Origin of the sequence: Pseudomonas sp. (assembly GCF_049653025.1) — a bacterium.
Classification (GTDB): domain Bacteria; phylum Pseudomonadota; class Gammaproteobacteria; order Pseudomonadales; family Pseudomonadaceae; genus Aquipseudomonas.
Genome location: NZ_JBASFM010000018.1, coordinates 57,129 through 113,004 on the forward strand (window position 1 = coordinate 57,129; position 55,876 = coordinate 113,004).

Below are 55,876 nucleotides of genomic sequence, written 5' to 3' on the forward strand. Positions count from 1 at the left end.
CAGAAACGCATCACCCGCCTGCTCAGCCTGTACCCCAGCAACTACCCGGCCAACCAGGCGCGGATCGACCTGCTGATGAAACAGGGCCGCACCCAAGAAGCCGAGCGCGCCCTCGACGACATGCTCAAGCAGCGTGGCAAAGACCCTGACGTCTGGTATCAGGTCGCAGAGGTACGCGGCCTCAGCGGCAACACCATCGGCCTGCACCAGGCCCGCGCCGAGTTCTTCGCCTTGGTGGGCGATTACCCGCAGGCCATCGAGCAGCTGGACTTCGCCAAGCGCCGCGCGATCAACAACTTCCAGCTGGCCTCAAGGATCGACGCCCGCCAGCGTGAGTTGCTCGACGAGCAGCGCATCATCGAGCAGATGCTGCGCTAAGCGTTTAAGTGGCATAAAAAAGCCCGGCTTGAGCCGGGCTTTTTTATCTCTGCCAATCAGGCATTGCCACTCAGGCGCAGCCGCGCGGCCTGGGTGAAATCGAGCATTCGCTTGAGCGGCTTGATCGCCTTGGGGATCAGCGCCGGGTCGACGAATATCTCATTGCTGCCTTCGCGCAGGCATTCCAGCGTGCGCTGCAGGGTATTCATCGCCATCCACGGGCAATGCGCGCAGCTGCGGCAGGCCGCGCCGTTACCGGCGGTAGGTGCGGCAACAAACTCCTTGTCCGGGCACAGCTGCTGCATCTTGTAGAAAATGCCGGTGTCGGTGGCGACGATAAAGGTCTTGTTCGGCAGCGTCTGCGCGGCGGCGATCAGCTGGCTGGTGGAGCCCACTGCGTCAGCCAGCTCGATCACCGCCGTCGGCGACTCGGGGTGTACCAGCACGGCGGCATCCGGATACAGCGCCTTCATGTCTTCCAGCTGCTTGGCCTTGAATTCCTCGTGCACGATGCAGGCACCGTCCCACAACAGCATGTCAGCCCCGGTCTTATTCTGGATATAACGGCCCAGGTGTTGGTCCGGCGCCCAAATGATGCTCTCGCCGTTGTCCATCAGATGCTCGATGATTTCCACCGCGCAACTGGACGTCACCACCCAGTCGGCGCGCGCCTTCACCGCCGCCGAGGTGTTGGCATACACCACCACGGTGCGCTGCGGGTGCTGGTCGCAGAACGCCGAAAACTCCTCCACCGGGCAACCCAGGTCGAGCGAGCAGGTCGCCTCCAGCGTTGGCATCAGCACGCGCTTTTCCGGGTTGAGGATTTTCGCCGTCTCGCCCATGAATTTGACCCCAGCCACCAGCACGGTCTGCGCCGGATGGGCATTGCCGAAGCGGGCCATTTCCAGGGAGTCGGAGACGCAACCACCGGTTTCTTCCGCCAGCGCCTGCAACACCGGGTCGCAGTAGTAGTGCGCCACCAGTACGGCGTTCTGCTTTTTCAGCTCGGCGGCGATCTCGGCGCGGTAAAAAGCCTCCTGCTCGGGCGTCAGCGGCTTGGGCTGCTTGGCGTCGAGGTGGGCTTGCACGAGCAGGCGTTCGGAAATCTGGGTCATATCATCAGGCTCTGAATATGCTTTCAGTGCAGCGAGTATACCCGCGCTGAATAGCGCTGGAGCAGGCAGGTTGCAACCAGCACAGGCGGTAAAAGCTACAGATACAAAAAAGCCCGAAAATTCCTTTAACCAGAACTTTCAGGCTTTCTTGACCTTCCGAGGAAGGAAATATGGTGGGTCGTGTGGGATTCGAACCTACGACCAATTGGTTAAAAGCCAACTGCTCTACCAACTGAGCTAACGACCCGACGCGAGGCGCATGATACTGATTTAATTCAGAAATTCAACACTTCGCTAAAACTTTTTAGAAATAACGAGTGGGATCAACCACACCCGCCGCCGCAAAACCTGCAGCACGCAGACGACAGCTGTCGCATTTGCCGCAAGCCCTGCCCTGCTCATCCGCCTGATAGCACGACACGGTCAATGCGTAATCGACGCCGTGCTGCATGCCCTCCTGGACAATCTCGGCCTTGCTCATGGCCTGTAGTGGTGCCTGGATACGGAAACCCTGCCCTTCCACACCGGCCTTGGTCGCCAGATTAGCCATACGCTCGAAGGCTTCGACGAACTCAGGACGGCAATCCGGATAGCCGGAGTAGTCCACCGCATTCACGCCAATAAAGATATCCCGCGCGCCCAGCACCTCGGCCCAGCCCAGCGCCAGGGAAAGAAACACGGTATTGCGCGCCGGCACGTAAGTCACCGGGATGCCCTCGGTCGGGCTTTCCGGCACCTCGATGCTGGCATCGGTCAGCGCGGAGCCGCCCATACCATTGAGGTTGAGACCGATCACCTTGTGCTCGACCACACCCAACTGCCGCGCCACCTGCTCGGCCGCCTGCAGCTCTGAGCGGTGGCGCTGACCGTAATCGAAACTCATGCTGTAGCAGCTGTAGCCTTCGGCCTTGGCCAACGCCACCACCGTGGCCGAGTCGAGGCCGCCGGAAAGAAGAATTACCGCTTTTTTATCGCTCATATCAGTGTCCCGGCTCGTCATTCCAGAGGATCTTGTGCAGCTGCATTTGCAGACGCACTGGCAGGTTGTCGGCAATGATCCACTCGGCCAGCGAGCGCGCATCCAGCTCATGATGACTGGGCGACATCAACACCTCGCCGGCGCGCTGGTCCAACCGATACTGGATCAGCTTGCTCACCGACCAGTCGTAATCCTCACGCGAGCAGATGACAAACTTGACCTGATCATTCGGGGTCAGCAGATCGATATTCTCATAACGATTGCGCGCCACTTCGGCGGAGCCCGGGGTCTTCAGGTCGAGCACCTTGCTCACCCGCGGATCGACCGCCGACACATCCAGGGAGCCACTGGTTTCCAGCGACACCTCATAACCGGCATCGCACAAACGCTTGAGCAAAGGAATGCAATTGGGTTGCGCCAACGGCTCGCCACCGGTCACGCAGATATAGCGCGGCTTGTAGCCGGCCACCTGCTCGACAATGGCGTCCAGCGACATGATCTCGCCACCACTGAAGGCATAGGCGGTGTCGCAGTATTGGCAGCGCAAAGGACAGCCGGTCAGGCGAACGAACACAGTCGGCAAGCCGGCGGTGCGCGTCTCGCCCTGCAGCGAGTAGAAAATCTCGGTAATTCGCAGGGTTTCTTGCATATCAGCCACGGGCGTGACAGCTAAACAGGCCGTCCGCCTCCGTTGCGGGAAAAGGGGCGCGGATTGTATACGAAAAAACTGCATGGAGCAGTTTTTAACGTTGCGCAGCAACGGCCCGAAGGGTGGCCGCCAGGGATGGCAGGCCATAAAAAATTTGTCGCACAGCTGCCCGCAGAGTGGATGCTCGAGAAAACAACGACAAAAAAAACCCGCGCAATGCGCGGGTTTCTTGAGCCGAAGTTGAGCTTTTACGGCAAACGTTGCAAATCGCGCTGCGCCAGCTGGGCAGCCGAACTGCCCGGGTACTGAGCAATCACTTGCTGCAGAATGCCCTTGGCTTTGTCGGAGTTGCCCAGGCGCTGCTCGACATCGGCAAGCTTGAACAGCGAATCCGGCACCTTGGCGTGGCTCGGATAGGTCTGGCTCACCTGAGCAAAGGCCTGGCCGGCACCCTGCAAATCGCCCTTGGCCAGGTTCACCTCACCCAACCAGTACTGGGCATTGCCGGCGTACTGACTGTTCGGGTACTTGCGCAGGAAGGCGGAAAACGCCTGACTGGCCTTGTCGAAGTCCTTGACCTTGATCAGGTCGAAAGCAGCTTCGTAGAACAGCTTTTCCTTCGCAGGATCGGCCGGCTCATTGCTGGCCGGTGTTGCGGGTGCCTGGCCCGCTGGGGGTGTCGGCGCACCACTGGCATTGATCGCGCCAGCGGCTGAAGAATTCTGGCTGACTGCAGCACCTGCTGCGCCACCACTCAAACGCTTATCAAGATCCTGATAACGCTCCAGGCTCTCTTGCTTAAGACGCTGAATCTCGTTCTGTTGCTCTTCCAGCGTACCGCGCAGTTGCGCGATCTCGTCCTGCATCTGCTGCAGCTGGTTGAACAGCATGCCCTGCGCCGAGACAGGAGCCGCAGCTCCCGTCCCGGCGGAGGTGCCGGACGTACCATAACCAGCAGGCGGATAACTGCTGCCGTAACCGGCATTGTTATCCACCACGGGAACCTCAGCCCAGGCCGCAAGCGGCAGGCTGAGCGCCAAAACGGTTAAAGCACGGCGGCACGTTCGCATATCGAATTACTTACGCAGTTCGACGCGACGGTTTTGAGCCCACGAGGACTCGTCGTTGCCAGTGGCGATTGCGCGCTCTTCACCGTAGGAAACCAGTTCCAGTTGAGCTGGGGAAACGCCCTGCAGTACCAGGTAACGCTGTACAGCTTTGGCGCGACGCTCGCCCAGAGCCATGTTGTACTCACGGGTACCGCGCTCGTCAGCGTGGCCTTCCAGAACTACGCGAGCGCCATTGCCCTGCAGGTCCTTAGCGTGAACGTCCAGAGCGCGCATGGCTTCTGGCTTCAGGTCGGAGCTGTCGTATTCGAAGTAGAAGGTGGTGATAGCGCGCAGAGCAGCTTCTTCGCTCAGAGCACCGTCTACACCGCTGCCGTTGGCGTTGTAGCCAGCGTTAGGATCAACAGCGCCTTCGCCAGCAGCGTCGCCGCCTTTCGAGGAGCAACCAACAGCCACGGCCAGAGCCAGGCTCAGTGCGGCGAATTTACCAAATTTCAGCATTTCCATCATGTAACTCCTAATGAACCCCAGTGTGTTAAGCAGTATTTCAAACAGCAAATGTGTTGCGCCGCATCAGTTCAGGTAAGGGGACCAAGAAGGCTCTCGAACTTCGCCTTGAGCGGTAGGAAGAGGGAGCCTCACGCGACCATTGGTGGACGCTAATACCAAGACTCCCCGGCCCTGCTGGCGGGTGGCGTAGATTACCATGGTGCCGTTGGGCGCGACAGTGGGCGACTCATCCAGACTGGTGTCTGAAAGTATCCGCAAATTGCCACGTTGCAGGTCTTGTGCCGCCACTTTGAACACGGTGTAACCGTCCTGGCGGTGGATCATCACCAGGGTTTTCTCATCGGCAGACAGTTTCGGGTTGGCGTTGTAATTACCGATAAAGGTCACGCGCTCTGCTGAACCGCCATTGATATTGGTCTTGTAGATCTGTGGCTTGCCGGAACGATCCGAGGTGAAGTACAGGGTCTGACCGTCCTTGCCCCAGAAGGGTTCAGTATCGATCGACGGCTGGTTGGTGACGCGGCGCAGCTGACGGCTGCCCATGTCCATCACGTAGATTTCCGGGTTGCCGTCACGCGACAACACGAAGGCCAGGCGATTGCCATCCGGCGACCAGGCCGGCGCACCGTTCAGACCCTCGAAATTGGTGATCTGCTCGCGGCGACCAGTATCGATGTGTTGAACGAAAATGCGCGGGCGCTTCTGCTCGAACGACACATAGGCGATACGCTTGCCATCCGGCGCAAACGACGGCGATAGGATCGGCTCGCGCGATTGCAGCAAGGTCACCGCACGGGCACCGTCATAGTCCGAACGCTGCAGGGTGTAACGGGTGTTGTTGACCGCAAAGCGCTCGGCCGTCACATACAGCATGCGGGTGGAGAACGCGCCCTTGACGCCGGTGAGCTTCTCGAACGCCTGATCGGCGATATGATGCGCCATGTCGCGCAACTGGTCGGTACCGCCACCCACGCTGCCGGTCATGACCTGCTGCTGAGTCGTGACGTTGAACAGGGCAAACTGCACCTGCAGGCGACCGGCGTTCGGCACAATGCTGCCCACCAGTACGTACTGAGCGCCCAGGGCTTGCCAGTCGCGGTAGATCACCTCAGTCGCCTGAGTCGGCAGGCTGATCATGTTCTGCCGAGGAATCGGCTCGAACACGCCCGAGTTACGCAGGTCCTTGCCGATGATGTCAGACATATCCTCGGGCAACACATTGCCGCCCTGCCAGCCAAAAGGCACCACGGCAATCGGCGTGGCACGGTCAGTACCACTGCTGATCACCAGTGGATCAGCGGCCTGAACGGTGCCGACCAGTAGGGTCAGACCGAGCAGAGCAATACGCATCAGGGTATTCACAGACCTAAATCCTCCGGTTTGAAGACAGCGCGACGCTGCCGGTAAAGACGATCAAAAGTGGCGCGATCCAGCTGTTGCATTTCGGCGATACGGCCGACGTTGCGCACCGCTTGCACCGCTGAATTATCAAATGGTGAGTCGCCGCTCGAACGCGTCACGCTGGCATTGGTAATGGTGCCATCAGGCAGCATTTCGATCAGTACTTCTACGCTCATACCATTGCGCGCAGATGGCGGCCGCCGCCATTGCTGGCTGACCAGCATAACAATCAAATCGTCGAGGCTACCGGCCACTTCATCGCCAACGGTATCGGCGATGGCCTGCTGGCGACCGACATCCTCTGAAAGCAACTCGGCCAGGGCAGCAGCCTTCTTATCTTCAACAGCTTTACGTTGCGACGCTTCTGCCGCCTTCTTCTTGGCGTCATCGGCTTTTTTCTTTTTCGCGGCCTCAGCGGCGGCTTTCTTTTTCGCGGCTTCGTCAGCAGCCTTCTTCTTGGCTACATCGGCGAGCTTCTTCTGCTCGGCGGTTTTCTTTTCCGCATCGGCTTTTTTCGCCGCTTCCGCTTTCTGAGCCTCTTCGGCTTTCTTTTGTTCCGCCGCCTTGGCCGCTACTTTTTCCTGCTCGGCCTTTTTCTGCTCGAGCTGTTCAGTTTCATAAACCGGGGCAGTAGTTTTCTTGGTTTCGCCAGCGATTTTCTGATTGGTCTGAGTGGTGGCCTGGCTCTGCGACTGCAGCTTGTACAATGTGGCCTGCACCACCGGCTTGGCCGGCGGCAGGTCGGGGGCGAAAGCGAAGCTGACGAACAACATGGCGAACATGATGACGTGCAGCCCCACGGCCCAGACTAGGGGCCAGAACAGACTTTCCGAGGGCGAACGCTCGCGCTGGTATTGCATCAGGGGGCCTCGGTAATCAGCCCGACGTTACCGACGTCAGCCTGCTGCAAGCCACCCATGGCTGCCATGATGGTGCCGTAGTCGACGGTCTTATCGCCGCGCACAAACACCTGCACCTGCTTACCGGTCGCACGGCTCTGGCTGATGATCGCGGTGACCGCACGGGTCATTTCTTCCAGGGTTAGCGCCTTGTCCTGCACGGTGTCGACATCGACCTCGGTGCCCATATTCCAGTAGTAGGTTTTGTCGGCCTTGATCGAAATGGTCAACACCTGAGCGTTATTGTCCTGCGGCAAGGCTTCACTGCTGACTTTCGGCAGATCGACCTTGACCCCTTGATTGAGCATGGGTGCGGTCACCATAAAGATCACCAGCAGTACCAACATCACGTCGATGTAGGGCACCACGTTCATCTCGGCGACGGGCTTGCGTCTGTTGCGAATTCTGGCCATGGCTTAAAACCTTTCGTAAAGAGTGCCTAAGGCTTAGTCGTCGCTGGTGTGGACTTTGCGGTGCAGGATCGCCTGGAATTCGTCGGCGAAGGTGTAGTAACGGCCGATCAGCATTTCACCGCGAGCGGCAAAGCGGTTGTAGGCGATTACCGCAGGAATAGCGGCGAACAGGCCGATAGCAGTAGCGATCAGCGCCTCGGCGATACCCGGGGCGACAGTGGCCAGGGTTGCTTGCTGTACCTGAGCCAAGCCGCGGAAGGAGTTCATGATCCCCCATACGGTACCGAACAGGCCGATATACGGGCTGGTGGAGCCAACGGTGGCGAGGAACGGCAGGCTCTGCTCGAGTTTCTCTTCTTCACGCGAGATGGCCACGCGCATGGCGCGGGCCACGGCGTCCATCACCGCATCCGGATCTACACCGGACTGCTGACGCAGACGCGAGAATTCTTTGAAACCAGCGCGGAAGATCTGTTCCAGACCGGAATCCGGATCCGGGTTGCTGCCCGCCTGACGGTACAGCTTGGACAGGTCGATGCCCGACCAGAAGCGCTCCTCGAAGTTATCCAGAGCACGCTTGGCCGCGCGCAGCAGGGCTGTGCGCTGGAAAATCATGACCCACGAAGTGACCGAGGCGGCCACCAGCGTCAGCATTACCAGTTGCACCACCAGGCTGGCGTTGCTGATCAGACTCCACATCGACATGTGGTCAACGGCGTTGGCTTCCACGCTTACTCTCCTGCTCTAGATGTACCCGCGCCGCCCTGCTCGGCAAAGGCCGTGTGCAGAGCTTGGGGAATGGCCCGGGGTTTCAAATTGTCGGCGCGCACACAGGCCACCATAAACTGCCCTTCACAAAGCAGCGCGTTATCCGTTGCCCGCCTGACCTGTTGACGAAAACGCAGGCTGGCACGGTTTAATTCGATCACTTCGGCGCTTACCAGCAACTCGTCGTCGAGCTTGGCCGGCGCGTGGTAACGCGCTTCGGCCGAATGCACAACGAACAACAGGCCCTCCTCGGCGAGCGTCGACTGGAGAAAACCCAGATCACGCAGGCACTCGGTGCGAGCCCGTTCCATAAATTTGAGGTAATTGACGTAGTAGACGATGCCGCCGGCATCGGTGTCTTCGAAATAAACCCGACAACGATGGGTGAACGGCGTAACTCCGTTTTGCGCGCGCATACTCTAGTGCCAGCTCCTGATCTTGCCAATCGCCTTCGGCAAGTATTTTTTCTTAGTCATCATCACGCCCGAACAGGTCGGCGGTGGGTAATTCGCCCATGCGCTTGGGCACATTCAGGCCAAAGTGCAAATAGGCATGCCGGGTGACGACCCGCCCACGCGGGGTGCGCATGATATAGCCCTGCTGGATCAGATAGGGCTCCAGCACATCTTCAATCGTATGACGCTCTTCGCTGATGGCCGCCGCTAGGTTATCGATACCCACCGGCCCGCCGTCGAACTTCTCGATCATGGTCAGCAGCAGGCGACGATCCTGATGATCGAAGCCGCGCTCGTCGACATCCAGCAAGTTCAGCGCCAGGTCGGCGATTTGCCGAGTGATCTCACCCTGTGCGCGCACTTCGGCAAAATCCCGCACCCGACGCAGCAGGCGGTTGGCAATGCGCGGCGTACCGCGGGCGCGCCGGGCGATCTCGAAAGCGCCATGGGGCTCGATCGGCAAGTTGAGAATCCCCGCCGAGCGCATGACGATGGTCGCCAAGTCCTCGGTGTTGTAGAACTCAAGACGCTGGACGATGCCGAAACGGTCACGCAGCGGATTGGTCAACATGCCGGCGCGGGTAGTGGCGCCAACCAGGGTAAACGGCGGCAGATCAAGTTTGATCGAGCGCGCGGCCGGGCCTTCGCCGATCATGATGTCGAGCTGGAAGTCCTCCATGGCCGGGTACAGCACTTCCTCGACTATCGGCGACAAGCGATGGATTTCATCGATAAACAGCACATCACCCGGCTCAAGATTGGTCAGCAACGCCGCCAAGTCGCCCGGCCGCTCCAAAACGGGGCCCGAGGTGCTCTTGATCGAGACGTTCATTTCCTGGGCGATGATATTGGCCAGAGTGGTCTTGCCCAGGCCCGGCGGGCCGAAGATCAGGGTGTGATCGAGCGCTTCGCTACGGCCACGGGCGGCCTGAATAAACAGCTCCATCTGCTCGCGCACGCTCGGCTGACCGATGTACTCGGCCAGTTTCAGCGGGCGAATGGCGCGGTCGACCTGTTCGTCACGGTCGCGGGTGGTAGCGGTAATCAGGCGATCGGCTTCTAGCACTAGACCATTCCCTTAAGGGCACGACGGATCATATCTTCGCTGCTCAAACCCTCTTCCTTAATAGCTGAGACGGCGCGACTGGCTTCCTGGGGTTTGTAGCCGAGCGAAATAAGTGCGCTGACCGCATCATTCTCCGCGCTTGAGACTGCACCACCCGCGCGAGGTTCCACCATCAGGTGCGACATACCCGGCACGGTTTCCCAGGCCTTGAAGCGATCTTTCAATTCAACCAGCAGGCGTTCGGCGGTTTTCTTGCCGACACCGGGAATCTTCACCAGCACCGAGGTGTCTTGCGCTTGCACGCAGCGCACCAACTCATCGACCTCAAGCCCTGACATCAGCGCTAGCGCCAGTTTCGGACCAACGCCATTGAGGCGGATCAGCTCACGAAACAGCTCGCGCTCGCGCTTTTCGAAAAAACCGTAGAGCAGCTGCGCATCTTCACGCACCACCAGATGGGTGTGCAGGGTCAGCGGCTCGCCCACTGACGGCAGCCGATACAGGGTGGTCATGGGCACTTCCAGCTCATAACCCAGGCCATTGATATCGACAATCACATGGGGCGGCTGCTTTTCCGCCAAGGTACCGCGCAAACGTCCGATCACCGCTACTTTCCTAAATCAAGGTTACAAACGAAGGCGGCCAGAGCGCCTTTTGGCCCCGACCAGACCATGGGGCATCAGGCTCTGCCGGTGGTGGGCGTGACACAGGGCAATCGCCAGGGCGTCCGACGCATCGATCTGCGGCTTTTGCACCAACTTGAGCAAGCGCATCACCATCATCTGCACCTGCTCCTTGTCCGCCCCGCCACTGCCGGCAATTGCCTGCTTGACCTGGGTCGCGGTGTATTCGGCGATTTCCAGCCCGCCTTCCATCCCCGCAACGATGGCCGCGCCACGCGCCTGGCCGAGCTTGAGCGCCGAATCCGGGTTACGCGCCATAAACACCTGCTCGATGCCCATGGTCACTGGTCCGTAGGTTTCGATGACTTCACGCACGCCACGAAACACCACCTGCAGCCGCTCGGGCATCGTGCCATTGCCCGTACGAATGCACCCGGACGCGACATATTCGCAGCTGCGCCCGGTATCACGCACCACACCGTAACCGGTAATCCGCGAACCGGGGTCGATACCGAGAATCAAGGTCATGCCCTACCGCCCACTCAAGGCACCAGCCAACTCAGCCAGTACACTGTCTATTTATCCAGTTGGCGAGTATAGGGCCCGCCCACGCCGGCGTCACCCAGGCAACGGCTATAAAAAATCGTCGGGAACGATTTTTGACGTCGCACCGCGACGGCCCCGAAGGGATGGCCGCCATGGATGGCAGGACACAAAAAAGCCGGAAGCGCTCAGGCACATACCTGAAGACCTCCGGCTTTTCATTGATAACCCACACTCAGCCAAGCTGCTCCATCAGCTCATCGGAGATCTCGGCGTTGTGGTAGACCTCCTGCACATCGTCGAGGTCTTCCAGCATGTCGATCAGCTTGATGACCTTCTGCGCGGTTTCCAGATCAGTAACCGGTGCGCTGATCGACGGGATCATGGCGATTTCCGCCTCATCCGCCTTGAAACCGGCAGCACTGAGCGCCTCGTTGACGCCATGGAAGTCGGCAAAGCTGGTCGACACCAACGCCGAACCGTCCTCGGCCATTTCCACGTCGTCGGCACCGGCTTCCAGCGCCGCTTCCATCAGGGCATCTTCGTTGACGCCCGGGGCGAAGCTGAGTTGGCCCTTGCGATCGAACATATAGGCCACCGAGCCATCGGTGCCCAGGTTGCCGCCGCACTTGGTAAAGGCATGGCGCACTTCGGCCGCGGTGCGATTACGGTTGTCGGTCATGGCCTCGACGATAATCGCCACACCGCCCAGCGCGTAGCCCTCGTAACTCAGCTCAACGACGTTGTCGGCCTCGTTGTTACCGGCACCACGAGCCACAGCGCGGTCGATTACATCGCGCGACATATTGGCGGTCAGCGCCTTGTCCACCGCCAGACGCAGACGCGGGTTATCGGCCGGAATAGGGCCGCCGTGCTTGGCCGCCACCGTCAGCTCACGAATGATCTTGGTGAAAATCTTGCCGCGCTTGGCGTCCTGACGCCCTTTGCGGTGCTTGATGTTGGCCCACTTGGAATGACCAGCCATAACTCACTCCGGTTGTTGCAGATTCAATATCGATTTTTATGCGGCAATAAAGAAGAAGCCTGGAAAACCAGGCTTCATTTGACGCTTTATTCCGCTTTCGGCTGCTCGCGCAGGCGAATGTGCAGCTCACGCAGCGCCTTGTTATCCACCAGGCCAGGTGCCTGGGTCATGACGCAGGCCGCGCTCTGGGTTTTCGGGAAGGCGATCACTTCACGAATCGACTGCGCGCCGGTCATCAGCATCACCAGACGATCCAGGCCGAAGGCCAGGCCGCCATGGGGTGGCGCACCGAACTTCAGGGCATCGAGGAGGAAGCCAAACTTCTCTTGCTGCTCGTCTTCGCTGATACCCAGTACGCGGAACACGGTCTGTTGCATCGACTTGTCGTGGATACGGATCGAACCGCCACCCAGCTCGGTGCCGTTGAGCACCATGTCGTAGGCGCGCGACAGTGCGGCGGCCGGATTGGCCTCCAGCTCGGCCGGGCTGCAGCTTGGCGCGGTGAACGGGTGGTGCATGGCGGTCAGACTGCCGTCGTCGTTCTCTTCGAACATCGGGAAGTCGACGACCCACAACGGTGCCCACTCGCAGGTCAGCAGGTTGAGGTCATGGCCCAGTTTGATGCGCAGCGCGCCCAGGGCCTCGCTGACGATCTTGGCCTTGTCGGCACCGAAGAACACCAGGTCGCCGTCGACTGCACCGACGCGATCGAGGATCACGTTGATATTGTCCAGCGGGATGTTCTTGACGATCGGCGACTGCAGGCCTTCGACGCCATTGGCGCGCTCGTTGACCTTGATATAGGCCAGGCCCTTGGCACCGTAGATGCCGACAAACTTGGTGTAATCATCGATCTGCTTGCGCGGCATGCTCGCCCCGCCCGGTACGCGCAGCGCGGTCACGCGGCACTTCGGATCGTTGGCCGGGCCACTGAACACCTTGAAGTCGACCGCTTGCAGCTGGTCGGCCACGTCCACCAGTTCCAGCGGGTTGCGCAGGTCCGGCTTATCGGAACCAAAGCGACGCATGGCTTCGGCCAGGGTCATGTGCGGCAGCTCGCCGAACTCGACGTCCAGCACTTCCTTGAACAGCTGGCGAATCATCTTCTCGGTGATGGCCATGATGTCGGCTTCATCGAGGAAACTGGTTTCGATGTCGATCTGGGTGAATTCCGGCTGGCGGTCGGCACGCAGGTCTTCGTCACGGAAGCACTTGGCAATCTGGTAGTAACGGTCGAAGCCGGCCACCATCAGCAATTGCTTGAACAGCTGCGGCGATTGCGGCAAAGCGAAGAAGCTGCCGGCGTGGGTGCGGCTCGGCACCAGGTAGTCGCGCGCACCTTCTGGGGTGGCACGGGTGAGGATCGGCGTTTCCACATCGAGGAAGCCGTTTTCATCCAGGTAACGACGGATGCTGCTGGTGATGCTCGAACGCAGCTTCAGCTTGGCCGCCATTTCCGGGCGACGCAGGTCGATAAAGCGATAGCGCAGACGGGTTTCTTCGCCGACGTCGGTGTATTCATTGAGCGGGAACGGCGGGGTTTCCGCTTCGTTCAACACTTCCAGCTCATAGCCGAGCACTTCGATGGCACCGGACGCCATGTTGGCGTTGCCGGCACCGGCCGGACGCAGACGCACCTTACCGGTGATTTTGACTACGTATTCACTGCGCACCTTGTCGGCAGTGGCGAAGGTCGCCGCGCGATCCGGGTCGAATACCACCTGAGCCAGACCTTCACGGTCACGAATGTCGAGGAAAATCACCCCGCCATGGTCACGACGGCGATGTACCCAACCGCAAAGGGTGACTTCCTGGCCGTCCAGGCTCTCGTTCAGTTGGCCGCAATAATGGCTGCGCATCATGGTGGTAGTCGCTTCTCTTGAGTCTTGAATTCGTTGGGCCGCAGTGATTGCGACGCTCGTTGGCCGGCTGGCGCATGCGCCATTTTCCGCAATTGCGCTGCATTTCAGGGGCGCGAAACGACCAGCGGCGCATACGCGGCCAACTGTTCGCCCCGACAAAACGCGGCAAAGCGCGGGATTATATATGGTTAAGCCGCCACTTGCAGCCGCCGTCCCACGCGCTTTTGCCAGGCCTTTCTATACTCAGGCGTGCATCTGTCTGAGCACCGCGAAATGGAGAGGATTATGGGCATGCCGAACCTGGCCGAGATCCCCAGCGATTTGCTGGCGGACTTTCGCCTGGAATCCAGCGAACAGTTCCAACGCTGCGAGCAATTGCTGATCGAACTGGAACACGCCCCCGACGACGGCGAACGCCTGCGCGAGCTGTTCCGCCTGGTGCACACACTCAAAGGCAACCTGGGCTATATCGGCCTGGACAACCTGATGAGCGTCCCGCAAGCCATGGAAGATGTATTGTCGTGCCTGCGTGAAGCCCAGCTGCGCTTTGACAGCCTGCTCGGCGACATCCTGCTGCTGAGCCTTGACCACCTCAAAGAGCTGATCAACCACGCCCTGGGCGGCCCCAAAGCACAGCTCAGTCCGGCCCAGAGCAAAGCCCTGAGCCAGGCCCTCAGCGCACTGGCGCTGGCTCCAAACGCACAACAGACCGAGATCCGCAGCGCCCTGTTGCAACAACTCGACCCCAGCTCGCGGCCACCCAAAGCCATTGCGACCGACGAACCCGCCGCTGCCGACCTACTCAGGCATTACGGCATTCAGCCCGACGCCGACCTGCTGTTTTTTATCGAGCTGATGCAGGCCAGTGAACGCCGCTCGCACTACTGGCAGGACCGCGGCTTGCGCCAGCTGGACCTGGCCCTGGCGATCAATCAGCTCGGCGGCAGCCCGGAACAGCCCGAACAACTGGCCGCAGCCATCTGCCTGCACGACCTGGGCATGGCCTTCCTGCCACTGGAAATGCTGCACAAGGAAGAACACTTCACCCGCGAAGAACGCCGGCAGATGCAATCCCACCCGCGCCTGGCCTACGACCTGCTCAAGCGCATGCCCAGGTGGGATGCGGCCGCGGAAATCACCCTGCAGCACCAGGAGCATGCCGACGGCAGCGGCTATCCGAAAGGCCTCAAGGAAGCCGAAACCAGCCCTGGAGCCCTAATCATCAATATCGTCGACACCTTCGATGCCCGCACCCACGAACGCGCCCATCAAACCCTGAACAAACGCCCGCTGCTGCGCGCCATTCTGGAAATCAACAACCTCGCCGGCCGTCAGTTCAGCGCACACTGGGTCGACGTGTTCAACCAGACCCTGCAGCAATACCCACAACTGGCGCATCGCTGAGCCTGATAAATGCCTGAAACCCGCCTTACCAGGGCGGGCACCGGCCAGCGTTTTACAGAAAAACTGAACCCCACCAGATCAATAGTCTCCAACCATGGCTTTCATTGACATAAACCAGGCTAACGCTCGGTAACGCCCATGCTAGGCTCTGCGCATTACCGCGGGCAGCCAAGCCCCGAGCCACCTGAAAGGAGAAATGGTATGGAAATCAATATCGGAATCGCCGAGCAGGATCGCGCAGCCATCGCCGAAGGCCTGTCGCGACTGCTGGCAGACACCTACACGCTGTACCTGAAAACCCACAACTTTCACTGGAACGTCACCGGCCCGATGTTCAACACCCTGCACCTGATGTTTGAAGGGCAGTACACCGAACTCTCGCTGGCTGTCGACCAGATCGCCGAGCGCATCCGCGCCCTTGGCTTCCCGGCACCAGGCACGTACGCCGCTTACTCGCGCCTGTCCTCGATAAAGGAAGAAGAAGGCGTACCAAGCGCACCCGACATGATCAAGCAACTGGTTCAAGGCCAGGAAGCCGTCGTGCGTACCGCCCGCGGCATTTTCCCGCTGCTGGACAAAGTCAGCGACGAACCGACTGCCGACTTGCTGACCCAGCGCATGCAAGTGCATGAAAAGACTGCCTGGATGCTGCGCAGCCTGCTGGCTGCCTAAGTAAACCTAGCAAAAGGCCCGCATCCGCAGGCCTTTTGCTAGGCGCTCAACCTGTACGTGTTCTATGCTTTGGCCAATTGCAACCTGCCACAGTGACGTGCATGAACAATCCCGCCAAACCCCCAAGCATCCTGGAACTGTACCCCGAGGAAACCCGCGAAGCCGCGGCGCTCCTGAAGAAGGCGGTACCGTTGATGATGCGTCACGATATTCCACCCAACCCGGTGCATTACGCACTCTGGTACACCTACAGCAAAGGCCTGGAACCCGAACTCAACCGGCGCCTGGACAAAACCGTTGCCGACTTCGACAGCTTCCCACCAGAAACCGCCGCCAAGCTGTTTCGCGACTACATCATCCATGGTGAGCTCGAAGAAGCCCGCGCCGGGCAACAGCAGGTGATTGAGCTGGTCGATGGCATCGAAGGCAGTGTATCGCGCAGCATTATTGGCAGTCGTAACTACCAAGCCAGCCTGGAACATGGCCTGACAGCGCTGCAAGAACCGATCATCGAAGACCTGCCCAATGTCCTGACCGAGCTGCAACAAAGCACGCAGCTGATGCAGGACCAGCAAGACAAGTTCCTCTACCACCTGAACGCCGCCCAGCAGGAAATCAAGAACCTGCGCGGCCAGCTCGAGCGCGCACACGTAGCGGCAACACTCGACAGCCTGACCCAGGTGTTCAATCGCAATGCCTTTAGTCGGTTACTGGAGCAAACCTTGAACGGCGACCACCTCGGTGTCGCCCTGGTCATGCTGGATATCGACCATTTCAAGCTATTCAACGACCAATACGGTCACCCACTGGGCGATCGCGTACTGCAACATGTCGGACAATTGCTCCGCGACCTGCTACCCGCCCGCGCCATTGCCGCGCGCTACGGCGGCGAAGAGTTCTGCGTCATCCTGCGTGACTGCTTCGACGCAGCCACCGCCCACAGCTTTGCCGAACAACTGCGCCTGAAAATCCAAGCCCTGCGCATCAAGGTACGTCGCACCGACGAAGTGCTCGACAGCATCACCGCCTCCTTCGGCTTCGCCCTTGCCGAAGGCGGCGACACCCTGGAAACCCTGCTCACCCGCGCCGACGACGCGCTCTATCAAGCCAAACGCAGTGGCCGCAACCAGGTAAACCCCGGCCCAAGTGAAACCGCACTCAGCGCTTGATTGAGAACCCCACCTCTTTGCTGTTAAATACGCCCCGTGTCGCTGGCCCAAACCTTGGGCACAGCGCATAGGCTGGCATCACGCGCCTCATACTCCTCCTTGCAACGGCAAATACGCGCAGCCAGCTCTTCCTGATGATTCTTTTAAATTAAGCGAGCTCATCGAACATGTTGAAAATTGTCCACCTTCTAACGGGCGTCATCGCCCTGCTGCTCTCTTTTGTTCCATCCTTTGGCGACACCCCAGAAACCCTTCTGCAGCAACCTAGCGCCCTGTGCCTGGCCCTGTTCGGCCTGCTCAACCTGCTACTGGCCCCACAACTGCCGATCTGGCACGCCGGCTTGCGCCACCAGCTGCAGAACCTGGTTTCCGCCCTTCTGGTACTGGGCACCCTGCTGCAAGCCCTGATTCTGCTTGCCCCGCTGCCAATCATTGCCAACCAGCCAGCCAGTCTTTTCAGCCTGATCATCATTACCGCCGCAGTAGCCCTGCACCTGGCCACCAATCTGCGCCTGCAATCGCGCAGCAACTCGCCAGCGCAAGATCTGGGCGACCGCGAGACAGGTACCGTCAAATGGTTCAACACCTCGAAAGGCTTCGGCTTTATCTCCCGCGACTCGGGTGACGATATTTTTGTGCACTTTCGCGCCATTCGCGGCGAAGGCCACCGCGTTTTGGTCGAAGGCCAGCGCGTCGAATTCGCCGTGATGCAGCGCGATAAAGGTCTCCAGGCCGAAGACGTGATTGCGGCGCTGCCGGTACGCCGTTAACCGCTAAACGCACAGAATAAAAAGGCCCGCACAATGCGGGCCTTTTTTATTGCTCGATCAGCACCTTAATAATGAGGCGGCGGTGCCTCATCTTCAGCCAGGCCAAACTGCGCATTAACCTCATCCTGGCGCTTGGCCAGCAGCGCAACCTGCAGCTGCAAGCGCTCCAGCACGCGCTGTTGCGCAACCAAGGCATCATTCAGCGCCTGGATGGTGTCATCCTGAAAAGCCAAGCGGCTCTGCAGGTCGTTGATTCGTTCGTCGATGTCCACGTATTCAGCTCTCGTTAAAACAGAATTCCCCAGTCAGCACTGTGCGCAAACGGGCTTTTATCGCCACCAGCTGCTCAGACGTATAAGCCTGCGCAGGATGCCTGCCCCACACAGGCGCAGGCCAGGCAACATCATCACGCCGACGCACGATGACATGCATATGCAGCTGGCTGACCACATTACCCAGTGTCGCCACATTCATCTTGTCCGCAGCAAAGCAATCCTTGAGCACCTCAGCCAACGCCGTGGTTTCCTGCCAGAGCTGCGCCTGCTCCGCAATATCCAGTTGAAACAGCTCACTGACATCCTCGCGCCGCGGCACCAAGATAAACCAGGGATACTGCGCATCGTTCATCAACAGCAAGCGACACAACGGGTAGTCGCCCAACCAGAGTGTGTCCTGCTGCAAGCGTGAATCCAGGGTAAACACCATGCGTCTCCTCAGCGAGCGTCCATCCGGACCTAAGTGGTAAAGGATAACGGCAGATTCAATCCTGCACACTCAGGCGTAAGCCCGTGACGCCCAACTGCCCCTCACACAAGAGTAGAACGCGCCAATTCAAGGCAAGCCAACCTCACCACTGCCGCGCACCAGCAGCACAGGAGAGCGCCTAACAGCTGCATTTACGACACTAATCGATATGGGACAGCGGTCGCTTCAAAGGAGCGCGAGCGAATCAGAAGCACAATACTGCAGCACGACCGCCACAACGCACCAAAAATGGGCAGCACTCGGCTGGTTTAACCCCTCCAAGCGTTACCGACCGAGCCATACGCAATCACTCAAGCTGATTCGGTAACGCGGAATACGCAATCAGACCGTAAAGCCCTCAACCGACATACGCCTCCCAACGCACGCATTTATCGGTATAAACCAGCCAATACCGGCACTCTTAGAGTTCCCAGCAGATTTTCCGGAGATTTTTTTCAGGGCTACTGGAACTTTGTGCACGGATGTTGCTTTATGACTCGCACAGCCGGAAATGCTTCATCCCGCCAAGCTTGTGACACACATCACGAGCGGTCATAAAAGGAGTCTAAGCGATTGGATTTCCAGACCTTTAAGGGGCACGGAAGAATGCTGGCCAAGCAGCAAAAATCTACAGAATTGCGACATAACAGATGCTTTTTTGCGACGTATCTGTAAATAAAATGTAGGGAGTAAGCCCCAACTGTCGCCAACAAAGTCGTCGTGCTATAAGTTTAGCGCCGACACAAAAAGAAAGAGCTGCCCATAAAATAAGACAATGGACAGCACAACTCTTCTAAACCAAAGGAGCAATCACAATGCAAGTGATGAAGTGGAGCGCACTGGCCCTGGCCGTAACCGCCGGTACCACCCAACTGGCTTTCGCCAGCGCACAGTCCGATTCTAAGGGCATCGTTGAAGACAGCAGCTTTGATATCTTCAACCGCGCGCTGTACATGAACCGTGATTACAAGCATGGCTACTCCAACGTAAGCCCGGCAAACGAACTCAAAGGTGATCGCACCGGCTATCGCGAAGAAACCGGCCTGGGCATCCGCCTGCTGTTCGAATCCGGCTTCACTCAAGGCACCGTAGGCGTCGGCTTCGATGCTCACTCGCTGTCCAACATCAAGATTGACAGCGGCCGCGGCCGTCACGGCAATGGCATCTTCGCCACTACCGACGAAGGCCGCGCCGATGACACCACCACTGAAGTCGGTGGTGCCATCAAGTTCCGCATCTCCGACACCGTACTGAAATACGGCAACCAGTTCGTTGCCAGCCCGGTATTCTCCACCGACGACAGCCGCACCCTGCCAGAAGTCGCTACCGGTACCTACTTGGTCAGCAACGAAATCGAAGGCCTGGAACTGAGCGCTGGTCGCTTCACCGCGATCAACTCGCAGACCAACACTGGCCGCGACAGCAACTCTCAATCCGATGAAACCCTGCGCTCGGCCAACATCGTTGGTGCCAGCTATGCCTTTACCGAGAATTTCAGCGGTGCCATCCATGCATCCGACGTGGAAGACTTCTACAAGAAGACTTACGTCAATCTGAACTTCAACCAGCCGCTGGCCGACGATCAGTCGCTGAGTGTCGACTTCAACTTCTATCGCACCACCGACGATGGCCAAGAATTCGCCGGCGAGGTAGACAACAAAGTATGGAGCCTGGCACCGTCCTACAGCATCGGCGCACACAAGTTCACCGTAGCTTACCAGCAGTCTTCCGGTGATAGCGGCTACACCTATGGCGTAGACGGCAACGGCACCATATGGCTGGCCAACTCCGTGCAGATCTCCGACTTCGTCGGTGAAGACGAGAAGTCCTGGCAGGCTCGCTACGACCTCGACATGACCTCCTATGGCGTGCCGGGCCTGAGCTTCATGACCCGTTACATCACCGGTGACAACATTAGCCTCTATGATGCTGATACTGGCGTCGAACTTGAAGAAGGTAGAGAACACGAGTGGAACGCCGAGGCCAAGTACGTGATTCAGGAAGGTGCAGCTAAAGACCTGTCCTTCCGCGTACGTCACGCTGTTCACCGCGCTAACACCGTTGAGAACAGCGCGAACTACACCGACCTCAACGACACCCGTCTGATCGTCGAGTACCCGCTGGACGTTCTCTAAACGCCCAAGCAGTACTGAAGTAAGCAAAAAGAACCCAGCCTAGGCTGGGTTCTTTTTTATCTATCAATACAAACCTACAAGGGCAACGCGTACGTCCCCGTTACATGCGCCACCAACTCATCCTCATTACCCTGCGAATAAACTGATACTTCGCAAACAGCCTGCCTGCGACTCAATCTCAATATCCGCGCCGCCGCCAACAGGTCAACTGGCTTGGGCTTGACCAGAAAGTTGATATTCAAATTGGACGTCACGGCCATTTCCACTCGGCCCAGCTTGCCCAGCACCACGGCATACATCGCCGCATCCGCCAGGGCCATGATGGTCGGCCCGGACAAGGTGCCGCCCGGACGTACCAACTTGCTGTGGAACGGCACCCGCGCCAGCGCGCCATCGGCATCCAGCCGATCGATGCACAAGTTGATGTCTTCCGCCATCGGCAACCCCGCCCGAATCAGCGCCTGAACCTGTTCCGCCGTCAATATCGACACGCCCCACTCCTCCTTAGCCAACACCGGCATCCTGTACGCATCTGTACAGGCACCGTACAATGCCGGCCATTCAAAATCTCTTGCAACCGACAGAACAGCCAAATATGCGTACCAGCCAGTTCCTGCTCTCGACCCTCAAAGAAAACCCTTCCGACGCCGTGGTGATCAGCCACCAGCTGATGCTGCGTGCCGGCATGATCCGCAAGCTGGCTTCCGGCCTGTACACCTGGCTGCCCATGGGCCTGCGTGTACTGCGCAAGGTTGAGAAGATCGTTCGCGAGGAAATGACCGCCGCCGGCGCGCTGGAAGTACTGATGCCAGGCATTCAACCGGCTGAGCTGTGGCAGGAATCCGGCCGCTGGGAGCAGTACGGCCCGGAATTGCTGCGCATGAAGGATCGCCATGGCCGCGACTTCTGTGCGGGCCCGACCCACGAGGAAGTGATCACCGATCTGGCGCGCAACGAGCTCAACAGCTACAAGCAGCTGCCGATCAACCTGTTCCAGATCCAGACCAAGTTCCGCGACGAGATCCGCCCACGCTTCGGCTTGATGCGCGGCCGCGAATTCATCATGAAGGATGCCTACTCCTTCCACGTCGACCAGGCTTCGCTGCAAGAAACCTACGACCGCATGCACCTGGCGTACTGCAATATCTTCAGCCGCCTGGGCTTGAAATTCCGCCCAGTGCAGGCCGATACCGGCTCCATCGGTGGCACCGGCTCGCATGAGTTCCATGTGCTGGCCGACTCAGGTGAAGACGACATCGCCTTCAGCGACAGCTCCGAGTACGCCGCCAACATCGAGAAAGCCGAAGCCATTCCGCGTGAAACCGCTCGTGCGGCAGCCAGCGAAGCCATGCGCCTGGTCGCCACGCCAGACACCAAGACCATCGACGCGCTGGTGCAGGGTTTCTCCCTGGCCATCGAGAAAACCATCAAGACCCTGATCGTGCACGGTGCCAAAGAAGGCACCCTGGTAGCCCTGATCGTTCGCGGCGACCATGAGCTCAACGAGATCAAGGCCGCCAATCTGGAACTGGTCGCCAGCCCGCTGGTATTTGCTTCGGAAGCGGAAATCCGCGCCGCCGTCGGTGCCGGTCCAGGCTCTCTGGGCCCGGTCAATCTGCCGATCCCTTGCGTCATCGACCGCTCGGTTGCCCTGATGAGCGATTTCGCCTCCGGTGCCAATATCGACGACCAGCACTACTTTGGCGTCAACTGGGAGCGCGACCTGCCGCTGCCAGAGGTTGCCGACCTGCGCAATGTCGTAGCCGGCGACCCGAGCCCGGACGGCAAGGGCTCCCTGGAGATCAAGCGCGGCATCGAAGTCGGGCATATCTTCCAGCTGGGCACCAAGTACAGCCAGGCGCTGAACTGCCAGGTGCTGGGTGAAAACGGCAAGCCAGTCATCCTCACCATGGGTTGCTACGGCATTGGCGTTTCGCGCGTGGTGGCTGCCGCGATCGAGCAGAACTTTGATGAGCGCGGCATTCTCTGGAATGACACCCTCGCGCCGTTCCAGATCGCCCTGGTGCCGCTGCGTTATGAGACCGACGCCGTACGCGAAGCCACCGACACGCTGTATGCACAGCTGACCGCGGCTGGCTATGAAGTGCTGCTTGATGACCGTGACAAAAAGACCAGCCCCGGCATCAAATTCGCGGATATGGAGCTGATCGGCATCCCGCATCGTATCGTCGTCAGCGATCGCGGCCTGGCCGAAGGCAATCTGGAGTACAAGAGCCGCCAGGAGACCGACGCCCAAGCCGTACCCGTGGCGGACATCCTGGCGTTTATCCAGGCCCGTATCAGCCGCTGATTTCAGCCTTTTTAGCAAGAGTCATCATGTTCAAGCGAAACACCTGCAACCTCATCGCCAGCCTGTTAGGCGCAGCCTTGCTGCTTAGCGGCTGCGCTAACCAGCTGCCGCAGCGCAGTGAACACGAGGAGCGGATTGAGCGTAAATTGCTCGACCACAGCCTGCAGATCGAAGTGGGCGAGCCGCGCGTGCTGGAGTTGCCGCAACGCCGCGTGCGCGTGCATGAGCAAAAGACCTTCGAGGTCACAGCATTCGACGTTACCCGTCGTTATGACCGTTACACCCCCTATCAGCCCTGGCGTGAACTCTATGAAGTGCCGCTCGGGGCCGTGGCGGTGGTGGGCGGTATCGGTGCCAATGTGCTGAACGTAGTGCTGCTCGGCAGCCTGCCGGACAGCGCGACCAAGGACTGGATCAGCTATGGCTTTGCAGGGCTCAACCCCTTTATCAACGTCGAATCCAACGGCCGCTCGCAGCAGAACCTCGCCAGCCTCGAGGAGCGCCGCCAGGACGCACGCATGGAATACTCCAGCCTGCCCTGGGCCGAACGCCCGGTGCTGGTCAAAGCCGGCAAACAGAGCCACGAACTGCTGACCGACCGCAACGGCATCCTGCGCCTCAACCTGCTCGACAGCCCCTTTGCCGAACAGGACGTGACACGCATTACCACCCTGCTGCTGAGCGTGGAAGACCCGCAGAGCGCCGCCCGCGCCGATGCCTCGCTGCTGGTCAGCCGCACCTTGCGCGGCAAGCTGCAAGAAGCCCACGACCTGATTTATAACGACCTCGAAGGTGACGACGTTGCGCAGTGGGTGCATCGGGTCAAGCGCCTGTCGGAACTGGGTCTTGAAGAAGAAGCCAGCGAGCTGGAGCAAAGCCTGATCGAGCTGACGCGCAATGATCCGGAACTGCAGAAAATCTTCCTGCAAGCCCTGACCAACGATGCCGGCCGCCTGGTTGCCGACCCGGGCAGCGACTAGGCAACCCGTGCTGCGCCGCCTGCCCTGCGCGTTACTGGGCCTGCTGCTGTGCTTCTCGGCCCAGGCCCAGATCCAAACCGAGTTGCGCCAGGCACCCGAGCCGGAACTGCGCCAGCTGCTGCAACGCACCGTGGCGCAGGCCGATAGTTTTCAGGACCGTTTCGATGCCGAAGTCTGGCTGCTGGATATGTCCACGCGCATGCGCCGCTATATACCCGATGCCGAAGAGCGCCTGAGCCTGCTTAGGCTGGTGCACCGTGAAGCCAGCAAGGCCGACTTGCGCCCTGACCTGGTACTGGCACTGATCCACGCGGAAAGCCATTTCGACCGTTTCGCCATTTCCTCGGTCGGCGCGCAAGGCATGATGCAGGTCATGCCTTTCTGGAAGGCCGAACTGGGCCGCCCCCAGGACAACCTCACCGATAACGCCACCAACCTGCGCTACGGTTGCACCATCCTCAGCTTCTATCTGCGCAAGGAAAACGGTGATCTCAATCGGGCGCTGGCGCGCTATAACGGCAGCCTGGGCAAATACGCCTACCCAGCCAAAGTGGTCGGCTTCTGGCATGACTTCTGGTACGTCAAACCCTGACATACACCTGACTGCGACTGCGCTTAGCGCCGTACGATAAAGCCAGCGACACCCTGCAACGTCTGCGGCTGTAGCTCAAGTGCCGTGACCTCGGCATGCCGCGGGCCCCGCTCAAGCCAGGTGCTCAGCTCGGTTACCGCCGCCTCCTCGCCCTCGAACAGCACCTCAACCCGGCCATCGGCCAGATTGCGCACCCAGCCATCCAGCTCAAGGCGCTCGGCCTGCTCGGCCGTGCCTTGGCGAAAACTCACGCCCTGCACCCGACCGCTGACATACCCATGCATACACAAACGCGCCATGACCCTACTCCTCTGCCTTGAGCGCCAGCAGCCGCGCGCTCAGACCGGCCGCCGTCTGCTCGCCGAGCAACCGCTCACGCAAACGGCCCCGATCATCGACGATATAAGTCACCGGCAACACTTCGCTGCGCGGCAGTTGGTAACGCTCGGCCGGGTCCTGCGCCAGGACGGTGAAGGCGATGCCCATGTCCTGCGCAGCCTTGCTAAGCTTGTCGCCCTGCAAGGCATCGAAATTGACCCCCAGGACCTGCGCCGATTGCTGCTTGAGCTGCTTGTCCAGCGCATTCAGCTCAGGAATCTCGGTACGGCAAGGCGCACACCACTGTGCCCAGTAATTAATCACTAACCACTGGCCTTCCAGGCGCTCAACCGCTACCTTTCGTCCATATTGATCGACGCCCATGTCTTCCGTACAACCGGCCAGAATCAGACCTATGCCTATGCCTGCAAGCGCACGAATGACCGCCCGGAAACGCATTTCCATGCATTCGCTCCCTGATTCCCAAAGGTTGATATGACATTAGATGCCTTGCGCCTTGAAGTGCCGGACATCCTCGAAGCAGACGTCGCGCCACTGGCCGACCTCAACGAGCAACTGGCCCAGGCGCGTTTGCAGCCGCAAGAGCAGGCGCTGCAACAGGTGCTCAGCCTGCTCTTCCGGCTGAACCGCAGCGCCATGACCTTACTCGAAAGGCAGCGCGCACTGCAAAGCTTCAGCGATCAGTACCGTCATTACAGCCAGTCTTACCAAGGCACGCGCCCACCACCCGCACTGTTTGTACACCTGTGCGGCGAACTGGCCATCGGCTTCAAACGCCTGCTGCTGCAAATTCTCCAGGGTCGCCAACCCTCGCGACCACACCTGGCCTGGTGCCTGTATATGGCTCAGCACTTTCTCGCCCAGAGTCTGCTGCGCCACTATCAGCTGTATCAGGAGCCGCCCCCGAGCCTGTGGCGCGACAGCCATCTGTTGTACTGGATCGGTGAACACCAGGATTGTCTCGACGACCCGGTGGCGGCGGCCTTTCTACCGCAGCCCGCCAGCACCTTGCGCGGCATCTATCAGCAGATGCTATTGCTGGCTTTGAGCAACCCGTTCCACCTGGCCGACGGCGAATGCGCACTGCTGTTCAGTGCACTCTCCCCACTGGCCGGCCTGGCGCGCCTGCTGCCCTGGGATGAGGAGGATGACGTCGAAGGCCCGACCATCGACCTCACTGAGGCGCAACCGTGCCTGAGCTATGCCCAGGCCCCGGAAGGCAGCGCGGACTATCTGCGTCGCTTCGAGTTAGGCGCTCTGCTGGTGGCCCTGCATGACCCCGCCCCCCTGCAAAGCACGGCAGAACGCAAGGTACTGGAGCGCGTGCAACAGCACTGGCTGGGCCGCCAGCAACGACGCCATGCCCGCGCCGACCACAGCTCCGAGTGCAATCTGGTGGTCGGCCTGCCCACTATTCATGCCCAGCTGCTGGAGCAGCGTCCGCCTCGCACCGCGGCGCAAATGCTCGACGCCAGCCCTGGCGGAGCACGCCTGCTGTGTAATGCCGATCAAACCGCGCAGCTCTCGGTTGGCCAGTTGGTGTTGCTGCTCACCGGCAGCGACACCCCGACCCTCGCGCTGGTGCGCTGGCGCCACCTCAACAGCGAAGGCCTGCACCTCGGCCTGCGCTACCTGAAAGGTCTGCCGCGTCCGGTATGGCTGCGCCGCGCCCCCAGCGCGCAGACCCACCCGGGGGTTTTGCAGAGTACGCCGGCACCCGGCAATGGTTGGCACCATGGCCTCTGGCTGCCCAACGGGCAGTTCGTGGAAGGGGAAAATGTCTGGCTGCAATTGGCCAGTGCACACAACCAGGCCATCCTGCCGCTGCCGACCGCCAATCTGGTGACCGCCTCAGTCACCCGCTATCCGATGCAGTTGGCCTAAGCCTGGTTGCCAATACGCTAAAACTGCGAGAAAGGTCACGCCGAACGTCGGCCAAGCGCACAGTTTCGTCGACCCGGCCGCGCTTATACTGCTTCGCACTCACGCGTGATGCGATCTGTTATTAGCCGGGAACACAACCATGACCCAAGCCCTCGACAAGTTGGTCGGCCCAGTGCCATCTGCCATCGTCAATCTCGCCCGCTTACAGGTCACCCCTTATGAAGGGCGCGTCGCCGAGTTCAACATAGCCGCCTGGCTGCAACTGCCAGGGCTGGCCAACCTGCCGGTATCGCTACTGATCAGCTACCGCGATGGCACCACGCGCCGCGAAGTGATGATCGATCATGGCAAGGTCAATCAACACAGCAAAATCCTGCTCTCTGGTGTCGCGCGCCTGCCGGTCAAACAGAAGATCGAAGAGATGCAGGTGCGCCTGCGCTCAGCCGTGCCGGCAACCAGCCTGGTGGTCGAAGAGCTGTTCGTACAGGCCATCGAACTGGCACAAGCCGACAGCCGCCAAGCACTCGCCTGACACGGCCTGGCCGCATACAAAAACCCCGCGCCTGACGCGGGGTTTTGCATTCAACCTGAAACCATTCCCGCCGGCCCGACGGTGGCTTCTCGCTCAGGCTGCGTGCTTACGGAAATTTCGGGTTGTTTGTCCACTGCAGTGTCGCCATGCACCAAAGACTGCGGCCAACTGCTGAAACGCAGGCCGGTGATTCGATTGAGACGCTCAAGCGCCTCTTTAGGATCGCGCTGATGCAGATGAATCACCTTGCCTTTAGTGCCCGTCATAACGCCTTCACACTCCGCCAATCCCTGCCCTGCTGGCAACCTGATCGCTATCTGCAAGAGAGATAGCCAGAAGCGTGCCAGCTTCCTTTTAACCGCGTTTGGCGACCTCCATGGTCGCAAGTGCCATCATGCGCCATCAGTGCAGCGCCGCAAACTGACGTTTTACGTCACTCTGACGGCTGAGCCTCAGGTTGCAACCACTGCGCCAGGTCTTCACCGAATAGCGCCGCCTGCTCTTCCTGCAACTTCGCCAAGCCACTGCGCAGCGCCGGATACCAGGCCTCATCGAGCTGTTCGGGCAGGTTCTCCACCCGCGGTAGCGGCCAGGGACTGTGGCTGAGCAGTTGCTGCAACGAATAATGGCCAAGGTCGCGGCTCAACACCCAAGTGCCGGAACCGGTCGGAGCAATCAGCTTCTGCTGCTCGAGAAAAACCAGAATCTCTTCCCACTCATGCTCAGCCAGCAACCAGCCCTGGCGCTGCACATCCAGCAAGCGCACTTTCAAACCCGATTGCTGACGCTCATAGAACACCCGCAAGACGCCAAGCGCTATCAGCAGGCGCGGCAAGGCACGCCTGCGCCATTGCTGGGAAAAACCCAGATTGCAGACCAGTTCGGCACCGAACAGCACGATCAGCCAGGACAGATAGATCCACAGCAGAAACAGCGGCACCGTGGCAAACGCGCCGTAGATCAGCTGATAGCCCGGAAACAGCTGCACATACAGGCCGAACAGCATCTTCGCCACCTCAAACAGCACTGCGGCGAACAGACCGCCCAGCAGAGCATGGCGAAGCGGCACCTGAGCATTGGGCACCGTGGCATAGAGCAAGGTAAACGCCGCCACGCTGAACAACAGCGGCATAAATTTCAGCAGGGCCTGTACACCCAGCAAGGCATCCGGCCCAGAAATCAGCGACAGTGAGGTGAAGTAAGTGCTGATGGCAAAGCCACCGCCGAGCAGCAGCGGCCCAAGGCTGAGAATCGCCCAGTACAGCAGAAAGCTCGAGACGCCACGGCGCGGCTGGCGCACGCGCCAGATGGTGTTGAAGGTTTTCTCGATAGTCACCAGCATCCAGAACGCCGTGGCCGCCAGCACCACCACGCCGATCCAAGTCAGCTGGCGGGCCTGGGTGGTGAAGTCGCGCAGGTACTGCTGCAGCGTTTCACCGGCAGACGGCACGAAGTTACGGAAGATAAAACTCTGGATCTGCTCGCCGGTGTCCTGAAACGCCGGAATGGCCGAGAGCATGGAGAAGGTCACAGTCATCATCGGCACCACCGCGAACAGGGTGGTGTAGGTCAACGCCGCGGCATTGCTGGTGCCTTGGTCGGCAAAGAAACGCTGCAACAGAAAACGCCAGAACTCCAACAGATTGTGAACGCGCTGACGCATGCCCTCTCCTTAGCCATTTACCCACCAGCAACCCGCCTGAGAACCTATTTACGAGCTCGCGAGCTAGAGCCAGACAAGGCAAAAACAGCCGATGAAGCGCAGTTTACAAGCTGTAAATGAGCATTCCGAGGCTGTTTTTAACGCTGTATGGCCGACGCGGCAGCAGATCGTAAACAGGTTCTGAGAGGCAGGCGTGGATACCGTTAGCGGTTAGAATAGCCGCCATCGAAGGTAACAGGCGACCCGAATATGACCGATCTGACGCTTTACCATAACCCGCGCTGCTCAAAATCACGCAGTGCCCTGCAGCTGTTGGAAGAACGCGGACTGACGCCCAGCATCGTGCGCTACCTGGATACGCCCTTGAGCGCTGCCCAACTACAAGCGCTGCTGGGCAAACTCGCGATCAGCCCACGGCAACTGCTGCGCACCGGTGAAGACGAGTACAAGACCCTAGGCCTGGGTGACCCGCAACTGAGCGATGCGCAGCTGATCGCGGCCATGGCCAGCCAACCGAAACTGATCGAGCGGCCGATCCTGGTCGTCGGCGATAAAGCCGTAGTCGGTCGTCCGCCTGAGAAAATCCTGGAGATTCTGCCGTGAGCGCACCCTACATTCTGGTGCTGTATTACAGCCGCCACGGCGCAACCGCCGAGATGGCCCGGCAGATTGCCCGCGGCGTCGAAATGGGCGGCCTGGAAGCGCGCCTGCGCACCGTGCCGGCGGTATCGACCGAGTGCGAAGCCGTCGCCGCGGACATACCGGCCGAAGGCGCGCTGTACGCCAGCCTCGATGACCTGAAGAACTGCGCCGGCCTGGCGCTCGGCAGCCCGACCCGCTTCGGCAATATGGCCGCGCCGCTCAAGTACTTCCTCGATGGCACCAGCGGCCTGTGGCTGACCGGCGGCCTGGTCGGCAAACCAGCCGGCGTGTTCACCTCCACCGCCAGCCTGCATGGCGGCCAGGAAACCACCCTGCTGTCGATGCTGCTGCCGCTGCTGCACCACGGCATGCTGATCACCGGCCTGCCCTACAGCGAAGCCGCCCTGCTGGAAACCCGTGGCGGCGGCACACCCTACGGTGCCAGCCACCATGCCGGTGCCGATGGCAAACGCGCCCTCGATGAACATGAAATCGCCCTGTGCCGCGCACTCGGCCAACGCCTGGCGCAAACCGCCGTCAAACTGGAGAGCGCCCGTGGCTAAAACCGCCAAACCCTTGCCAGCCCTGGAATGGCTGCAACCGCGCCTGAAACTCAGCCGTATTGCCAGCTTACTGAGCTTTTTCGGCCTGGCTGCCGCGCTGCTGGTCTGGAACCTATGGTTCGCCAATGTCCCCGGCAAACTGCTCTGGGTGATCCTCGGCGTACAGCTCGCGCCCCTGCTACTGCTGGCACCCGGACTGATTATGGGCAACGCCCGCGCCCACGCCTGGGCCTGCTTTGTGGTCAACCTGTACTTTATCCAGGGCGTGCTGGCCGCCTTCGACCCAAGCAAGGCGGTATACGGCTGGCTACTGACGGGACTGAGCTTCAGCCTGTTCTGCGCCGCCCTGATGTTTACCCGCTGGCGTTTTCAGTACGAGCGTAAATTGGCTGGGGAAGCCTGATGCGCTTGGTGTTGCTACCAGGCCTGAATGGCAGCAGCACCCTGTTTGGGCCTTTACTGGCCCACCTGCATCCAGCACTGGAAGTGCAGGTACTCGAGCTGCCGATTCAAGGCAGCCAAAATCCCGAACAATTAGCTGATTGGCTGCTGGGAAAACTTGGCAAGACACCTTACGTGCTGCTTGGCGAATCGTTTTCCGGACCTCTGGCCTATCAGCTGGCCCTACGTCAGCCAGCAGGCCTGCGAGGCGTAATCTTCGCTGCCTCTTTTTTAAGCCGACCGCACCCATTGCTGCCACTGGCCAAACACCTACCTCTACCGCGCTGGCTACTCAAGCAAAAAATCTTGCTACGCCTGTTTTGCTTAAATGGCCAAGCCAACGCTGAACGAGTCCGGGCACTGCGTGATGAAATCCACAAGCTGCCACAGAGCTTGCTTCGCGCGCGCCTGAATAGCCTCAGTCAATTACATCAGCCAGGATTGCAGCTTGAATTACCAACGCTGCACTTACGGGCGAATCAGGATCGCCTGGTCACGCGACAGGCTCAGACCAGCCTGCAAGACTGCTGTACACAGCTAACCCAAATTGCATTGGATGGCCCGCACTTTATCTTGCAGGCCCAGCCACAGGCTTGCGCAGACGCCATACAGCACTTTATTGCCGGGCTATCCGCCGATTAAGCGAGACTGCTACCAGCCCAGAGTTTCTTTTAGGAAGGGGATGGTCAGCTTGCGCTGGGCCTGCAATGACGCCTGATCCAGACGTTCGAGCAGTTCAAACAGCGCGCTCATGCTGCGCTCGCCGCGAGTGAGGATAAACCGCCCGACTTCATCGCTCAGGTGCAAGCCACGGCGCGAGGCGCGTAGCTGCAGGGCACGCAGTTTGTCCTCATCGGACAGCGACTGCAGCTGGAACACCAGCGCCAGGGTCAGGCGCGATTGCAGATCTGCCAGTTGCACCGGCAACTCGCGTGGCGAGGTACTGGCGGCCAGCAGCAGGCGTCGACCGCTGTCACGCAGACGGTTAAATAGATGGAACAGCGCCTCTTCCCAGTCACTGCGTCCGGCCACTGCGTCCAGGTCATCCAGGCAGACCAGCTCACACTGCTCCAGGTTATCCAGCAGCGCCGGGCCGTACTCGACCACCTCGGCCAGCGGCAGGTACACCGCTGGCTCGCCGCGCTGTTCGAAGCGCAGGCAGGCCGCCTGCAGCAAGTGGCTACGACCGACGCCCTCGCCACCCCACAGGTAGATCAGGCTTTCCGTCCAGCCGGCATCGGCCTCGCACAGCCGCTCGACATAGCCCAGCGCCGCTGCGTTGGCACCGGGATAGTAGTTGGCAAAGGTGGCGTCATCACGCAGACGCACCCCAAGAGGCAGTTGAATAGGTGTCATGCTGGGCTGGGCGGCTCATCGGAACCGCTTGCGGACTCTCCGTAAAGATCGGAAAGTTTATAGAAATCATGCAGATGACGCACTAACACCATGATCACCGCCGCCACCGGCAGGGCCAGCAGGATGCCGGTAAAGCCAAACAGCTGGCCGCCGGCCATGATCGCAAAGATCACCGCCACCGGGTGCAGGCCAATGCGGTCGCCCACCAGCATCGGCGTCAGCAGCATGCCTTCGAGCAGTTGCCCGACCATAAACACCACGGCAATACCCAGCAGCGGATAGAAATCCACGCCGAACTGGAACAGGCCGGCGGTCAGGGCTGCGCCAATGCCGACCACCACGCCCAGGTACGGCACGATGCTGGCCAATCCGGCCAATACACCGATCAACAAACCCAGCTCCAGGCCAACCACCATCAAGCCCGTGGCATACAGCACGCCGAGCGCCAGCATCACCAGCAATTGGCCACGCAGGAAGGCACCGAGCACTTCATGGCACTCACTGATCAGCTGCACCACCAATCCTTCGCGGCCGCGCGGCAGCAGGTTGCGCAACTTGGCCACCATCAGGTCCCAGTCGCGCATCAGGTAGAAACTCACCACCGGGATCAACAGCAGGTTGGCCAGCCAGGCCAGCAGCGCCAAACCCGATGCGGTGACCGTGGATAACAACAGGCTGACAATATCGGTGGTTTTATCCAGCTGCCCGGCCAAGGCGGCTTTCAGTCGGTCAAACCGCCAGAAACCTTCACTCAAACCCAGCTTGAGCTGAATCCACGGCAGCGCCTGATGCTGCACCCAGTCGAGCATTTGCGGGACCAGTTCGTATAGGCGCACCAGTTGCTTACCGAGCATGGGCACCAGTACCAGCAGCAGGACGGTCATGACCAGGGTGATCAACGCAAAGACCACCACCACGCCCCAGGTGCGCGAGAGCTTCCAGCGCTCCAGGCGATCAACCACGGGGTCGCCCATATATGCCAACAGGATGCCGATCAGAAAAGGCGACAGAATCGGTTGCAACAGGTACAGCAACACGCAGAACAGCACGGCTGCCGCGCCCCACACCCAACGATATGCACTGTTCATAGTTCGCGCTCCATTTGCTAAATCGCCATCCGATGAAATAACCAATCCTGCCAACCGCAGCCGAAAACAAAACCGCAGCTCAACGGGCTGCGGTCAGTTTAAGGGCTATCGGCTACTAATAATGAGGCGGCAGTCTACCAGCGAAACCTCAGCAGATTTTCGCGCGGCACTATCTGCGGCGCGGGTTCTGCCGCAGTGGCTGGGGCCGTTGCCGGCTGACTGGCGTCAACCGCGGGGGTGGCTGCGCTGACTTCTTGCAAGTGCGCCAGGCCCAGTTGGGCCCGCAACTGCTCGACGCTGGCATTCACCTGAAAGGTCAGGGTATCGCCCTGAACCTTGCGCAACTGCGCGGCAAACGGCTCGAGAATGCGCTGCAACTCGGCATAGCGCGCCAGATTCACGCCCTGCACCTCAACGGTCAGGTTACTGGCAGCGCCGGCGGCCACCACAAAGCGCGGAGCCAGACGCTGACTAAGTGCCAACATGATGGCATCGGCCAAGGCTGCCTGATCGGCCCCTTGCACCGTGCCCTGCTCACGCTCCTCACCCAGCCAGAGGCTCCACTGCGCCTGCCATTGGCCGTTTTCCTCACGGGCCTGCACAGCCAGCAGCGCATCGGCGGCGTAACGTTCCGATGCAGCACGCAGCCCGCCGGCATCGTTTGCACTGAGATTTTCCGGGGTTGCCAGCAATTGCTCACTCAGATCGGCCAGCGGCAGGCGCAGCGGCAAACCACGGTGCTGCGCCGCCTGAGTCAAGATCGCAGCACTGGGCTGACCATCACCCACCAGGCTGCTGCCCTCACTGGCGTCATTCAGCCACCAGACCAGAATCGCCGGACGGTTCGCCCCCCACAGCGACAAGCCGGCCTGACGCAAGCTGCGATCGGTGCTCAGCGGGTCAAAGTCGACCAGCAGCTTGTCGCCTTCATAGCCATATTGGCTGACGATCTGCTGCGGGTCCTTGCGCAACGCCGCCAGCGCCGGGTTCTGCGCCGCATCGGCCTTGCCGGTCAACCGCAGCACCAGGGTGTCCAGCGCCCGGCTTAGAGCGGCCGCGCGCTCGTCCGGCTGCTGACTGGCGACCGGTTCGCGGACTTGGTACAGACCACTCACAGGGGCCGCCAGACTCGGCAGGCTAAATAGCGGCAAACAGGCAAGAAGCAGGCGAGCGGTCAAACGCATGGAAGGATTCTCGACAGACGGAAAGTGGCGCGCAGGCCATGGCGTAGGGGACATACCTTAAACAGCCGCCCTGTTACCCGCAACCATCGCGCCGCCCGGGTGGCCGCTGCCCGGCAAGCCTGATAAAATCGCGCGCCTTCGCAGACCGCCGCCACAAGCGCCGGTGCCAATCCGAATTTCCCCTAAAGGCCTGGATCTATGAGCAAGCAACCCTCCATCAGCTACAAGGACGCAGGTGTAGATATCGACGCGGGCGAGGCCCTGGTCGAACGCATCAAAGGCGTGGCCAAGCGCACCGCGCGTCCGGAAGTCATGGGTGGGCTGGGCGGCTTCGGCGCGCTGTGCGAGATCCCGGCTGGTTACAAGCAACCGGTGCTGGTCTCTGGCACTGACGGCGTGGGCACCAAGCTGCGCCTGGCGCTGAACCTGAACAAACACGACAGCATCGGCCAGGACCTGGTCGCCATGTGCGTCAACGATCTGGTGGTGTGTGGTGCCGAGCCGCTGTTCTTCCTCGACTACTACGCCACCGGCAAGCTCAACGTTGACGTCGCCGCCACCGTGGTGACCGGCATCGGCGCCGGTTGCGAACTGGCTGGCTGCTCCCTGGTCGGCGGTGAAACCGCTGAAATGCCCGGCATGTACGAAGGCGAAGACTACGACCTGGCCGGTTTCTGCGTCGGCGTGGTGGAAAAAGCCGAAATCATCGACGGCTCGAAAGTCGCTACTGGCGACGCGCTTATCGCCCTGCCGTCCTCCGGCCCGCACTCCAACGGCTACTCGCTGATCCGCAAAATCATCGAAGTATCGGGCACTGAAATCGAAACCACCCAGGTCGCTGGCAAGCCGCTGACCGACCTGCTGATGGCACCGACCCGTATCTACGTCAAACCGCTGCTCAAGCTGATCAAGGACACTGGCGCAGTCAAAGCCATGGCCCACATCACCGGTGGCGGCCTGCTCGACAACATCCCGCGCGTCCTGCCAAAAGGCGCACAGGCCGTGGTCGACGTGGCCAGCTGGACTCGCCCAGCGGTCTTCGACTGGCTGCAGGAAAAAGGCAACGTCGATGAGCACGAGATGCACCGCGTACTCAACTGCGGCGTCGGCATGGTCATCTGCGTAGCGCAGGATCAGGTTGAAATTACCCTGCAAACCCTGACCGCCGCTGGCGAGCAGCCATGGGTGATCGGCCAGATCGGTGAAGCTGCCGAAGGTGCCGCCCAAGTCGTGCTGAACAACCTGAAACAGCACTAATGTCGGCGCCGATGCCAACAGACTGCAATGTGGTGGTGCTGATCTCCGGCTCCGGCAGCAACCTGCAGGCGCTGATCGACAGCATCGCCACGGGTGACAGCCCGGCCCGCATCGGCGCGGTGATTTCCAACCGCGCCGACGCCTACGGCCTGGAGCGCGCCAAACAAGCCGGCATCGCCACCCAGGTGCTCGACCACAAGCAGTTCGACGGCCGCGAAGCCTTCGATGCTGCGCTGGTCGAGGCTATCGATGCCTTCGACCCGCAGCTGGTGGTCCTGGCTGGTTTTATGCGTATCCTCACGCCTGGTTTCGTCCGTCATTACGCCGGCCGCCTGCTGAATATCCATCCTTCGCTGCTGCCCAAGTACAAGGGTTTGCACACCCATCAACGGGCGCTGGACGCCGGTGACAGCGAGCATGGCTGCAGCGTGCACTTCGTCAGCGAGGAACTCGATGGCGGACCGCTGGTCGTACAGGCAGTGGTACCGGTACAGTCGGATGATTCGCCGACCAGCCTGGCGCAGCGCGTACACCAGCAGGAACACGTGATTTACCCGCTGGCCGTACGTTGGTTTGCCGAAGGCCGCTTGCAACTGGCGGCGCACGGGGCAATGTTGGACGAGCAACTGTTACCGAGCACCGGACACCTTATTCGAACTTAGGAGACACCATGGGTCGCGCCTTACTGTTCGCACTTGCACTGTTCAGCCTGCCGGCATTGGCCGTCGAGCTGAAACCCTTCTCTGCCAGCTACACCGCCGACTGGAAGCAACTGCCGGTCAGTGGCAGCGCCGAACGCAGCCTGGAAGCGCTGGACAATGGCCTGTGGCAGCTCAACTTCGAAGCCTCCATGCTGGTCGCCAGCCTGACCGAACAAAGCACCCTGCGCCTGGAAAACTCGGTGTTTCTACCGCAGACCTACCTGTATGAGCGCAATGGCCTGGGCAAAGGCAAGAAGATCGAGCAGGACTTCGACTGGACGGCCAAGCAGGTCATCGGCAGCGACCGCGGTACCCCGGTACGCCTGCCGCTGAACCGCGGCCTGCTGGACAAATCGACCTACCAACTGGCCCTGCAATACGACGTGGCCGCTGGCACCAAGAGCATGAGCTACCAGGTGGTCGACGGCGATGAAGTGGAAACCTATGACTTCCGCGTGCTCGGCGAGGAAGTGGTGCGTACCAAGGCTGGGCTGATCGACGCGATCAAGGTCGAGCGCGTGCGCGATCCGACCCAAAGCAGCCGCAAGACCATCCTTTGGTTCGCCAAGGACTGGAGCTACCTGCTGGTACGCCTGCATCAGGTCGAGAAAGACGGCAAGGAATACCAGATCATGCTCAAGGAAGGCACAGTCGACGGCAAGACCGTCGCAGGCCGCCAGGACTGAGATGATCGCAATAAAAAGCCGAGCTAAGTGCTCGGCTTTTTTATGGCCTGCCATCCATGGCGGCCACCCTTCGGGCCGTCGCTACGCGACGTTAAAAATGGCTCCCGGCCATTTTTTATGCCTGGGTGCTGGCTAGACAGCCGCCCCAGCAATCACCACATCAGGTCATCCGGCACCTGATAGGCCGCATACGGATCATCGGCATCCGGGGCTTCGGTCGGGGTATTGAGCAGCACCACGCGTTGCGGGTCACGCTCCTGGATCTTCAGCGCGGCCTCGCGCGGGATCACTTCGTAACCGCCGCCGTGGCGCACGATGGCCAGCGAGCCGCTGCTGAGCTTGTTGCGCATCAAGGTATTGACCGACAGGCGCTTGACCTTCTTGTCGTCGACGAAATTGTAGTAGTCCTCGCCGGTCAGCTTGGGTAGGCGCGACACTTCGATCAGTTGCTTGACCTGGGCGGCACGGGCCTTCTGCTCAATCTTTTCCTGTTGCTGACGGTTCAGCTCCTGATCACGCGCGGCCTTCTCGGCCATGGTCTGCTGAGCGGCGAGCTTCTGCGACTCATCCTTCTCGACCTGCCCCTTATGCACCAGGCGCTGCTGTTTCTGCTGCTGCTTGCCGGCCTGCTTGGCCTGCTTTTCGTTGACCAGCCCGGCTTTTAGCAGCTGATCGCGTAGTGAGAGAGCCATAACCTACCTTTCCAACCATCAATTTAAAGCGGGCGTACCCACCATCAGCGAGCAAACCACACCCGCAAAACTCAACAACTCGGGGTCAACTTTTCCAGCTTTTTGGCTTCGCCCCAGAGCGCGTCCAATTCATCCAGGGCGCAATCTTCCATGTTGCGCCCCGCTTCGCGCAATGCCTGCTCGATAAAACGAAAGCGCCGCTCGAACTTGCCATTGGCCGCGCGCAGGGCGGTTTCCGGGTCGACTTTCAGGTGCCGGGCCAGGTTGCTGACCACAAACAGCAGGTCGCCGATTTCTTCGCTAATCGCCTCAGGGTCGTTCTCGCTCATGGCTTCCAGCACTTCATCGAGCTCTTCGCGCACCTTGTCGACCACCGGCAGCGCCTCGGGCCAGTCGAAACCGACCTGGGCCGCACGCTTCTGCAACTTGATCGCCCGGCTCAGCGACGGCAGGGCCGTGGGCACATCGTCGAGCAGTGAGAGTTGCTCGGGGGCGGCGGCCTTCTCGGCGCGCTCCTCGGCCTTGATCTCTTCCCAACGCTGCTTGACGGCGGCCTCCTCCAGCTTGGACGCATCGGGAGCGCCATACAGATCGCCATCGACAAACACATGGGGATGACGACGCAGCAGTTTGCGGGTGATGCCATCGACCACCTGGGCGAACTCGAAGCGCCCTTCCTCGCGGGCCAACTGGCTGTAATACACCACCTGAAACAGCAGGTCGCCCAGCTCACCCGGCAGGTGCTCGAAATCGCCGCGCTCGATGGCATCGGCCACCTCGTAGGCTTCCTCGATGGTGTGCGGCACGATAGTCGCGTAGCTCTGCTTGAGGTCCCACGGGCAGCCGTATTGCGGGTCACGCAGGCGGGCCATCAGGTGCAGCAGGTCGTCGAGTTGGTACATGGCAAATCCAGTCAGGTCGTCATCGCGTCAGGAAACTCGGTGGCGGCGCGCTTCGATGATATTCGGCAGTTGTGAAATGCGCCCCAGCAGTCGACCCAGGGCATCCAGCCCGGGAATCTCCACGGTGATCGACATCGAGGCGGTGTTGTCCTCTTTATTCGAACGGGTGTTGACCGCCAGCACATTGAGCTTCTCGTTGAGCAGCACCTGGGTCACGTCACGCAGCAGGCCGGAACGGTCGTAAGCCTTGATGATGATGTCCACCGGATAGGTCTGCACCGGCACCGGGCCCCAGCTGACCTGAATAATCCGCTCGGGCTCACGGCCGCTGAGCTGCAGCACCGAGGCGCAGTCCTGACGATGGATGCTGACGCCACGGCCCTGGGTGATGTAACCAACAATCGGATCGCCCGGCAGCGGCTGGCAGCAGCCGGCCATCTGCGTCAGCAGGTTGCCGACACCCTGAATCTGGATATCGCCGCGCTTGCCCGGTTTGAAGCCCAGGGCCTTGCGCGGGATCAGCTCGAGCTGTTCGTTGACCCGGTCCGGCTCGACCAGTTGCTGCGCCAGGTTGACCAGTTGCGCCAGGCGCAGGTCGCCGGCACCCAGGGAGGCGAACAGGTCCTCGCTGGTCTTCATATTGGCCTTCTCGGCCAGCTTGTCGAAGTCCACATGCGGCAGCGCCAGGCGCTGCAGCTCGCGCTCCAGCTGAACCTTGCCGGCCGCGACGTTCTGGTCGCGATCCTGCAGTTTGAACCAGTGGACGATCTTTGCCCGCGCCCGCGAGGTGGTGACGTAGCCGAGGTTGGAGTTCAGCCAGTCACGGCTTGGCGTGCCGTGCTTGCTGGTGATGATCTCCACCTGCTCGCCGGTCTGCAGGCTGTAGTTGAGCGGCACGATGCGCCCGTTGATCTTCGAGCCACGGCAGTTGTGGCCGATCTCGGTGTGTACGCGGTAGGCGAAATCCAGCGGCGTCGCCCCCTTGGGCAGGTCGATGGCGTGGCCGTCCGGGGTGAACACATAGACCCGGTCCGGCTCGATATCCACGCGCAGCTGTTCGGCCAGGCCGCCGATATCGCCGAGCTCCTCATGCCATTCGAGTACCTGACGCAGCCAGGAAATCTTCTCCTCATAATGGTTGGAGCTGGCTTTGACGTCGGTGCCCTTGTAGCGCCAGTGCGCGCAGACGCCCAGTTCGGCTTCCTCGTGCATGGTCTGGGTGCGGATCTGCACCTCCAGCACCTTGCCTTCCGGGCCGAGCACGGCGGTGTGCAGCGAGCGGTAGCCGTTCTCCTTGGGGTTGGCGATGTAGTCGTCGAACTCCTTGGGAATGTGCCGCCACAGGGTGTGCACGATGCCGAGGGCGGTGTAGCAGTCACGCACCTCCGGCACCAGCACGCGCACCGCGCGCACGTCGTAGATCTGGCTGAACTGCAGGCCCTTGCGTTGCATCTTGCGCCAGATCGAATAGATGTGTTTGGCCCGGCCGCTGATGTCGGCCTTGACCCCGGTGGCTTCCAGCTCCACGCGCAGCTGGCCCATCACCTCGTTGATGTACTGCTCGCGGTCCATCCGCCGCTCATGCAGCAGCTTGGCGATCTGCTTGTACTGCTCGGGTTCCAGGTAGCGGAAGGACAGGTCTTCCAGCTCCCACTTGATATGGCCGATGCCCAGGCGATGGGCCAGCGGCGCATAGATATCGAAGACTTCGCGGGCCACGCGCTGGCGCTTCTCGTCGTCGGCATGCTTGACCGCGCGGATCGCGCAAGTGCGTTCGGCCAGTTTGATCAGGGCCACGCGCACGTCGTCGACCATGGCGATCAGCATCTTGCGCAGGTTCTCCACCTGCGCCTGGGAACCGAGCACCAGGGAATCGCGCGGGTTCATCGACGCGCTGATCGCCGCCATGCGCAGCACGCCTTCCACCAGCTTGGCCACCACCGGACCAAAGCGCTGATGGACCAGCGCCAGCGGCACCTTGCCCTCGCGCACGCAGCGGTAGATAACCGCCGCCACCAGGGAATCCTGATCGAGCTTGAGGTCGGCGAGGATCTCGGCGATCTCCAGCCCCGAGCGGAAACTCGATGCGCCTTCGCTCCACAGGTTCTGCGCGGCATTGGCTTGCTGTTCGGCCTCACGGGCAAACTCGCAGGCCTCTTTCATGGCCGCGGCATCCAGCGCGGGGTCGACCTTGACCACATGCTCGAGCCAAGCTTCAAGGTTGATGCTGCCGTCATCGTTGATCGGCTGATGCGCTCTGACCTGAACCATCTTGCTTACCTTCCCTACGGTGCACGCCATGCACACCGAACAGTCGCCAGTCTTCTATGAACCGGTCGGTTTAACCACTTAAGGCGCAATTCCTGTGCACCCCTGCTGCACCGGGATAAGGACTGGGCTGAACCTGTGCTCCAGTTGCCCTATCCAGGCACGTTCAAGCTACTGCCTGACAAACAGCGCCATCGCTTCGACGTGCGCGGTTTGCGGAAACATATCGAGGATACCGGCGCGTTCCAGCCGATAACCCTGCGCCTGCAATTCGGCACTGTCACGTGCCAAGGTTGCCGGATTGCACGAGACATACAGCACGCGCGCGGCACCCAGTGCGGCCATCTGCCTGACCACCTGCAACGCGCCGTCACGCGGCGGGTCGAGCAGCACGGCAGAGAAACCACCCTGCGCCCAGCCAGCCTCGGCCAGCGGGTTGGACAGGTCGGCCTGGAAAAAGTGCGCATTGCCCAGGCCATTGCGCGCGGCATTCTCAGCGGCGCGTTCGACCATGCTCGCCACCCCTTCCACCGCCACCAGCTCACGCACCCGCTGCGCCAGCGGCAGGGCAAAGTTACCCAGCCCACAGAACAGGTCCAGCACCCGCTCATCGGCCTGCGGCGCGAGCCAATCCAGGGCCTGGGCCACCATCGCCTCATTGACCGGCTGGTTGACCTGAACAAAGTCACCCGGCCGATAAGCCAGGCTGAGGCCCCAACTATCCAGGCCATAGCTCAGCTGCTGCGCCGGGTCGAACGGCTGTGGCGCGCCCTCACCCTGTAACCATAGCTGCGCTGCATGGGCCGCGCAGAACGCCTGCAAGCGCGCCAGGTCGGCCTCACTCAACGGCGCGGTATGACGCACCAGCACCGCACAGGCATTGCCACTGAACAGCTCGACATGGCCAATCGCCTGGGGCTTGCCCAGCTCGCGCAAGGCCTGCGGTAACGCACGCAGGATCGGCTGCAAGGGCTGTACCAGAACCGGGCAATCATCGATGGCGATGATCTCCTGGCTGGCCGCCGCGCGGAAGCCGACATCCAGGCGCTTGGCCTTGTTGTCCCAGCGCACGGCAATCCGCGCACGGCGGCGATAGCCCAGCTCGGGGCCGACCAGCGGCGCGGCCCACTCCTGCGGCTCAAGATTGGCCAGGCGGCTCAACTGCTCGGCGAGCATGCGCTGTTTCAGGGCAAGCTGATCGGCATGGGGCATGTGCTGCAGGCTGCAACCGCCACAGACCTTGGCATGCACGCAGGCCTCGTCACGCCGCTCGGGGCTGGCGGTCAGAATCCGCTCAACCCGCGCTTCGACCACCTTGCCATGGGCACCCAGCACCCGTGCCTCGATCTGCTCGCCGGCCAACGCGCCGCTGACAAACCAGGTGCGGCCTTCGCTGAAACCGATGCCACGGCCATCGTTGGCCAGACGTTCGATCGTCAGTTTGTGTTTCTTGCCCACCGGCACCTGCGGTGCACGCGCGCCACCGCTGGGTTGAAAGCGCAGACCGCCGTCTTTCTTGGCCATCAGCGGCTCTTGCCATCAGTGCTCGGTGCGTCGTAAACGCCACTGGACAGGTAACGGTCGCCACGGTCGCAGATGATCGCCACCATCACCGCGTTCTCGACTTCCTGAGACAGGCGCAGCATGGCCGCCACCGCGCCACCGGACGACACGCCACAGAAGATGCCCTCCTCGCGCGCCAGGCGGCGCATCACCTCTTCGGCTTCCTGCTGAGCCATGTCGATGATGCGATCGACCCGTTCGGCCTGATAAATCTTCGGCAGGTATTCCTGCGGCCAGCGGCGGATACCCGGAATCGCCGAGCCTTCCATCGGCTGCAGACCGACGATCTGCACCTCGGGGTTCTGCTCTTTCAGGAAGCGCGAGACGCCCATGATGGTGCCGGTGGTGCCCATGGAACTGATGAAATGGGTGATCTGCCCGCCCGTCTGCTGCCAGATCTCCGGACCGGTGCTGGTGTAATGGGCGATCGGATTGTCACCGTTGGCAAACTGGTCGAGCACCTTGCCCTTGCCGTCCGCCTGCATCTGCAAGGCCAGGTCGCGCGCCTCTTCCATACCGCCGACCAGAATCAGCTGCGCGCCGTAGGCGGTCATCGCCGCTTTGCGCTCAGCCGTGGAGTTGTCCGGCATGATCAGGATCATCCGGTAGCCCTTGATCGCCGCCGCCATGGCCAGGGCAATACCGGTGTTGCCGCTGGTGGCCTCGATCAGCACGTCGCCGGGGTGGATATCGCCACGCTGCTCGGCGCGGGTAATCATCGACAACGCCGGGCGATCCTTTACCGAACCGGCCGGGTTGTTGCCTTCCAGCTTCAACAGCAAGGTGTTGCTGGTGTTACCCGGCAGGCGCTGCAAACGCACCAGCGGGGTGTTGCCGATGCAATCGGCAATGGTTGGGTAATGCAGGCTCATGGCGAACGTGATGATCCAGACGCGAAGAAGATGCCCATGATAACGGCAAACCCCGCTCGGCCATATAACAGACCCTGGGTGAGCAACAGCATTTGCCATGAATGCGGGCGCAACCGCTAAACTGCCCCTACGTCAATACAGGAGGCAGCGCGTGTTAAAGGATCTAGGCATCAAAGGCCGCGTGCTCATGCTCACGCTACTGCCCACCAGCCTGTTGGCGCTGGTTCTCGGCGGTTATTTCACCTGGGTTCAGCTGTCCGGCCTGCAAGCGCAATTGCTGCAACGCGGGCAGATGATCATTGAGCAACTCGCGCCGCTGGCCGCGCCGGCCCTGCAGGCCGCCGACGCCGACCTGCTGCAGCGCATTGCCACCCAGGCCCTGGAGCAGCCTGACGTACGCGCGGTGAGTTTTCTTGCCGCCGAACGCCACCCCCTCGCCCACGCGGGCCCGAGCATGCTCAACGCCCCACCGCTGGGCGGCAAACTGCAAGCGGCGCAAAGCAGCAACCCGAACGCCACGCGCTTTCTCATGCCGGTTTACGAACACCACCTGAGTTTCACCGGCAAGCCGCTCAATCAACCTGGCAAGAACCTACTCGGCTGGGTCGAGCTGGAGCTGTCGCACCACAGCACCCTGCTCAGCGGCTACCGCAGCCTGCTCGCCAGCCTGCTGCTGATCGCCACCGGGCTGATGGTCACGGCCCTGCTCGCCGTGCGCATGAGTCGCACCATCAACGACCCGCTGCGGCAGATCAAACAGAGCGTCGCCCAGCTCAAGGACGGCCACCTGGAAACCCGCCTGCCGCCACTCGGCAGCCATGAGCTGGACGAACTGGCCTCGGGCATCAACCGCATGGCCGAATCGCTGCAGAACGCCCAGGAAGAGCTGCAACACAGCGTCGACCAGGCCACCGAAGACGTGCGGCAGAACCTGGAAACCATCGAGATCCAGAACATAGAGCTGGATTTCGCCCGTAAGGAGGCTCTGGAAGCCAGCCGGATCAAGTCCGAATTCCTCGCCAACATGAGTCACGAGATCCGCACCCCGCTCAACGGCATCCTCGGCTTTACCAACCTGCTGCAGAAAAGCGAGCTGACCCCGCGCCAGCAGGATTACCTGGGCACCATCGAGAAATCCGCCGACAGCCTGCTGGCGATCATCAATGAAATTCTCGACTTCTCGAAAATCGAGGCCGGCAAGCTGGTCCTGGAGAATATCCCGTTCAACCTGCGTGACCTGCTGCAGGACACCCTGACCATCCTCGCTCCCGCCGCCCATGCCAAACAACTTGAGCTCCTCAGCCTGGTCTACCGCGACACGCCACTGTCGCTGATCGGCGACCCACTGCGCCTCAAGCAGGTGCTGACCAACCTGGTAAGCAACGCGATCAAGTTCACCCGCGCCGGCAGCATTGTGATCCGCGCCATGCTCGAAGACGAAAGCGCCGACCGTGCGCAGCTGCGCATCAGCGTGCAGGACACCGGCATCGGCCTCTCCGACGAGGACCTGCGCGAGCTATTCCAGGCCTTCAGCCAGGCCGACAACTCGCTCAGCCGCCAGGCCGGCGGAACCGGCCTGGGCCTGGTGATTTCCAAGCGCCTGATCGAGCAAATGGGCGGCGAGATCGGCGTCGACAGCACGCCCGAGGAAGGCTCGGAATTCTGGATCACCCTGAGTCTGCCCAAGGCCCGCGACGACGCCGAAGACCAGCCGCGTCCACCGCTACTCGGCCGCCGGGTGGCAACCCTGGAACACCACGACCTGGCGCGTCAGGCCCTGCAGCACCAATTGGAAGACTGCGGCCTACACGTCAGCGGTTTCGACAACCTCGACAGCCTGTGCGCCGCCGTGGCCGAAGCCCAACACAGCACGCAGCCGATCGAACTCGCGGTGCTCGGCGTGAGCACCCAAAACCTGCCGCCGGAACGCCTCGGCCAGCGCATCTGGGAGCTCGAGCGGCTGGCCTGCAAGGCCTTGGTACTGTGCCCCACCACCGAACAAACGCTGTACCACAGCCTGCTGCCAGACGCGTACAGCCAGTTGCAAGCCAAGCCGGCCTGCACGCGCAAACTGCAACGCGCGCTGGCCGAACTGGTCAGCCCGCGTCACACGCGGGTGGAAAGTAGCCAAGCGGCGCCCAGCCGCCCGCCGTTGATTCTCTGCGTGGACGACAACCCGGCCAACTTGCTGCTGGTGCAAACGCTATTGGAAGACATGGGAGCCGCCGTGAGCATCGCCCACAGCGGCTACGAGGCCGTGGAAAAAGCCGGCCAGCAGGTCTTCGACCTGATCTTTATGGACGTGCAAATGCCCGGCATGGACGGCCGCCAGGCCACCGAGGCGATTCGCCAACTGGAAAACGAGCGTGGCCAAGGCCCGGTACCGATTGTCGCGCTGACCGCCCACGCCCTCGCCAACGAGAAACGCGCCTTGCTGCAAAGCGGCCTCGACGATTACCTGACCAAGCCGATCAGCGAACGCCAGCTGGCCCAGGTGGTGCTCAAGTGGACCGGCCTGGCATTGCGCAGCCAGAGCAGTGAGCACACGGGCATCAGCTCCGCGCATGACACCCTCAGCGTGCTGGACGCCGACGAAGGCCTGCGTCTGGCCGCCGGCAAGGCCGACCTGGCCGCCGACATGCTGAGCATGCTGCTGGCCGGCTTGCCCGCTGACCGTCAGGCCATTCGTCAGGCCCGCGACAGCGGTGAGCGCAACAGCCTGATCGAACGCGTACACCGCCTGCACGGGGCCACCCGCTACTGCGGCGTGCCGCAATTGCGCGCCGCCTGCCAGCGCTGCGAAACCCTGTTGAAACAGAATGATCCAGCGGCCAGCCAGGCCCTGGACGAGCTGGACGCCGCCATCGAGCAGCTGGCCCGCGAGGCTGAAGTCAGTGCCTGAGGCGGTAGGCCTACGCGGTAAACGGCGGGTGCGTGTTAGCATTTGCGCACATTTGGAGGATTCATGGCTGAACACGACTTTCGCTAAACCGTCAGCAGCCATGATAGCCCTTTAAAATCAATAACTTACGCGATTTAAAGTCTATTTTTCTACACACAAAATCCACACAAAATAATCCCTCCATAGCCCTCCTGTAATCCCCTCTCCCTGCCTCCCCTCCCGCCTTTCTAAACATCAAACGAAACACCCCTTTTCCTTATGTTTTTGAGGCTTAAAATCGTTTTCTCTTTTTAGCCATACATACCCACAGGGGTACATATAAAACATCAAAACAAAGGTTTAAAGACGCATATAAAAATAAATATTATAAACATGGTCAAACCCTCTTGACGCCCGCTAAAGTCGTGTTAATTTATTCTTAGCTTTAATTCATTAGTTAAAATTAAAGCAGTCTTAGAAGTGCAGTGTTTATAGGTGTTTTATATATAGATTATTGCATTGATAGTTGACAAAACAGCAATATAATGGTAAAATTGCGTGCGAGGGATAGGAAAAGTTTTACTAACTTGATATATACCCGCCTCAATACAAATATAATCCAGTAGATGTGGCTTACAGTATAAGCCTGTTCATCTAAATACTATATACCACATAAAATTTAAAGCCCCCACTCCTTGTGGGTATTGTGCTTTCTGAAAATAAAATCACAGACTTAATTCTAAGGATCATCTAACAGCGTACAGATAGAGCATAAGAATAAAGTCTCCTTAAAGGAGATAAAATTGAATTACTTCGCAGTACATCGGCAATCAAACCTGATTGTTAATATCATCACCACATCAGATAAACCAACATCTACTGATGAATTGGCGTTTTATCTTGCCTCAGATAAAGCTCTTGATACCTATTATAGGTATCTAGGCAAGAATGACACCCTGCCTGATATTGGTTATCTAATGGATCGTCACCCATACCTTCGATAACGTATTTACTGGCTTCTAGAGGCAGTTTATCGCTACCCCTATGTAGGGTACAGGGTAGCTGTTTTGCTCCTCTAGAGCCTTAGTGCCACGCGGCCTAAATATCGGACTTTAACAAAGCCTAGCCTAATTATAGAGCATAGGCCCACTACACCCTGATAAAGGAGAAAACCTAATGCAGAAGCTCAGACTCTACTTTGATGATTCTTATGACCCCATCATCACTAAGATTAAATCTCTAACAGACAACCCTTCCCTCACTCGCATTGTTTGCACCTTCCTTGATCTTATGCAGACAGACGAAGAGCTTGCAAAGCGGATTCTCGGAGAGATAAACAGTCATCACTTAGATCAACAGCTAAAACAATGGCTACATAAGGATTCTAAAAATGAGTGATCGTATCCGGGTGATGCTTCATAAAAACAAGATGCAGCCAATAATTGACCGCCTGAAAGAACAAACAGAATGTAACAGTATCACCCACTTGATTCACTGCCTTCTTGAGTACATCGACAGACACCCCGAAAAGACTGTAGAGATAAAGCAGTGGGTGAAAGATCACGACTACAAAAGAAAGAATGAGTAGATAGCTAGTTACTAAATCAGACACTACTTAGCCTTCAAAGGCTAGTGCCATAAGGCATACAAGCCAATAGGAGATTCAAAACATGAAAGTAAATCTTAGTGATAGAGCAGCAGAGCGTGTTCTTGCTTTGTATGAAGCAAGCGGCATGGATTGCAAGCTAACCCACTTCCTAAACCTATTAATCCAGCAAATCCCACTTCCCAATACCGAGGATACCAAACATGATCGAAAGGAAAAGAGTCTGTAAGCACTGCTCTAAAGAGTTTACAACTAGCCAGTACGCAGCTAAATATTGCTCCACTACATGCCGCACCGACAGCAGATCAAGCAAGAAAGTACAATCCCGCCTAGAGAAGCTCCCCCGCTCGCTGTTCTTCAAATGGATAGCTTCAGAATGCAGAAGAGCAGGAACAATAGAAATCCTTAAAGATGTTGATCTAGAAGCCCTGCAAGCTCTACATACAAGCAAAGAGAAAACTTACGGGTATGACGCAGAGGCGAAGAAATCTAAATATCATCTGTGCCACATAAGCCCCGTAGCAGGTTTTGGGACTATCGGCCTTCTACACCATGCCAATCTGTTTATTGGTGGAAGCCTTCAGAATCAGAAACACGGAAACAAAGAGTACAAGGGAAAAGGGCTGTGTATCAAAACCTCTTCTTTGCAAAGCAAGTGGTATGTAGATAACACCACGACAAGCCCTCAGCTATACAAGAAAATACAGCAGTATCTAGGCAAGAAGCTAACAGCTTTCCTCAGGACAAACGCTGTTAAAGAAGCAAGCCGCTATCCCCTGATTCGTAGAATCCTGAAACACCCGGACAACACAGCCACTAGAGACACGCTGAATACAATGTCTTCTAGCGAGCTTAGAGAACTAGACTCCTCCTTATCTGGCAAAGAACAATACAGCCTCTCGCTGCTCACAAAGCGTAGCCTGGTGGTGTATCACTCTGAGCTTGAGCGCTTCGCCTCCTATGGCCCATCTAATAAAGATGATTATCTGTTTGTAGCTGATGCTGTGCGTGTTGTTGCTCAGATGGTGGCACAGTATGAAAGTGAAGACTTCCACGGTAGTACAGGCTTAGAAGCTATCTGCGCCCCACGCCATAGAATGTTTTCAGAGTTTAGCCCACTAGCCCTAAGAGAGAACAAAGACTTAGGCTCTCTAAGAGATTTTATAGCCTTTACAGCATTCCAGACTCTTCAGGGTGCCAGTGTAGGTAGAGAACTGATTACAGGCACTCTGAGAAGCTATCTAAAAGTAGTCACCCTCTCCCCTGTTGAACATGAGAAGCCAGCCGCTTTTGATTTTAGCTGGATACTAGAAGAGCAAGCCCAGTTCCTAGCTAACATTCCTTTGGTAGTGGCTAGTATTAGTGCTGTTGGTTTGCCACTAGAGAAAGTCTCCCCGCTTCAATCCTTCAATGAAGACCTTGCTTGCCGTGAATACTGGAAGTGGGACGAAAGGTTTATTCAGGTAGAACCCAGCGACCACTACTTACAAGCCCTTCCCTTCTAAAAGAAAAGGAGAAGAGGTAGATACTATTCTGGTACAACATCGCCCTCTATCCCTAGTGGCACTAAGGCTTCAGCCATACACCATTACAAAATTATAAATGTTTCCTACTTTATGGAGAAAATAATGTTCTACACCATCCTAACAATTCTAGTCTTCCTTGCTGTCATAGCCCTTATCTTTAGTGTTCCATTTTCCTTTGGCGTTGTCGCTATGACGGTGTTAATAGAGAACTTCAAAAGAGGGGAAGCGATAACCCTCTAAATTGCAGATATTCAATACAAGCTTGAATGGTTAAGCCGTTTTCTCTGTTCCTTCTGTTCCAACAGGAAAATCATTCCAGTTTGTACCAAAGCCACTAGGCGCAATGCCTACAGCTACATCCTAGTAACAAAACCCCCAACACAAACACTACATATAACATTCTGTTATACAACATGTAGTGCCTATAACTTAATAAAACACAACATATAGTGGTTTTATAAATAAATTCTCAATAAGGAGAACAACAAATGAACAATGTAAATATTGAACAATTGAAAGAAAGAGCAACATTCAATCAAGACGTACTAGACGCCTACGTCGAACGTATGAAAGCAGCTTATGAGCCATATCAATCCTTCGTATTCAGTAGCCCTAGTGAGATGTTCACCGGCCTGCATAGCCTCTATACGAAGGGCTACACCCCATGCAATGAGCTGATGAGCAATCTGCTTCCTCCTATGTACTACCAAGTCTGGTGCTACAAGCCAGAAGCCACACAGCAGGCCGAACTATACGAAGTGATTCAACGTGCTAGAGCCTCTTATGAGAAGTCTGTAGAGGAAGCTAAAGAACAACTCTTTGAAGCCCTTGTAGAAGCTGAGTATCAGGAAGAAGAAGCCAAAGCCCAATCCAAGGCCGAACGTGAAGCTCAGAAACGCAAAGACGCCATTCGTTCCAAAATCCAAAAGGAGATGAACACCTAATGCAAGCTCAAGTGAAATTTAAGAATAAAAGCGTCGTCACCATCAGCTTTGAAGTGAACGTTGAAGACCTACACACCCTGTTAAAGGCACGTAGTGACAAGATCGAAGGCCGTGGTGTACGTGGCCGTCCCCGCTCTGTTACGTCTGAAACCATCGCTGAAATCTTGGCTATGAAGGAAGCAGGTAAGAAGCAGAAAGACATTGCAGCCCACTTTGGGCTTTCGGCGTATACGGTGTCGAGAGTCGTAAATAATCGTTATTTGGTCGAATCCATCCAACTAGAAGAGGAAGTATAAAAATGAGTTTCTTAGCAGTATTCAAACGTAGACAGGCAGAAGGGAATGTAGACGAAAGCATTCTGATGGCAGACAGTACAGCCGATAAATCACAGACAGAGCTAGCAGCCATTGTGAAAGCACAAGCTGCCTTGTTGGTGAAGCAGAAGGAAGTGTTGGCGACTCAAAAGGAACTGATTCAGAAGCAGCAAAGCCAAATCAAAGTGCTTGAAGCCCTGGTGAAGGATCAGAAGCAGAAGCTAGCAGAAGTTAAGCCCACTAAAGCACCTACGAAAGCCCCAGCCAAAGCCCCAGCAAAGGAAGCCCCTAAAGCTGTAGCCCCTAAGGCTGAGGAAGCAGCCCCTAAAGCAGACCCCACTGCTCAGATTCTCAAGAAACTGTTCGGCGGGAAGGTTTGATCCTTGACCCTATCCCTTTCTTTGTAGTGGCGCTGTTGTTCTCTCTCGCTGTCTTCCTTTCTAAATAGTCCTTGGCTTGTACTCATTAGGCTACACCGTCAAGCACACACCCCTCTGAATACATTCCCTTCCCTAATATGTATTCTTTAGCATTGCATTCAGCTATGAATACACCTACTATGCTCACATCTTAGATGCAAATGAATACAGCTGGAGGTGTGTATGGCAAAGGTCGGGTATGTAAGGGTTAGTACAGTAGAGCAGAACACCATTCGTCAATTGGACGGTGTACAGCTAGACAAGGTGTTTGAAGACAAGGTGTCAGGTGCTAACACAGACCGCCCCCAGCTTCAGGCAATGCTTGAGTATGTGCGAGAGGGTGACGCCATCTATGTGCATGACATTAGCCGCTTAGCCCGTAACCTCTCAGACCTCCTAGGCTTGGTCAAAGACCTTACAGCAAGGGGTATCAGTGTTCACTTTGCTACTGAGAACCTTGTTTTTAATGGGGAAGACTCCCCAATGCAAAACCTGATGCTTTCAATGCTTGGTGCCGTCTATCAGTTTGAGCGTTCAATGATTAAGGAACGTCAAAGGGAAGGTGTGCAATCAGCCAAGGCTAAAGGGGTGTACAAGGGGCGTATCAAGACGATTGATGACAGCACTATTAGAGATATGGTGAACAGTGGTGTTTCCTACCGCAAGACAGCAGAAAATCTAGGTGTATCGCTCTCTACAGTACAACGGGCTATGAAGGCTTAATAGAGACACAGCATTAGAGAATATAGCCCCTTCATTGGGGCTTTCTTTTTTGTCTGCTGTACATCTGAAGGAATATGTAGAAGAGGTAGTATGCAATCTGTACGCACCATCGACCTCTATACCTAGTCTCATAAGGCTTACAGCATTTTCAATCAGAATAATTCTTTAGTTTATTCTTGACATAGCTTGTCTATTCCCCTCTCCCTACACAGTTAGTCCGTGTCTCTTGACAACCTCTTCTAAATACTCTCCACGATATTTTAATAAAGCGTGGGTTTCAGGTATGTGACCTCCTTTATGGCTAAGTCCTCATTGCCTCATACGGATATTTTTCAGGAATAAGAATATAGGTTTTTATTCATTCTCCGTTTTCATTTTTAGAAAAATACAGAAAATAGTATTTTCAATACATCCAATAATTACATGGAGCCAACAATGGCCACACAAAAAGTAGCAGACTTCTTTGCTCAATTCAGTATTAGAGTAGATCAAAGAAAGATCAATGCTTTTGAGGAACAGCTAAACAAGATCGAGCAGAAGTTGCTCAGCATTCAGAAACTAAATGCTAACTCTCTCAAGGCAGCAGCAACAGCTGTTCACTCTGGAACAGAGAGACACAGAGCTAGGTGTAAGGCTTCTTCGTATCGAGGCCGATTTGTGTTCTTGGCAGATTGATAGAAAGGTGCAATGCCCCTGATTTTCAGGGGCATCTAGCGCGAATTTATATCTTAAGAAGCTGGTTCTTCTCTAAGAATTCTTTACCCATTTTATCGCTGTATTCCTTAACTTGAGTCAAGGTGCGACTGATGTTGGCACCAACACCAACCGTTGTTTCTTGTTCGTCTAATGTAAGAATATAAACTGGTTGATGCTGACTTCTATAGTTTACATAGGAAGTGAGAGTCATTGTCATATGCAGCTTTAACGTTGCTGTCGAAGGAGTAATTTTTTCATCTTCACTCCTTGCATTTTCGTTGCTTGCCTGAATTAGCTTCTCAAACTCAGCCACCGCAGCAACGTAGGCCCTATCCGCATTTTCATCTACAGCTAAGAACACTTCACCGCTTTCTGTGTTCTTAATTTCTACTTTCACCTTTAGCGATTCGTTATATATCTGCCCTAGCCTCACACCTCCGTTGGTGGTGCCAATCACGTTTTGATTCGTAACCTCTGTTATCAAGGATGGTGCAGCATATATTGCAGAGGCCGTAATAATTGAAAGCCCTAGAATCACGGACGAAGTATTAGAAGTCATATCCATTCCATCGGTTTTTATTGAGAAGGCAGAGTGCCACTGTACCAAGCAAGGCACAACGCCTCAAATAGAGCAGCACAGGCCCACTCAAAGCATGGTCTGAGGGTGTGTCTACGGGGTAGCACCAGCACTAGGGCCACGATATTTCCCATAGCCTAGACGGGGTGGGTTAGCTGAGCCGGGGTGTGCCAAGCGCTATGGCCATATCGCCAGTGACAACACCAGAATGCTTACCATATTTCCATATCCAGAAAACAAGAAAGGCCACCATTTAGGCAGCCTTCCAGACGGAAAAGATGGGGCATCCATGCCCCGTTGTTACGTCAGACGTAGAAGTCGAAGGCAAGCTGCCTTGGCATACTACGGTAGTGCTCGCAGACGCTTTCCCACCGCCCAAAACGGAAACGGGTGTAGGGATCAACGTGCACAATTCTAAGGCTGTGCGGGCTGCTACGACGGGTACGGCGGGTGCTGCTGTGTGGTTTATGCATGGTGTTTTCCTTACGGAAAATTGCCATGGCACAAGGCCGGTACACACCGATCATCACCGAGTTAAAACACGATGTTGTATTACGCCATGGTGTGAACCTATACTTCAGTTCGCTTAACCTCATGCCTCTGGCGGTGGTTAACATGTCGTTTCAGAGCTAGTCCGTGAGAAGATTTCGGCCCTAATTCGACGTTGAGTACAGCTCTGGCCCGTAAGGGCCAGTGTTTCTCTATTGGCACGAAAAATGCTGCCAGTAGAAATCCTCCCTGCATTCCTTGCAAGATTCAAGCTCTTTTTACTGTACAGCTAACCAGTATTCTTTGACGCTGGGAAACCGCCGCTATCATCAAATAAGTCTCACCCTTTCAGGCTTGGTGACATACGGCGGTTCGCGCATAGTAACAGCAAAGTCCAGCCCAAAAAGAGCCAGCAAGGCTCAGCCTGCAAACACTCCCGACAAGCTGTAGTAGCAAGCTAACCCCCCATGTTTAGTGGTTTAGTGGCCTCCCGCAAACATGACCCACGATAATGCGCTGCCTGGGGTATTGCAAGGCGACCGAGCAAGAACAACCTGTGGATAACATGTGGGTGAATTGTGGGTTAAATAGGCTGGCGGGCAGCAATACCGCGTGCTTGCTGGGGTGTGCCGTTCTTCGGTTCTGAAAAGGCTTTTTTAAGCGATTGCGCGGGTGCGGCCTATCTAACAGCTAGATACTACATCTAGTGTTTTTACAGAAACACGGCACGCTCGATGCTGTGCCTACGACATTTATATAGTCAGCCGATCCCAGTCGGTGAGCAGTCCGCTGTGCTGCATTGGCCGTGGCACATTCTTATTGTCGAAGACGATCAGCGCCCGGCCGAGTTGACCCGCGAGTACCGACGACATGGATCAGGTGCAGGGTTTAGAAATGGGCGCGGATGATTACGCCTGCAACACAGTGCACCCACGGCTGATCAAAGCTGTGCGCATCTCACGCAACAATGCATAGGTGAAGAGCCTCAAATGCTCTAACCACTCTAAAGCAAGCTTTCAGCTCCAAATCAGACAGGTGAAACAAGCTCATCACGCAAAATCAAAAGGTCATCACAAGCCTTAACTCTAAAAACACTTTTCCTCCCTTCGATAACTAATAGGCGAAAGCTAACGCCCTCAGAGGCGAGCCAGTCTAATGCAGCACCAGCACTCCCCCCTTCCCTTAACGTAATCACTATTTCTTGCTCTATTGTGCGGGTAAGTGACAAACCACCTTCAGTAGCCTCTACATCAGGCCCGCGCGCAGGCGTTAGCCCTGAAGGCCCACGCACTCCCACTTTCACAGAACGGGCCTTCACTTCTATCACCCTAAGACGTATCCCGTCCAAAGTTAGCCTAGCCGCCACTTCCTCTCGGTTAGCAGTGCTATCCAGCATGACAACTATCTGCTGCCCAATACCCAGTGATTTGGATACATACCCCATTCAACACTCCTTGTCTGAAATTCAGTTTTGAACCTACAAAAGGAAAGAGAATCCTTCAATCTGGTTTATTGCCTCTTTCCTGAGTTTAAGAGAGGTTCCCCCGCTGTAGAGGCCATAAGTCATAGTGGTTTTGGCATGACCGACAATATCCGCTGCTACGTTCTCAGGGATTGAAGCCCGCTCTAGCTGTGTAGTGAGCGTATGTCTAAAGCTGTGGAAGGTTTTTGTAGATGGGAAGCCCATAGCCCTCTTCACCTTACTAAACCGCGTCACCAACAGCACAGAGCGCTTCCCTATCCTGCTGTGTGTTTCATAGTCCAATAGGTATTCAGTGGTGGTGGCCTCTTTCAATCTCAACACCAAAGGCTCTAAATCATTGTGTACTGGCACAACCCTGACGCCTGCGTCTGTCTTAGTAGACTGCCTGCTAACACGGATAAAACAACTCCCCTCCTCCTTGAAAAGGTCAGTGACTTTTATCTGTGCTATCTCCTCAGCTCGCATACCTGTGTAGGCAGCGATTGCCACGGTATTGGCTAGCAGGTCATCTGTTCCTTTGATCTTTGTATACAGGGCTTCCACTTCCTTTATGGTGAAAGGCTGGCGAGAATCGTCTTCCTGCTTCCTTTTCTCTTTGGGTAGTTCCACCTTTGCGAAAGGGTTATCTAGAGCATTTGAGTAGTAGCTGTTCTTTTGTAGCCACTTAATGAACGCCTTCCCCGCCTGTAGCTTCCTTTTCTTCACCACCCGCTTTACGTCAAGCGATTCAATCCACATTGAAATACTGACCACATCAAACCCATACCCTCTATCGTCTAGAAACTGACCAAGGGCTTTCATATCTGAGTAATCACGTTCGGCTGTGGTTATCTCCACTTCCTGTAGGCGGTATTCCTTGAACCTCTCAAGCATGAGGTGATTGAAGAAATTGACCTTGGGAGGGCTACCAAAAAACTTGGTATCTAGTGTTTCGTCGTATGCCTTGCTTCTAATCTCAGCGGGTACGCCGTTGGGGAAATACTTCTCTAGCACCCTGCTCAGAATCTCCCCCTGCCCTGCAATCATGTTGTACAGGTCATCTCCCCCGCCTAGATCACCTCTTTGGACATAGTGGGCGCGGTGTCTGCTCATCTC

The 55,876-nt window shown here is 58.1% G+C and carries 60 protein-coding genes, 1 tRNA gene and 1 pseudogene (2 of these 62 only partly in view); 28 read left to right on the forward strand and 34 right to left on the reverse strand.

Going from position 1 to position 55,876, the window contains the following annotated elements:
• On the forward strand, positions 1–378 hold the 3' end of the coding sequence (locus WBK23_RS15480; RefSeq protein WP_424484827.1) for a M48 family metalloprotease. The gene continues 1,056 nt to the left of window position 1, outside the view; 378 of the gene's 1,434 nt are visible here — the last part of the coding sequence; its start codon lies beyond the left edge, outside the window; the stop codon is at positions 376–378.
• A 56-nt stretch (positions 379–434) separates the two neighbouring features.
• Here the strand turns inward: WBK23_RS15480 and nadA are convergent, their stop codons facing one another.
• The 16 genes from nadA to aspS form a co-directional block, all read right to left on the reverse strand.
• Positions 435–1,493, reverse strand: coding sequence for a quinolinate synthase NadA (gene nadA / locus WBK23_RS15485; RefSeq protein ID WP_424484828.1), 1,059 nt, complete (start codon positions 1,491–1,493; stop codon positions 435–437).
• Positions 1,494–1,664: 171 nt separating this feature from the next.
• Positions 1,665–1,740, reverse strand: a tRNA-Lys gene (locus WBK23_RS15490).
• A 57-nt stretch (positions 1,741–1,797) separates the two neighbouring features.
• Positions 1,798–2,472: a 7-cyano-7-deazaguanine synthase QueC gene (gene queC / locus WBK23_RS15495; protein WP_424484829.1), complete on the reverse strand. Its 675-nt coding sequence runs from the start codon at positions 2,470–2,472 to the stop codon at positions 1,798–1,800.
• A 1-nt stretch (position 2,473) separates the two neighbouring features.
• Positions 2,474–3,121, reverse strand: coding sequence for a 7-carboxy-7-deazaguanine synthase QueE (gene queE, locus WBK23_RS15500; protein ID WP_424484830.1), 648 nt, complete (start codon positions 3,119–3,121; stop codon positions 2,474–2,476).
• A 248-nt stretch (positions 3,122–3,369) separates the two neighbouring features.
• Entirely contained in the window at positions 3,370–4,191 is an 822-nt protein-coding gene (gene ybgF, locus WBK23_RS15505) for a tol-pal system protein YbgF (protein ID WP_424484831.1), read from the reverse strand.
• Between the two features lie 6 nt (positions 4,192–4,197).
• Complete coding sequence (gene pal, locus WBK23_RS15510) at positions 4,198–4,695, reverse strand: peptidoglycan-associated lipoprotein Pal (protein WP_424484832.1); 498 nt, start codon at positions 4,693–4,695, stop codon at positions 4,198–4,200.
• 66 nt (positions 4,696–4,761) lie between these two features.
• Entirely contained in the window at positions 4,762–6,060 is a 1,299-nt protein-coding gene (gene tolB / locus WBK23_RS15515; RefSeq protein WP_424484833.1) for a Tol-Pal system beta propeller repeat protein TolB, read from the reverse strand.
• Positions 6,057–6,959, reverse strand: a complete 903-nt coding sequence (gene tolA, locus WBK23_RS15520) for a cell envelope integrity protein TolA (protein ID WP_424484834.1) — start codon at positions 6,957–6,959, stop codon at positions 6,057–6,059. Before tolA ends, tolB begins: the two co-directional genes overlap by 4 nt.
• Complete coding sequence (gene tolR, locus WBK23_RS15525; RefSeq protein WP_090252619.1) at positions 6,959–7,411, reverse strand: protein TolR; 453 nt, start codon at positions 7,409–7,411, stop codon at positions 6,959–6,961. The genes tolA and tolR overlap by 1 nt, the downstream gene beginning before the upstream one ends.
• 33 nt (positions 7,412–7,444) lie before the next feature.
• Positions 7,445–8,140, reverse strand: a complete 696-nt coding sequence (gene tolQ / locus WBK23_RS15530) for a protein TolQ (protein ID WP_304870633.1) — start codon at positions 8,138–8,140, stop codon at positions 7,445–7,447.
• Positions 8,141–8,142: 2 nt separating this feature from the next.
• Positions 8,143–8,595, reverse strand: coding sequence for a tol-pal system-associated acyl-CoA thioesterase (ybgC, locus tag WBK23_RS15535; RefSeq protein ID WP_424484835.1), 453 nt, complete (start codon positions 8,593–8,595; stop codon positions 8,143–8,145).
• Positions 8,596–8,647: 52 nt separating this feature from the next.
• The gene (gene ruvB / locus WBK23_RS15540) at positions 8,648–9,700 is read right to left on the reverse strand and encodes a Holliday junction branch migration DNA helicase RuvB (protein WP_424484836.1); all 1,053 of its coding nucleotides are present in this window, start codon (positions 9,698–9,700) and stop codon (positions 8,648–8,650) included.
• Positions 9,700–10,305 carry a Holliday junction branch migration protein RuvA gene (gene ruvA / locus WBK23_RS15545; protein ID WP_424484837.1) on the reverse strand — a complete coding sequence of 202 codons (606 nt, stop codon included), beginning with the start codon at positions 10,303–10,305 and terminating at the stop codon, positions 9,700–9,702. The genes ruvB and ruvA overlap by 1 nt, the downstream gene beginning before the upstream one ends.
• Positions 10,306–10,326: 21 nt before the next feature.
• Positions 10,327–10,851: a crossover junction endodeoxyribonuclease RuvC gene (ruvC, locus tag WBK23_RS15550; protein WP_424484838.1), complete on the reverse strand. Its 525-nt coding sequence runs from the start codon at positions 10,849–10,851 to the stop codon at positions 10,327–10,329.
• 250 nt (positions 10,852–11,101) lie between these two features.
• Positions 11,102–11,851 (reverse strand): YebC/PmpR family DNA-binding transcriptional regulator, encoded by a 750-nt coding sequence (locus tag WBK23_RS15555; protein WP_424484839.1) that lies wholly within the window; start codon positions 11,849–11,851, stop codon positions 11,102–11,104.
• 86 nt (positions 11,852–11,937) lie between these two features.
• Positions 11,938–13,713 (reverse strand): aspartate--tRNA ligase, encoded by a 1,776-nt coding sequence (gene aspS / locus WBK23_RS15560; RefSeq protein ID WP_424484840.1) that lies wholly within the window; start codon positions 13,711–13,713, stop codon positions 11,938–11,940.
• A gap of 285 nt (positions 13,714–13,998) precedes the next feature.
• Here aspS and WBK23_RS15565 point away from each other — a divergent pair, with 285 nt between their 5' ends.
• The 5 genes and pseudogenes from WBK23_RS15565 to WBK23_RS15585 all read left to right on the forward strand — a co-directional run bounded on the left by WBK23_RS15565 (position 13,999) and on the right by WBK23_RS15585 (position 17,728).
• Positions 13,999–15,117, forward strand: a complete 1,119-nt coding sequence (locus WBK23_RS15565; RefSeq protein ID WP_424484841.1) for an HD domain-containing phosphohydrolase — start codon at positions 13,999–14,001, stop codon at positions 15,115–15,117.
• 201 nt (positions 15,118–15,318) lie between these two features.
• Positions 15,319–15,789, forward strand: a complete 471-nt coding sequence (locus WBK23_RS15570; protein WP_424484842.1) for a Dps family protein — start codon at positions 15,319–15,321, stop codon at positions 15,787–15,789.
• Between the two features lie 101 nt (positions 15,790–15,890).
• On the forward strand, positions 15,891–16,958 hold the full coding sequence (locus tag WBK23_RS15575; protein ID WP_424484843.1) for a GGDEF domain-containing protein: 1,068 nt from the start codon (positions 15,891–15,893) through the stop codon (positions 16,956–16,958).
• Between the two features lie 167 nt (positions 16,959–17,125).
• Positions 17,126–17,446, forward strand: a pseudogene (locus WBK23_RS15580) (cold shock domain-containing protein membrane protein); the annotation flags it as partial.
• 57 nt (positions 17,447–17,503) lie between these two features.
• Complete coding sequence (locus WBK23_RS15585) at positions 17,504–17,728, forward strand: cold-shock protein (RefSeq protein WP_244161286.1); 225 nt, start codon at positions 17,504–17,506, stop codon at positions 17,726–17,728.
• A 65-nt stretch (positions 17,729–17,793) separates the two neighbouring features.
• Here WBK23_RS15585 and WBK23_RS15590 read toward each other — a convergent pair whose 3' ends face one another.
• Together WBK23_RS15590 and WBK23_RS15595 are read right to left on the reverse strand one after the other, a co-directional pair.
• Complete coding sequence (locus WBK23_RS15590; RefSeq protein ID WP_424484844.1) at positions 17,794–18,000, reverse strand: SlyX family protein; 207 nt, start codon at positions 17,998–18,000, stop codon at positions 17,794–17,796.
• 4 nt (positions 18,001–18,004) lie between these two features.
• Positions 18,005–18,430 (reverse strand): HIT family protein, encoded by a 426-nt coding sequence (locus WBK23_RS15595; protein ID WP_424484903.1) that lies wholly within the window; start codon positions 18,428–18,430, stop codon positions 18,005–18,007.
• A gap of 857 nt (positions 18,431–19,287) precedes the next feature.
• Between WBK23_RS15595 and WBK23_RS15600 the strand changes: the two genes are divergently transcribed.
• On the forward strand, positions 19,288–20,607 hold the full coding sequence (locus tag WBK23_RS15600) for an OprD family porin (RefSeq protein ID WP_424484845.1): 1,320 nt from the start codon (positions 19,288–19,290) through the stop codon (positions 20,605–20,607).
• A gap of 74 nt (positions 20,608–20,681) precedes the next feature.
• Here WBK23_RS15600 and WBK23_RS15605 read toward each other — a convergent pair whose 3' ends face one another.
• Positions 20,682–21,089: a PaaI family thioesterase gene (locus tag WBK23_RS15605; RefSeq protein ID WP_424484904.1), complete on the reverse strand. Its 408-nt coding sequence runs from the start codon at positions 21,087–21,089 to the stop codon at positions 20,682–20,684.
• A 113-nt stretch (positions 21,090–21,202) separates the two neighbouring features.
• On the opposite strand from WBK23_RS15605, the gene WBK23_RS15610 reads away from it, so the two are divergent.
• The 3 genes from WBK23_RS15610 to WBK23_RS15620 are packed head-to-tail and all read left to right on the forward strand — an operon-like array spanning position 21,203 to position 24,490.
• Positions 21,203–22,918, forward strand: a complete 1,716-nt coding sequence (locus WBK23_RS15610) for a proline--tRNA ligase (RefSeq protein ID WP_424484846.1) — start codon at positions 21,203–21,205, stop codon at positions 22,916–22,918.
• A 26-nt stretch (positions 22,919–22,944) separates the two neighbouring features.
• Positions 22,945–23,898 carry a hypothetical protein gene (locus WBK23_RS15615; protein WP_424484847.1) on the forward strand — a complete coding sequence of 318 codons (954 nt, stop codon included), beginning with the start codon at positions 22,945–22,947 and terminating at the stop codon, positions 23,896–23,898.
• Between the two features lie 7 nt (positions 23,899–23,905).
• Positions 23,906–24,490 carry a transglycosylase SLT domain-containing protein gene (locus WBK23_RS15620; RefSeq protein ID WP_424484848.1) on the forward strand — a complete coding sequence of 195 codons (585 nt, stop codon included), beginning with the start codon at positions 23,906–23,908 and terminating at the stop codon, positions 24,488–24,490.
• 23 nt (positions 24,491–24,513) lie between these two features.
• Here the strand turns inward: WBK23_RS15620 and WBK23_RS15625 are convergent, their stop codons facing one another.
• Together WBK23_RS15625 and WBK23_RS15630 are read right to left on the reverse strand one after the other, a co-directional pair.
• Positions 24,514–24,789, reverse strand: coding sequence for an acylphosphatase (locus WBK23_RS15625; RefSeq protein WP_424484849.1), 276 nt, complete (start codon positions 24,787–24,789; stop codon positions 24,514–24,516).
• A 4-nt stretch (positions 24,790–24,793) separates the two neighbouring features.
• Entirely contained in the window at positions 24,794–25,273 is a 480-nt protein-coding gene (locus WBK23_RS15630; RefSeq protein WP_424484850.1) for a TlpA disulfide reductase family protein, read from the reverse strand.
• A gap of 30 nt (positions 25,274–25,303) precedes the next feature.
• Between WBK23_RS15630 and WBK23_RS15635 the strand changes: the two genes are divergently transcribed.
• Entirely contained in the window at positions 25,304–26,713 is a 1,410-nt protein-coding gene (locus tag WBK23_RS15635; protein ID WP_424484851.1) for a PilZ domain-containing protein, read from the forward strand.
• A gap of 139 nt (positions 26,714–26,852) precedes the next feature.
• Positions 26,853–27,245 carry a hypothetical protein gene (locus WBK23_RS15640; protein WP_424484852.1) on the forward strand — a complete coding sequence of 131 codons (393 nt, stop codon included), beginning with the start codon at positions 26,853–26,855 and terminating at the stop codon, positions 27,243–27,245.
• Positions 27,246–27,295: 50 nt separating this feature from the next.
• On the opposite strand, the gene WBK23_RS15645 is transcribed toward WBK23_RS15640, so the two are convergent.
• Together WBK23_RS15645 and WBK23_RS15650 are read right to left on the reverse strand one after the other, a co-directional pair.
• Positions 27,296–27,511, reverse strand: coding sequence for a hypothetical protein (locus WBK23_RS15645; RefSeq protein WP_424484853.1), 216 nt, complete (start codon positions 27,509–27,511; stop codon positions 27,296–27,298).
• A 167-nt stretch (positions 27,512–27,678) separates the two neighbouring features.
• On the reverse strand, positions 27,679–28,908 hold the full coding sequence (locus WBK23_RS15650; protein WP_424484854.1) for a virulence factor BrkB family protein: 1,230 nt from the start codon (positions 28,906–28,908) through the stop codon (positions 27,679–27,681).
• A 249-nt stretch (positions 28,909–29,157) separates the two neighbouring features.
• On the opposite strand from WBK23_RS15650, the gene arsC reads away from it, so the two are divergent.
• The 4 genes from arsC to WBK23_RS15670 are packed head-to-tail and all read left to right on the forward strand — an operon-like array spanning position 29,158 to position 31,196.
• The gene (gene arsC, locus WBK23_RS15655; protein WP_424484855.1) at positions 29,158–29,511 is read left to right on the forward strand and encodes an arsenate reductase (glutaredoxin); all 354 of its coding nucleotides are present in this window, start codon (positions 29,158–29,160) and stop codon (positions 29,509–29,511) included.
• On the forward strand, positions 29,508–30,113 hold the full coding sequence (gene wrbA, locus WBK23_RS15660; protein WP_424484856.1) for an NAD(P)H:quinone oxidoreductase: 606 nt from the start codon (positions 29,508–29,510) through the stop codon (positions 30,111–30,113). The genes arsC and wrbA overlap by 4 nt, the downstream gene beginning before the upstream one ends.
• The gene (locus WBK23_RS15665; protein ID WP_424484857.1) at positions 30,106–30,516 is read left to right on the forward strand and encodes a DUF2069 domain-containing protein; all 411 of its coding nucleotides are present in this window, start codon (positions 30,106–30,108) and stop codon (positions 30,514–30,516) included. The genes wrbA and WBK23_RS15665 overlap by 8 nt, the downstream gene beginning before the upstream one ends.
• Positions 30,516–31,196 (forward strand): alpha/beta fold hydrolase, encoded by a 681-nt coding sequence (locus WBK23_RS15670; RefSeq protein ID WP_424484858.1) that lies wholly within the window; start codon positions 30,516–30,518, stop codon positions 31,194–31,196. Before WBK23_RS15665 ends, WBK23_RS15670 begins: the two co-directional genes overlap by 1 nt.
• 9 nt (positions 31,197–31,205) lie before the next feature.
• Here WBK23_RS15670 and hda read toward each other — a convergent pair whose 3' ends face one another.
• The 3 genes from hda to WBK23_RS15685 form a co-directional block, all read right to left on the reverse strand.
• Positions 31,206–31,910 (reverse strand): DnaA regulatory inactivator Hda, encoded by a 705-nt coding sequence (gene hda, locus WBK23_RS15675; RefSeq protein ID WP_424484859.1) that lies wholly within the window; start codon positions 31,908–31,910, stop codon positions 31,206–31,208.
• The gene (locus tag WBK23_RS15680) at positions 31,907–32,998 is read right to left on the reverse strand and encodes an AI-2E family transporter (RefSeq protein WP_424484860.1); all 1,092 of its coding nucleotides are present in this window, start codon (positions 32,996–32,998) and stop codon (positions 31,907–31,909) included. Before WBK23_RS15680 ends, hda begins: the two co-directional genes overlap by 4 nt.
• 134 nt (positions 32,999–33,132) lie before the next feature.
• Complete coding sequence (locus WBK23_RS15685; RefSeq protein WP_424484861.1) at positions 33,133–34,182, reverse strand: DUF2066 domain-containing protein; 1,050 nt, start codon at positions 34,180–34,182, stop codon at positions 33,133–33,135.
• 198 nt (positions 34,183–34,380) lie between these two features.
• On the opposite strand from WBK23_RS15685, the gene purM reads away from it, so the two are divergent.
• From purM to WBK23_RS15700, 3 genes are read left to right on the forward strand one after another with little or no spacing between them, the layout of a single operon-like run.
• The gene (purM, locus tag WBK23_RS15690; protein ID WP_424484862.1) at positions 34,381–35,439 is read left to right on the forward strand and encodes a phosphoribosylformylglycinamidine cyclo-ligase; all 1,059 of its coding nucleotides are present in this window, start codon (positions 34,381–34,383) and stop codon (positions 35,437–35,439) included.
• A gap of 11 nt (positions 35,440–35,450) precedes the next feature.
• Positions 35,451–36,101 (forward strand): phosphoribosylglycinamide formyltransferase, encoded by a 651-nt coding sequence (gene purN / locus WBK23_RS15695; protein WP_424484863.1) that lies wholly within the window; start codon positions 35,451–35,453, stop codon positions 36,099–36,101.
• A gap of 8 nt (positions 36,102–36,109) precedes the next feature.
• Positions 36,110–36,826 carry a DUF3108 domain-containing protein gene (locus tag WBK23_RS15700; protein WP_424484864.1) on the forward strand — a complete coding sequence of 239 codons (717 nt, stop codon included), beginning with the start codon at positions 36,110–36,112 and terminating at the stop codon, positions 36,824–36,826.
• 152 nt (positions 36,827–36,978) lie between these two features.
• On the opposite strand, the gene WBK23_RS15705 is transcribed toward WBK23_RS15700, so the two are convergent.
• The 5 genes from WBK23_RS15705 to cysM all read right to left on the reverse strand — a co-directional run bounded on the left by WBK23_RS15705 (position 36,979) and on the right by cysM (position 43,123).
• Positions 36,979–37,518: a DUF2058 domain-containing protein gene (locus WBK23_RS15705; RefSeq protein ID WP_424484865.1), complete on the reverse strand. Its 540-nt coding sequence runs from the start codon at positions 37,516–37,518 to the stop codon at positions 36,979–36,981.
• A gap of 71 nt (positions 37,519–37,589) precedes the next feature.
• Positions 37,590–38,420 (reverse strand): nucleoside triphosphate pyrophosphohydrolase, encoded by an 831-nt coding sequence (gene mazG / locus WBK23_RS15710; protein ID WP_424484866.1) that lies wholly within the window; start codon positions 38,418–38,420, stop codon positions 37,590–37,592.
• Positions 38,421–38,447: 27 nt separating this feature from the next.
• Positions 38,448–40,691 (reverse strand): GTP diphosphokinase, encoded by a 2,244-nt coding sequence (relA, locus tag WBK23_RS15715; protein ID WP_424484867.1) that lies wholly within the window; start codon positions 40,689–40,691, stop codon positions 38,448–38,450.
• A 168-nt stretch (positions 40,692–40,859) separates the two neighbouring features.
• Complete coding sequence (gene rlmD / locus WBK23_RS15720; RefSeq protein WP_424484868.1) at positions 40,860–42,212, reverse strand: 23S rRNA (uracil(1939)-C(5))-methyltransferase RlmD; 1,353 nt, start codon at positions 42,210–42,212, stop codon at positions 40,860–40,862.
• The gene (gene cysM, locus WBK23_RS15725) at positions 42,212–43,123 is read right to left on the reverse strand and encodes a cysteine synthase CysM (RefSeq protein ID WP_424484869.1); all 912 of its coding nucleotides are present in this window, start codon (positions 43,121–43,123) and stop codon (positions 42,212–42,214) included. Before cysM ends, rlmD begins: the two co-directional genes overlap by 1 nt.
• A 151-nt stretch (positions 43,124–43,274) precedes the next feature.
• On the opposite strand from cysM, the gene WBK23_RS15730 reads away from it, so the two are divergent.
• The 9 genes from WBK23_RS15730 (at position 43,275) to WBK23_RS15770 (ending at position 52,211) form a co-directional block, all read left to right on the forward strand.
• A complete protein-coding gene (locus WBK23_RS15730; RefSeq protein ID WP_424484870.1) occupies positions 43,275–46,025 on the forward strand; it encodes an ATP-binding protein in 2,751 nt (916 codons plus the stop codon).
• A gap of 1,155 nt (positions 46,026–47,180) precedes the next feature.
• On the forward strand, positions 47,181–47,402 hold the full coding sequence (locus tag WBK23_RS15735) for a hypothetical protein (RefSeq protein ID WP_424484871.1): 222 nt from the start codon (positions 47,181–47,183) through the stop codon (positions 47,400–47,402).
• Complete coding sequence (locus WBK23_RS15740; RefSeq protein ID WP_424484872.1) at positions 47,395–47,592, forward strand: hypothetical protein; 198 nt, start codon at positions 47,395–47,397, stop codon at positions 47,590–47,592. Before WBK23_RS15735 ends, WBK23_RS15740 begins: the two co-directional genes overlap by 8 nt.
• A 221-nt stretch (positions 47,593–47,813) precedes the next feature.
• Entirely contained in the window at positions 47,814–49,115 is a 1,302-nt protein-coding gene (locus WBK23_RS15745; protein WP_424484873.1) for a hypothetical protein, read from the forward strand.
• A gap of 509 nt (positions 49,116–49,624) precedes the next feature.
• Positions 49,625–50,080 carry a hypothetical protein gene (locus WBK23_RS15750; RefSeq protein ID WP_424484874.1) on the forward strand — a complete coding sequence of 152 codons (456 nt, stop codon included), beginning with the start codon at positions 49,625–49,627 and terminating at the stop codon, positions 50,078–50,080.
• Entirely contained in the window at positions 50,080–50,376 is a 297-nt protein-coding gene (locus tag WBK23_RS15755; protein WP_424484875.1) for a helix-turn-helix domain-containing protein, read from the forward strand. Before WBK23_RS15750 ends, WBK23_RS15755 begins: the two co-directional genes overlap by 1 nt.
• A 2-nt stretch (positions 50,377–50,378) precedes the next feature.
• Positions 50,379–50,774 (forward strand): hypothetical protein, encoded by a 396-nt coding sequence (locus WBK23_RS15760; RefSeq protein WP_424484876.1) that lies wholly within the window; start codon positions 50,379–50,381, stop codon positions 50,772–50,774.
• A 222-nt stretch (positions 50,775–50,996) separates the two neighbouring features.
• Entirely contained in the window at positions 50,997–51,536 is a 540-nt protein-coding gene (locus WBK23_RS15765; RefSeq protein ID WP_424484877.1) for a recombinase family protein, read from the forward strand.
• 435 nt (positions 51,537–51,971) lie between these two features.
• The gene (locus WBK23_RS15770) at positions 51,972–52,211 is read left to right on the forward strand and encodes a hypothetical protein (RefSeq protein ID WP_424484878.1); all 240 of its coding nucleotides are present in this window, start codon (positions 51,972–51,974) and stop codon (positions 52,209–52,211) included.
• Between the two features lie 46 nt (positions 52,212–52,257).
• On the opposite strand, the gene WBK23_RS15775 is transcribed toward WBK23_RS15770, so the two are convergent.
• The 3 genes from WBK23_RS15775 to WBK23_RS15785 form a co-directional block, all read right to left on the reverse strand.
• Positions 52,258–52,791, reverse strand: coding sequence for a hypothetical protein (locus WBK23_RS15775; protein WP_424484879.1), 534 nt, complete (start codon positions 52,789–52,791; stop codon positions 52,258–52,260).
• Positions 52,792–54,325: 1,534 nt separating this feature from the next.
• Positions 54,326–54,742 (reverse strand): hypothetical protein, encoded by a 417-nt coding sequence (locus tag WBK23_RS15780; RefSeq protein ID WP_424484880.1) that lies wholly within the window; start codon positions 54,740–54,742, stop codon positions 54,326–54,328.
• 33 nt (positions 54,743–54,775) lie between these two features.
• Positions 54,776–55,876 carry the 3' portion of a tyrosine-type recombinase/integrase gene (locus tag WBK23_RS15785; RefSeq protein ID WP_424484881.1) on the reverse strand. It continues 228 nt past the right edge of the window, so only the last 1,101 of its 1,329 coding nucleotides appear in the window; the start codon falls outside the window, past its right edge; it ends in the stop codon at positions 54,776–54,778.

Bases quoted from the DNA above. Each gene is read 5' to 3' on its own strand.
- nadA (WP_424484828.1), bottom strand. From the start codon at position 1,493: ATGACCCAGATTTCCGAACGCCTGCTCGTGCAAGCCCACCTCGACGCC.
- queC (WP_424484829.1), bottom strand. From the start codon at position 2,472: ATGAGCGATAAAAAAGCGGTAATTCTTCTTTCCGGCGGCCTCGACTCG.
- queE (WP_424484830.1), bottom strand. From the start codon at position 3,121: ATGCAAGAAACCCTGCGAATTACCGAGATTTTCTACTCGCTGCAGGGC.
- ybgF (WP_424484831.1), bottom strand. From the start codon at position 4,191: ATGCGAACGTGCCGCCGTGCTTTAACCGTTTTGGCGCTCAGCCTGCCG.
- pal (WP_424484832.1), bottom strand. From the start codon at position 4,695: ATGGAAATGCTGAAATTTGGTAAATTCGCCGCACTGAGCCTGGCTCTG.
- tolA (WP_424484834.1), bottom strand. From the start codon at position 6,959: ATGCAATACCAGCGCGAGCGTTCGCCCTCGGAAAGTCTGTTCTGGCCC.
- tolR (WP_090252619.1), bottom strand. From the start codon at position 7,411: ATGGCCAGAATTCGCAACAGACGCAAGCCCGTCGCCGAGATGAACGTG.
- ybgC (WP_424484835.1), bottom strand. From the start codon at position 8,595: ATGCGCGCGCAAAACGGAGTTACGCCGTTCACCCATCGTTGTCGGGTT.
- ruvC (WP_424484838.1), bottom strand. From the start codon at position 10,851: ATGACCTTGATTCTCGGTATCGACCCCGGTTCGCGGATTACCGGTTAC.
- WBK23_RS15555 (WP_424484839.1), bottom strand. From the start codon at position 11,851: ATGGCTGGTCATTCCAAGTGGGCCAACATCAAGCACCGCAAAGGGCGT.
- aspS (WP_424484840.1), bottom strand. From the start codon at position 13,713: ATGATGCGCAGCCATTATTGCGGCCAACTGAACGAGAGCCTGGACGGC.
- WBK23_RS15565 (WP_424484841.1), top strand. From the start codon at position 13,999: ATGGGCATGCCGAACCTGGCCGAGATCCCCAGCGATTTGCTGGCGGAC.
- WBK23_RS15570 (WP_424484842.1), top strand. From the start codon at position 15,319: ATGGAAATCAATATCGGAATCGCCGAGCAGGATCGCGCAGCCATCGCC.
- WBK23_RS15575 (WP_424484843.1), top strand. From the start codon at position 15,891: ATGAACAATCCCGCCAAACCCCCAAGCATCCTGGAACTGTACCCCGAG.
- WBK23_RS15600 (WP_424484845.1), top strand. From the start codon at position 19,288: ATGCAAGTGATGAAGTGGAGCGCACTGGCCCTGGCCGTAACCGCCGGT.
- WBK23_RS15610 (WP_424484846.1), top strand. From the start codon at position 21,203: ATGCGTACCAGCCAGTTCCTGCTCTCGACCCTCAAAGAAAACCCTTCC.
- WBK23_RS15615 (WP_424484847.1), top strand. From the start codon at position 22,945: ATGTTCAAGCGAAACACCTGCAACCTCATCGCCAGCCTGTTAGGCGCA.
- WBK23_RS15625 (WP_424484849.1), bottom strand. From the start codon at position 24,789: ATGGCGCGTTTGTGTATGCATGGGTATGTCAGCGGTCGGGTGCAGGGC.
- WBK23_RS15630 (WP_424484850.1), bottom strand. From the start codon at position 25,273: ATGGAAATGCGTTTCCGGGCGGTCATTCGTGCGCTTGCAGGCATAGGC.
- WBK23_RS15635 (WP_424484851.1), top strand. From the start codon at position 25,304: ATGACATTAGATGCCTTGCGCCTTGAAGTGCCGGACATCCTCGAAGCA.
- WBK23_RS15640 (WP_424484852.1), top strand. From the start codon at position 26,853: ATGACCCAAGCCCTCGACAAGTTGGTCGGCCCAGTGCCATCTGCCATC.
- WBK23_RS15645 (WP_424484853.1), bottom strand. From the start codon at position 27,511: ATGACGGGCACTAAAGGCAAGGTGATTCATCTGCATCAGCGCGATCCT.
- WBK23_RS15650 (WP_424484854.1), bottom strand. From the start codon at position 28,908: ATGCGTCAGCGCGTTCACAATCTGTTGGAGTTCTGGCGTTTTCTGTTG.
- arsC (WP_424484855.1), top strand. From the start codon at position 29,158: ATGACCGATCTGACGCTTTACCATAACCCGCGCTGCTCAAAATCACGC.
- WBK23_RS15670 (WP_424484858.1), top strand. From the start codon at position 30,516: ATGCGCTTGGTGTTGCTACCAGGCCTGAATGGCAGCAGCACCCTGTTT.
- hda (WP_424484859.1), bottom strand. From the start codon at position 31,910: ATGACACCTATTCAACTGCCTCTTGGGGTGCGTCTGCGTGATGACGCC.
- WBK23_RS15680 (WP_424484860.1), bottom strand. From the start codon at position 32,998: ATGAACAGTGCATATCGTTGGGTGTGGGGCGCGGCAGCCGTGCTGTTC.
- WBK23_RS15685 (WP_424484861.1), bottom strand. From the start codon at position 34,182: ATGCGTTTGACCGCTCGCCTGCTTCTTGCCTGTTTGCCGCTATTTAGC.
- purM (WP_424484862.1), top strand. From the start codon at position 34,381: ATGAGCAAGCAACCCTCCATCAGCTACAAGGACGCAGGTGTAGATATC.
- purN (WP_424484863.1), top strand. From the start codon at position 35,451: ATGCCAACAGACTGCAATGTGGTGGTGCTGATCTCCGGCTCCGGCAGC.
- WBK23_RS15700 (WP_424484864.1), top strand. From the start codon at position 36,110: ATGGGTCGCGCCTTACTGTTCGCACTTGCACTGTTCAGCCTGCCGGCA.
- WBK23_RS15705 (WP_424484865.1), bottom strand. From the start codon at position 37,518: ATGGCTCTCTCACTACGCGATCAGCTGCTAAAAGCCGGGCTGGTCAAC.
- mazG (WP_424484866.1), bottom strand. From the start codon at position 38,420: ATGTACCAACTCGACGACCTGCTGCACCTGATGGCCCGCCTGCGTGAC.
- relA (WP_424484867.1), bottom strand. From the start codon at position 40,691: ATGGTTCAGGTCAGAGCGCATCAGCCGATCAACGATGACGGCAGCATC.
- rlmD (WP_424484868.1), bottom strand. From the start codon at position 42,212: ATGGCCAAGAAAGACGGCGGTCTGCGCTTTCAACCCAGCGGTGGCGCG.
- cysM (WP_424484869.1), bottom strand. From the start codon at position 43,123: ATGAGCCTGCATTACCCAACCATTGCCGATTGCATCGGCAACACCCCG.
- WBK23_RS15735 (WP_424484871.1), top strand. From the start codon at position 47,181: ATGCAGAAGCTCAGACTCTACTTTGATGATTCTTATGACCCCATCATC.
- WBK23_RS15740 (WP_424484872.1), top strand. From the start codon at position 47,395: ATGAGTGATCGTATCCGGGTGATGCTTCATAAAAACAAGATGCAGCCA.
- WBK23_RS15745 (WP_424484873.1), top strand. From the start codon at position 47,814: ATGATCGAAAGGAAAAGAGTCTGTAAGCACTGCTCTAAAGAGTTTACA.
- WBK23_RS15750 (WP_424484874.1), top strand. From the start codon at position 49,625: ATGAACAATGTAAATATTGAACAATTGAAAGAAAGAGCAACATTCAAT.
- WBK23_RS15755 (WP_424484875.1), top strand. From the start codon at position 50,080: ATGCAAGCTCAAGTGAAATTTAAGAATAAAAGCGTCGTCACCATCAGC.
- WBK23_RS15760 (WP_424484876.1), top strand. From the start codon at position 50,379: ATGAGTTTCTTAGCAGTATTCAAACGTAGACAGGCAGAAGGGAATGTA.
- WBK23_RS15765 (WP_424484877.1), top strand. From the start codon at position 50,997: ATGGCAAAGGTCGGGTATGTAAGGGTTAGTACAGTAGAGCAGAACACC.
- WBK23_RS15770 (WP_424484878.1), top strand. From the start codon at position 51,972: ATGGCCACACAAAAAGTAGCAGACTTCTTTGCTCAATTCAGTATTAGA.
- WBK23_RS15775 (WP_424484879.1), bottom strand. From the start codon at position 52,791: ATGACTTCTAATACTTCGTCCGTGATTCTAGGGCTTTCAATTATTACG.
- WBK23_RS15780 (WP_424484880.1), bottom strand. From the start codon at position 54,742: ATGGGGTATGTATCCAAATCACTGGGTATTGGGCAGCAGATAGTTGTC.